A 57,096-nucleotide genomic window follows, 5' to 3' on the forward strand; every position below is an offset into this window, starting at 1 on the left:
CGGACAGCGGCCTCGTCTCGTCGCTCGATCTCGTCGAACTCAATCCGTTTCTCGACGATCGCGGCAAGAGCGCCCGCATCCTGGTGGAGCTGACGGCAAGCCTCTTCGGCCGCCGCATCTTCGATCGTCCGACACGCGCCGCGTAAAACATGCTCTGGAGGGAGAACGGCCATGAACACTTCGGAAAAACTGATTGCCACGGAACAACGGCTCGGCGCCCATAACTACAAGCCGCTCGACGTGGTGCTGACGCGTGGCGAAGGTGTTTATGTCTGGGATACCGACGGCAACCGTTATCTCGATTGCCTCTCGGCCTATTCCGCCGTCAACCAGGGCCATTGCCATCCGAAGATCCTCGCCGCCATGGTCGAGCAGGCGGGCAGGCTGACGCTCACCTCCCGCGCCTTCCGTAACGATCAGCTCGCCTATCTCTACGAAGAGCTTGCGGCTCTGACCGGCTCACACAAGATCCTGCCGATGAATTCCGGCGCCGAGGCGGTGGAGACCGCCATCAAGGCGGTGCGCAAATGGGGATACGAGGTCAAGGGCGTGCCGGAGGGCAAGGCGGAGATCATCGTCTGCGCTGATAATTTCCATGGCCGGACGCTGAGCATCATCAGTTTCTCCACAGATCCCGACGCCCGCGCCGGCTTCGGTCCCTATACGCCAGGCTTCCGCATCGTTCCCTTCGGCGATGCCGAGGCTTTCGCCGCCGCAATCAATGCCAATACGGTGGCTGCCCTGATCGAGCCGATTCAGGGCGAAGCCGGCGTCATCATTCCACCGGCAGGTTATTTCACCCGCATCCGGGAACTCTGCACGGCAAACAACGTCACCCTCATCCTCGACGAGATCCAGACCGGCCTCGGCCGTACCGGCAAGCTGCTGGCGGAGGAGCACGAAGGAATCGAGGCCGACGTGACGCTGATCGGCAAGGCGCTGTCCGGCGGCTTTTATCCCGTGTCGGCCGTGCTTTCGAATTCCGAAGTTCTGGGCGTGCTGCAGCCCGGCCAACACGGCTCGACCTTCGGCGGCAATCCACTCGCCTGCGCAGTGGCGCGCGCCGCGCTCAAGGTGCTGACGGAAGAGGGCATGATCGAGAACGCCGCTGTCATGGGCGACTATTTCCTCGAAGGCCTCAGGTCGATCCGCTCGAACATCGTCAGGGACGTGCGCGGCCGTGGCCTGATGATGGCGATCGAGCTGGAACCCGAAGCCGGCGGCGCACGGCAATATTGCCATGCGCTGAAAGAGCGCGGCCTTCTCGCCAAGGATACCCACGACCACACAATTCGCCTCGCTCCGCCGCTGGTCATCACCAAAGAGCAGGTGGATTGGGCAGTCTCGCAGATTGAAAAGACGATAGGCTGAGTAAATCGGCGCAATTCTTCTTCACGATCTCGAACATGCATGGAAGATCCTGAATGCCAGAGATCGGCTGGAAGAGATCGGCTGGAAGAGATCGACAGCAAAACCGCCTGGTTTTCATCCGAGATTAAAAACCTTCGCAATCTCGTCGCCCAATTTAGATTTGGGCAACACTCTTTCGCTAATGTCGTCGATAACCGTAACGATGCTTCGCCGAGCGCAAAGCCATCGCGTGGTATGAAGGCAAAGCTTGGCCGCGCCAATGGTGGCGCATCCGCTTCTGCCCTGGCTTACGATAGTTGGGAAGAATTCTAATGGCCACGATCAATTCGACTAACTTCAGCGGCGATACGCTCGAAATTATTGCCTTCCGCCTGCATGACCAGGAATTCTGCGTCAAGACCACGACCATCCGCGAAATCCGCGGCTGGGCGCCGTCGACGCCGATCCCGCATGCGCCGGCCGATGTCATCGGTGTCATGAATCTGCGCGGCTCGGTGATCCCGATCATCGATCTTGCTTTCAAACTCGGCATGAAGAGCACGGTCGCCAATGAGCGCAGCGCCATCGTCGTCGCCGAAGTTCACAGCATGGTCATCGGCATGCTTGTCGACCGCGTCTCGGATATCCTCACCATCTCCTCCAGCCAGGTCCAGCCGGTGCCCGAGGTGACTGCCTCCTTCGACCGCGCTTATTGCGAAGGCATCATTGCCTCGGAAAACGGAATGATCTGCTTCCTGAACCTCGCCAAGATGTTCAAGGAAAACGAGACGGATGAACTGGCGGCCTGATCGGCCAATATAATTCTCAATAAAAACCGCCCACCCGGGCGGTTTTTTGTTGCGCATCGCAAGCAGGCCTCGGCCACCAGTATCCGCCTTGGCGCTTCTTGATTAGAAACAGCTTCTATTCCGGAAATTAACCACGTTCCGTCATCATGGGATACTCAGGGATGACACGTTTTCCGCCAATCTGGGAATGACAGCCAGTACTGTTTGTCTTCTCATCACCGGCATTCCTCGTCCGATCGGCTTCGCTTTACCAGACGAAGCAGCAGAAAACTGTGCATTTCAGAGGGACGGGAATGTTTGGTCTATCTTCCGATTCGAAATATATTCTCAATGCCATTTCCAAATCGCAGGCGATCATCGAATTCGACCTCAAGGGAAATATCCTCACGGCGAACGAGAATTTCTGCAATGCACTTGGTTATCGCCTGAGCGAGATCGTCGGCAAGCATCACAGCATGTTTTGCGAGCCGGCCTATACGGCAACCCCTGAATATCGCGCCTTCTGGGCGCGGCTCGGGCGCGGCGAATATGACGCCGGGGCTTATAAGCGCCTTGCTAAGGGCAACAGCGAAATATGGATCCAGGCTTTCTACAATCCCGTTCTCAAGAGCGGAAAGCCATTCAAGGTGGTCAAATTCGCCGCCGACATCACGGCCGCCAAGAAGCAGGCGGTCGAGGATTCCGGCAAGCTGCAGGCGATCTCGCGTTCGCAGGCGGCGATCGAATTCACCCCGAAGGGCGAGATCCTGACCGCGAATGAGAATTTCTGCAAAGCCATGGGATATTCCCTGGCCGAGATCACCGGCAAGCATCACAGCATGTTCTGCGATCCGGCCTATGTCAGCACCGAGGATTACGGCAACTTCTGGCGGCGTCTGGCCAGTGGCGAGTTCATTGCCAACGAATTCGTCCGCTTCGGTAAAGACGGCCGCGAAATCTGGATCCAGGCGGCCTATAACCCGATCGTCGATGCCGACGGCAAGGTCTACAAGGTCGTGAAGTTCGCCACCGACGTCACTCAGCGTATGAGCGCGATTTCTCTGCTCGGCGGCGCGCTGCGTCAGCTTTCCGAAGGTGATCTGACAAAGACGGTGGACACGCCCTTCGTCCCGTCGATGGAGCAATTGCGTCACGATTTCAACACCGCGATCAAAGGTCTTGCCGAGACGATGAAGACGATCGGCGAGAATGCGAGTGCGATCGCCAGCGGCTCACGCGAGATTGGCGCATCGGCGGATTCCTTCTCCAAGCGGACGGAACAGCAAGCCGCATCCATCGAAGAAACCGCAGCCGCGTTGGAAGAGATCACCACCACCGTCAACGATTCCAGCCGTCGCGCCGATGAGGCCGACCGCCTCGTCGCCATGACCAAGCAGGGTGCCGAGCAGTCCGGTATCGTGGTCCGCAATGCCGTCGCCGCCATGGGCCAGATCGAACAGTCCTCCCGCGAAATCACCAACATCATCGGCGTCATCGACGATATCGCCTTCCAGACCAACCTCCTGGCATTGAATGCCGGCGTCGAGGCGGCCCGCGCCGGCGAAGCCGGCAAGGGCTTCGCCGTGGTGGCCCAGGAGGTCCGGGAGCTCGCCCAGCGCTCCGCCAACGCCGCCAAAGAGATCAAGGCGCTGATCAACACGTCGGGCGAGCATGTCAGGAACGGCGTCGGCCTCGTCGGCCAAACCGGTAAGGCGCTCGAGGAAATCGTCACTCGGGTCGGCGATATCGACGGCAACGTCGTCGCCATCGTCGAAGCCTCCAGGGGGCAGGCAACCGGCCTTAAGGAAATCAACCAGGCGGTCAATACGCTGGATCAGGCAACCCAGCAGAATGCCGCCATGGTCGAGGAGAGCACCGCCGCCAGCCATAGCCTTGCCAGGGAAGCCGAAACGCTGCGTGTCCTGCTGACGAGGTTCCGTCTGCCAGGCCAGACCCAGACCGCCGGCAGGCACGAGGCAAGGCAGACGGGCTCACCGGCGCTGCATCTCGTTTCACGTGTTGCAAAGGCGCAGGGCGCCGCCGCGGCAACCTCCCAGAGCTGGGAAGAGTTCTGATCCCAGTCTCCGCACATCGTCATCTTACTGTGCCGCCGCCAGGCGACACTTTGATCAGCTTGAGGTGTATACGAAGATAAAGCGCATCGCATGACGCCGATGCGACGCGCTTTAATTGCTCAGCCGAACAGCGCCAAAGTCGCCCGCAGCGTCACCCAGACACCCCAGAGCAACGGCACGCCGACGACGGCCCAGGCAAGCATCGCCTTGGCGTCCAGCCCACCTGTGCCGATGCCGAAGGAACCCGTCGGGCCGGCATTGACGGCAGCCGACTTCGCCTGCAGCGCAGCGACCTCGCCATCGGACATGAACCACTTGTCCGAAAGCGGCCTGATCAGCGAATTGGCGATGAGCCCAAGCGCCAGCATGCCGGCGAGAATATACATGGTGCCGGTATAGAGGGTCGGACCCGGCGCAACGCCGGCGGCCATCTGCGCTTCGCGGATGTAGTTGACGACGACGGGGCCGACGATGCCGGCCGTTGCCCAGGCGGTCAGCAGCCGGCCGTGGATGGCGCCGACGAACTGCGTGCCGAAAATATCGGCAAGATAGGCCGGGATGGTCGCGAAGCCGCCACCATACATCGACAGGATGATGCCGAAGGAGAGAACGAACAGCGCCTTGTTGCCCATGCCCGCGAAGGTAGGCGCCAACGCATAGAGCACGATGCCGAGGACGAAGAAGCAGTAATAGGTATTCTTGCGGCCGATCTTATCGGACAGCGACGCCCAGAAGAACCGTCCGCCGATGTTGAAGAGTGACAGCAAACCGGCAAAACCGGCGGCGATCGTGGCGATCGATGCCTTCTGGCCGGCGTCGAGCTGGGTGAAGCCGACATCCGGCAGGCCGATCAGCGAGCCGGCGAAGATTTCCTGCAGCATCGGCGAGGCCATGCCGAGAACGCCGATACCGGCCGAAACGTTGAGGCAAAGCACGGCCCAGATCAGCCAGAACTGTTTGGTCTTGTGGGCATCGCGCAGGTGCACATGTTTGGTGGTGATCATCGTGCTCTTGGCCACAGGCGGTGTCCAACCCTCAGGACGCCAGCCAGCCGGCGGAATGCGGTAGCCGAAGGCACCGCCCATCATGAAGACGAAATAGATCGCCGCCATGACGATGAAGGTCTGCCAGACGCCGACCGAACTGTCGGTCTTGAAGGCATTCATCAGCAGGTTGGCAAGCGGGGCGCCGATCATCGCACCGCCGCCGAAGCCCATGATCGCCATGCCGGTCGCCATGCCGCGCCGGTCGGGAAACCACTTGATCAGTGTCGAGACCGGCGAGATGTAGCCGAGGCCGAGACCGATGCCGCCGATAACGCCGGCACCGAGCCACATCATCCAGAGCTGATGAGTGATGACGCCGATAGCGGCAAGAATGATGCCGCCGCACCAGCAGCAAGCGGAAACGACGCCCGCCTTGCGCGGACCGGCCCGCTCGAGCCAGCCGCCCCAGATGGCAGCGGACGAACCAAGCAGAACGAAGAATAGCGTATAAATCCAGCCGAGGTCGGCAACACGCCAGTCGCAAGCCGTGGTGAACAGCGCCGAGGCGAGGGTCAGATCGGGGCAGGCCGTCGAGGCCGTGATCCCGAGCGACTTGGAAAGCGGCAACCAGAAGACGCTGAAACCATAGGCCATGCCGATGCAGAGATGGATGGCGAGCGCTGCCGGCGGCACCAGCCACCGATTGAACCCGGGCCTTGCGATGATCCTTTCGCGATCGAGCAGGCCTACCCCCGCCAACGCCCCATCTGTACGTGTTTCCGCTGCAGCCATGAACAACTCCTCCTTGATTCAGACCTGGCTTGATTCAGACTTATCGTCACCGGCGCATACGCAGGCAGCTTGCTGCTGCCTCCCCTCCCGCACGCGCCGATACTGGTTACCGGACCGAAAGCATGTTGCGCAAAACTGTGCTGCGGTTTTGCGATAACGACATGCCTGGAAATAGAAGACCTAAGCGCGAGGAGCCAATCTGAAAGATTGTGACGCGCTTTAGTGTGTCACCGGCTCCGGCTTTCGGATCAGAGGAGCGGCCTGAAGCACAAGCGCGTCCAGGCCGTTTTCCTCATTCTCCAGAATTTCGAACAACTGCCGCCGCATGCGCGGGTCCCAGAATTTGTTGATATGGGTGGCGACCCCCTGCGCGGCCTCGCTTTCCGGCTGGCTCTTGAAGAAGGTGGCGATCTGGTTTGCCATATAGACGAGTTTGGTCTTGGTATCATGCGACATCGGCAATGCTTCCGGGCGAGATGCGGTGCGGGTGGGTGAAGATCTCGAAATCCTCGCCGCGCACCAGCGCGACGAGCGTCATGCCGGCCTCTTCGGCCGTGCGGATGGCGAGAGCCGTCGGCGCCGAAATGGCGATGAGCATTGGGCTGCCGAGGATCGCCGCCTTCTGCACCATCTCAACCGAAAGCCGGCTGGTGACGACGACGGCGCCGTCCCCGCCTCTTTCACTGGCGCGGATGACGGCGCCGCAGAGCTTGTCCAGCGCATTGTGCCGGCCGACATCTTCGCGCACGGCAATCAGCCCCCTGCCGGGAAGATAGAACCCGGCGCCATGCACCGCCCGTGTCTCACGATGCAGCGGCTGTGCCTCGTTCAGAAGCGAAACGGCGCGGACGATATCCGCATGCGACAGCGCCAACGGCGATGTCGAAACGTCAGGCACCGGCCGTACCGCCTGTTCGATCGATTCGATGCCGCAGAGCCCGCAGCCGACCGGCCCCGCCATGCTGCGGCGCCGCGCCCGCAGCCGATCGGCGACGTCGTCGACCAGGCTCACCTGCACATCGATCCCCTGCTCACCCTCGATGACCTCGACGCCCGATATCTCCGCCGGCCCGGCAATGATTCCTTCGGTCAGACTGAATCCGACGGCGAAATCCTCGAGATCCGCAGGTGTTGCCATCATCACCGCATGCGAACTGCCGCCATAGGAAAAGGCGATCGGCACCTCTTCCGGCACGATGCGAGAGCTGGTGTGCATAATGCCGTTGCGGCGGGCGGTTTCGAGAGCACGGGCGGTGACGGTGAAGGTCATGATGCGCGTTCCTGCTTACAGAGCCGCCCCCGCATCGTCACTCCGCTGCCTCGAGCTTGCCGGCGATGCGGCGCGATTGCCGCGCCTGCTCGTCATATTCCAGCTGCCATTCACTCGGCCCGTTGGAGGGCGAGACCTGCACCGCCGTCACCTTGTATTCCGGGCAGTTCGTCGCCCAGTCGGAGAAATCGGTGGTGATGACGTTCGCCTGCGTATTGGGATGATGGAAGGTCGTATAGACGACACCCGGCGCGACGCGATCGGTGATCAGCGCCCTCAGCGTAGTGTCGCCGGAGCGGCTGCCGAGCTTCACCCAGTCGCCGTCGCGAACGCCGCGCTGCTCGGCATCGTGTGGATGGATTTCCAGCCGGTCTTCCGCATGCCAGACGACATTCTCGGTCCGCCGCGTCTGCGCCCCGACATTGTACTGGCTGAGGATGCGGCCGGTTGTCAGCAGTAGCGGGAAGCGCGGACCGGTACGCTCGTCGGTCGCCACATATTCGGTGCGGATGAATTTGCCCTTGCCGCGCACAAAGCCATTGACATGCATGATCGGCGAGCCGAGCGGATTCTTCTCGTTGCAGGGCCACTGCACCGAGCCCATTTTATCGAGATAGTCGTAGGAGACCATCGCGAAGCTCGGCGTCGTCGCGGCGATCTCGTCCATGATCTCAGACGGATGGGTGTAATTCCAGTCGAGCCCCATCGCCTGGGCAAGCTTCTGCGTCACTTCCCAGTCGCCATAGCCGTTGCGCGGCGACATCACCTTGCGCACGCGGTTGATGCGGCGCTCCGCATTGGTGAAGGTGCCGTCCTTCTCGAGGAAGGTCGAGCCCGGCAGGAAGACATGGGCGTAATTGGCGGTCTCGTTGAGGAACAGATCCTGCACGACGACGCATTCCATCGCCGCAAGCCCGGCCGCGACATGTTTGGTATCGGGATCGGACTGGAGGATGTCTTCGCCCTGGATGTAGATGCCTTTGAAGGAGCCGTCGACTGCCGCATCCAGCATGTTCGGAATACGCAGGCCTGGCTCGTTGTTGAGCTTCACGCCCCAGAGCTTTTCGAAGATGTCACGCGTCGCATCGTCGGAAATGTGCCGGTAGCCGGGCAGTTCGTGCGGGAAGGAACCCATGTCGCAGGAGCCCTGCACATTGTTCTGGCCGCGCAGCGGGTTCACGCCGACGCCGGGACGGCCGATATTGCCGGTCGCCATCGCCAGGTTGGCGATCGCGATGACCGTGGTCGAGCCCTGGCTGTGTTCGGTGACGCCGAGGCCGTAATAGATCGCACCGTTGCCACCCTTGGCATAGAGCCTTGCCGCGCCGCGCAGATCCGCCGCCGGCACGCCGGTGAAGATCTCGGTCTGCTCGGGACTGTGCTGCGGTTCGGCGACGAAGGCCGCCCAATCCTCGAACTCCGACCAGTCGCAGCGCTCGCGGATGAACGCCTCGTCAAACAGGCCTTCGATGACGATCACATGCGCCAGCGCCGTCATGATCGCGACATTGGTGCCGGGCTTCAGCGGCAGGTGATACGAGGCCTCGATATGCGGCGAGCGGACGATATCGGTGCGGCGCGGATCGATGACGATGAGCTTGGCGCCCTGGCGCAGCCGCTTCTTCAGCCGCGAGCCGAACACCGGATGCCCGTCGGTCGGATTGGCGCCGATGACGACGACGACATCCGAATGCTCGACGCTGTCGAAATCCTGCGTACCCGCCGACGTGCCGAACGTCTGGCCGAGGCCGTAGCCGGTCGGCGAATGGCAGACGCGGGCGCAGGTATCGACATTGTTGTTGCCGAAGCCGGCGCGGATCAGCTTCTGCACCAGATAAGTTTCCTCATTGGTGCAGCGCGACGAGGTGATGCCGCCAATCGCCTCGCGGCCATATTGATACTGGATGCGGCGGAACTCCAGCGCCACATGCGCGAAGGCTTCGTCCCAGCTCACTTCCCGCCAGGGATCGCTGACCTTTTCGCGGATCATCGGATTGAGGATGCGGTCCTTGTGGGTGGAATAGCCATAGGCGAAGCGGCCCTTGACGCAGGAATGGCCGCGATTGGCCTGACCGTCCTTCCACGGCACCATGCGCACCAGTTCCTCGCCGCGCATCTCCGCCTTGAAAGAACAGCCGACGCCGCAATAGGCGCAGGTGGTCACGGCCGAATGCTCCGGCTGGCCGATCTGGATCACGGATTTCTCCGTCAGCGTCGCCGTCGGGCAGGCCTGGACGCAGGCGCCGCAGGAAACGCATTCGGAATCGATGAAATGTTCGTGCATGCCGGGCGAAACGCGCGAGCCGAAGCCGCGGCCTTCGATCGTCAGCGCGAAGGTGCCCTGCACTTCCTCGCAGGCGCGCACGCAGCGCGAACAGACGATGCACTTGGAGGGATCATAGGTGAAATAGGGATTGGATTCGTCCTTCGGCATCCATTTCAGATTGATGTCGCCATTGCTGCGCGCCTTGACGTGGTTGTCGCCCTCATAGCCGTAGCGCACATCGCGCAGGCCGACGGCGCCCGCCATGTCCTGCAATTCGCAATCGCCGTTGGCCGCGCAGGTGAGACAGTCGAGCGGATGGTCGGAAATATAGAGTTCCATCACGCCGCGGCGGATATCCTTCAGGCGCCCCGTCTGCGTGTGCACCACCATGTTTGCCGCCACCGGCGTCGTGCAGGAGGAGGGCGTGCCGTTGCGGCCCTCGATCTCAACTAGGCAGAGCCGGCAGGAGCCGAAAGCGTCGACCATGTCGGTGGCACAGAGCTTCGGCACCTTGATGCCGGCCTCCATCGAGGCGCGCATGATGGAGGTGCCCTCCGGCACGCTGATCTGCTGTCCGTCGATGGTGAGGGTCACCATGGCCTCGGATTTCGAAGCCGGAGTCCCGTAGTCGATTTCATGGATGAGAGACATGATGGGTCTCCTTGCTTGAGATGGTGAGGTCAGCGCAGGCGTTCCATGAAAAACTCGTCATTCCGCCGCCTCCACCAGAGGTGCCGGCGAAAAATCCTCCGGGAAATGCGTCATGGCGCTCATAACAGGATAGGGCGTGAAACCACCCAGCGCACAGAGCGAGCCGAACTTCATCGTGTTGCAGAGATCGGCAAGCAGCACCCGGTTCTTCGCCGGTTCGATGCCGTGAGCGATCTTGTCGGCCGTCTCCACGCCGCGCGTCGAGCCGATGCGGCAGGGCGTGCACTTGCCGCAGCTTTCGACGGCGCAGAATTCCATCGCGAAACGCGCCTGCTTCAGCATATCGGCCGTGTCGTCGAAGACGACGATGCCGGCATGGCCGATAAGCCCGTCCTTGGCGGCGAAGGATTCGTAATCGAACGGTGTGTCGAACAGCGCCCGCGGGAAATAGGCGCCGAGCGGTCCGCCGACCTGCACGGCTTTGACCGGCCGTCCCGTCACTGTACCGCCACCGATCCTGTCGACGATATCTCCGAGCGAAAGACCGAAGGCCGTCTCAAAGAGGCCGCCGTATCTGACATTGCCGGCAATCTGCAGCGGGATGGTGCCGCGTGAGCGGCCCATGCCGAAATCGCGGTAGAAGGCCGCACCCTTGTCCATGATGACGGGCACCGAAGCCAGCGAGATCACGTTGTTGATGACGGTCGGACAGTTAAACAGCCCCTTATGCGCAGGCAGCGGCGGCTTGGCACGCACGATGCCGCGCTTGCCCTCGAGACTGTTGAGCAGCGCCGTCTCCTCACCGCAGACATAGGCGCCGGCGCCGGTGCGCACCTCGATATCGAAGGCGCGGCCGGATCCGAGCACCGATGGTCCGAGAATGCCGGCCTGGCGCGCGATACCGACGGCCTCGGTCATCGTCGCGATCGCATGCGGATATTCCGAACGCGTATAGACGAAACCCTTGGTCGCCCCGGTCGCGAGCCCTGATATCGCCATGCCCTCGATCAACACGAAGGGATCGCCCTCCATGATCATCCGGTCGGCAAAAGTGCCGCTGTCGCCCTCATCGGCATTGCAGACGATATATTTACGTTCGCCGGCGGCATCGAGAACGGTCTTCCACTTGATGCCTGTGGGAAAGCCGGCGCCGCCGCGTCCGCGCAGGCCGGAATCGGTGACTTCCTTGACGACTTCGGCTGATGTCATCGAAATGGCGCGGCGAAGGCCGGCAAGGCCGCCATGCGCCTCGTAATCCGCAAGCGAAAGCGGATCGGTGACGCCGCAGCGGGCGAAGGTCAGGCGAGTTTGTTCCTTGAGGAACGGGAGGTCTTCAACCTCCCCGAGACAGAGCCGATGCTCGCCTCCATCAATCATCCCGGCATCGAACAGATCAGCCACATCCTTGGACTTCACCGGTCCATAGCCGATGCGCTTGCCGGCAACCTCGACCTCGACCAGCGGCTCCAGCCAGAACATTCCGCGCGAGCCGTTGCGCACGATCTCGGCATCGAAGCCGCGGGCGGCGATCTCCTGGGCAATCGCCTTTGCCACCTTTTCGGCCCCGAGCGCCAGCGCTGCGGCGTCGCGCGGAACATATATCCTGACCGTCATCGGCGCGCCTCCGCGACGAGTTCCGCCGCCGTCTGATCGTCGACCCGGCCATACACCTCGCCGTCGAGCATCACCGCCGGCGCGCAGGCGCAGAGCCCAAGACAGTAGACCGGCTCCAGCGTCACGCCGCCATCGAGCGTCGTCTGATGAAAATCGATGCCGAGCAGCGTCTTGACGCGTTCGGCCAGCGCATCGCCGCCCATCGACTGACAGGCTTCGGCGCGACAGAGCTTCAGCACGTGCCGGCCGGCGGGATGATCGCGATAATCGTGATAGAAGGTCACCACGCCATGCACCTCGGCACGGGAGAGGTTCAATTCCTCCGCGATGACGGGCATTGCTTCCTGCGGCACATAGCCGAATTCCTGCTGAACTTCGTGCAGAATGGGAAGCAGCGGCCCTTCGAGAAAGCGAAGATCGGCGACGATGGCTCGGGTGCGCGCTGCAATATCGCCTTCGGCGATATGAATGGTCATAAGGCAGCCCTCCCGCGGCTTGCTCGTTGCGGAACAGCGGGCCTCCCCCGGCCGAGTGCTATTCCGCAGCCACCATTTCAGGGAAGCAGCCGGCGATCAATAAAGCTATCTCGTTGCATGATAGGTTTTTTCTATCAAAGTTCTTCATCTTGCACGAGCACCCTCGCCTCGTGCAGCAAGGCCGATACAAGCGGCGTGAAGGGCTCGCGATAAGGCGCGACAAGGCCGACCAGATGATGCGCCTCCGGCTCGACGATCGGGATCATGCGGATTTCCACTGGAAATCCAAAGGATTTGGCCACGTTCCGCGGCATGATGCTCGCCCAGCGTCCAGTCCTGACATGCGAGAACAGCACGATCATCGAGTTGGATTCGAGCGTCGGATGCGCTGTGGCGCCCGCTTCCGTCAAGTGACGGTTGATGATCCGACGGTTCTGCATGTCGGCAGTCAATAGGCAAAGCCGAAGATCGCCGATCTCCCGCCAGGTCACGTTGTCGCGATCGGATAGCGGGCTGCCTGCAGCCGTGATCAGATTATAGCGCTCGGCATAGAGGGGAACGGTCGTGACGCGGCCGAGCGGCTCGTTTTCGAGATAGGTGATGCCGGCATCGATTTCGAGGTTTTCGAGCATGCTCAGCACCTGCAGCGAATTCCGCGAGACGATCGAAAAGGTCACGCCGGGATGCCGCTCCTGAAAAGGCGTGGTGATGCGCGAAAGCATGGCGAGCGCGGTCGGAATGGCGGCGAGGCGGATGTGGCCGGAAAGGCCGCGACGCGCGGCGCGCATCTCCTCGCGCATGGTGCGGGCATCGCCGACGATGCGCCGGGCCCATTCGAGCACGCGCTGCCCCTCAGGCGTCAGCCCCTGGAACCGCGAACCGCGCTGCACCAGCATGACGCCGAGCTGATCCTCGAGCTGCCGGATGGCAGCCGAAAGCGTCGGTTGCGAGATCCCGCACTCCTCCGCAGCGCGGCCAAAATGCTTTTCATTGGCAAGGGCGATGAAGAATTCCAGCTTGTCGATCATCCGGTCTCCCGATCCGGCATGACATCATCCGGGTCAGTTCATCTTTGACGCAGCAGCCGTGCTCCGCAAGGGCGATCGCTAACTGTTTTCTGCAGCCGGAAAAAGATCGAACAGCGATTCGAGGAAGGCAAGCACGCTGACATTACCGATGCTGTAATAGACCAGCCTGCCCTGACGGCGCGTATGGACCAGGCCTTCGAGCCTTAACCGCGCCAGCTGCTGCGAGACCATTGCCTGCTGGATGCCGAGGATGTTTTCGATTTCACCCACCGTCCGCTCCTCGTTCGCCAATATGCAAAGGATCAGAAGTCGGGTCTGGTGCGCTAGCGCTTTCAGCAGATCGCTCGCTTCGTGGGCTTTTCCAGCGAGTTTGTGCAATTCCTGGCCGGTCATCCCCGGCTCGGGTTTGGGCAACGGCATTCGGTATCTCGGAAGGGAGGCGATGAGGTAGATCAGCACAATAGCATATTCGCACAAGCGAATTGGTCAAAAGTGATGAAATGCCAAAAAAGGTCCAAACAAATCAGCAGATAAGCTGACCGCCGTTGATCTCGATCACCTGTCCGGTGATGTAGCCCGAGAGCGAGGAAGCCGCCAGGAACAGATAGGCGGGAGCGCAGTCCTCCGCCGTGCCGAGCCGCTGCAGGGGGATGGATTTTCTTGTCTGCTCCAGCTTTTCGCGGGAGGAATAGCGCTCATGGAATTCCGTCTCGATCGTTCCCGGCGACACGCAATTGACGCGGATTCCGTCCGGTGCAAGCTCACGGGCAAGCGCCTTGGAATAGGTCGCAACGAAAGCTTTCGAAGCCGAATAGATCGAGGAACCGGGGCTGCCGCCGGTCAGCGCCGAAATCGAAACCGTGTTGACGATGGCAGCGCCCGCGGCCGTCTTCAATGCCGGCAGCAGCGCACGTGTTAGTGCCACCACCGATGTCTGGTTGAGCCGCACGACCGCCTCATATTCTGCGTCGGTCAGCGTGGCAGCGGGAAAACGGCCAAGCATGGTGCCGGCATTGTTGACGAGTACATGGACCCTGTCGAAGAAGGCAAGAGCATCTTCAGCAAATTGCGCTGCCCCACCGACTGCGGAGAAATCGGCATGCAGCAGCAGCGCCCGTCTTTCGGATTCAGCCGTCAGCAGGAAATCCGGCAGGTCGCGTCCCGGCTTGCGCCCGGTATGGACGATCACCTTCGCGCCGCAGTCCAGAAACTGCCGGGCGACTTCAAGGCCGATGCCGCGGCCGGCGCCGGTAACGACCACATTGCGATTTTCGAATAGTCTGGGATGGAACACGAAGCCGTCCTCCTCGCGGACAATGCCGCCGGTTGCGTCATTCGCCCTTAACATATGAGTGCGCCGACCGAAAGAAAGGCGTGCACCGATCTTTCCGGGAGAGACTTGGTCTCTCCCCGGAGAGACTTGGCCTCGCCCCGGAGAGACTTGGTCTCTCCGGGGGGGACTAAGGTCTCGCCCTGGAAACTGCTCTTCCCGAGAAGTTCCAGCCTTTTAGTTTTCGGTCTCCAGAAGCCGCGCGCCTGGCCCCTCCTTGCCGAGCCGGTCGCAGGGATTGCGCAGCGGACAGCTTTCGATAGACAGGCAGCCGCAGCCGATGCAGCCGGTCAGACGGTTGCGCAGCAGGCTAAGCCGCCTGATTCGCGCGTCGAGATCATCCTTCCAGCGCGCCGACAGCGTCTGCCAGTCGGCGACGGTCGGCGTGCGCCCCTGCGGCAGGGACTCGAACGCTGCCTGGATTTCCGAAAGCGGAATGCCGACACGCTGCGCCACCTTGATGATGCCGAGCCGGCGAAGCACATCGCGCCCAAAGCGCCGCTGATTACCGCGGGAGCGGATGCTCGAGATCAGCCCCTTGGTCTCGTAAAAATGCAGCGCCGAGACGGCCAGGCCGCTGCGCTCCGCCACTTCACCAACCGTCAGGAGCTTGCCGAGCGGCGCTGCGGGAATTCTATCCATCACCTCTTGACCTCAATATTAGTTGAGGTTTTATAACCTTGGCTCCTGCAATCGTAAAGTCCAATCGCAACAAGGAGCGACGCATGAAAACACCCACCAGGCTGGCTGTCATCTACGGAAGCACGAGAGAGGGCCGCATCTGCGACCGGGTGGTCAAATGGCTGACGCAGGAGCTCGTCCGCTTCCCGCAGTTTGATATCGACATCATCGACCCGCTCGATTTCGCGCTGCCGGCCAACCGTGACATGACGCACCCCGAAGTCGACAGGCTCGCCAGACGGCTTGGCATGGCCGACGCCTTCATCATCGTCACGCCGGAATACAATCACAGCTTCACCGCCTCGTTGAAGTCGATCATCGATTTCTTCTTCGAGCCCTGGCAGGGCAAGCCGGTCGCCTTCGTTTCCTATGGCGGCATATCAGGCGGCCTGCGCGCCGTCGAACAGCTGCGGCTCGTCTTTGCCGAACTCCACGCCGTCACGATCCGCGATTCGGTCAGCTTTGCCGCACCTTGGAACCGCTTCGACACCGAGGGACGGCTCGATAATCCCGCCGACGCAATGCGTTTGCTCGATCGGATGATGACGAGGCTGGAATGGTGGACGCGGGCGCTCGTCGCTGCCCGCAGCGATCGTCCCTATGCCGACATCGCCGCCTGAAGCAGAAGCTCCGGTTCCGTTCCCGGCAGGTACGGAACCATTGGGAACACCCGGACAGGACCTCCGTCCGGGTGTTCCCCGTCACATCAGGCCCATCCCGACCGCGCGGACGGGTTCGCAATTTTGCTGTTGCGGGGAGAAAACCCCGGTGATAGTTTCCGCGCAAATAACAGGGGAGCTCCGTATCGCCGGGGCTGAGATGTGAGGTGCAAGCCTCTGGACCCTTCAAAGCTGATCTGGGTAATGCCAGCGGAGCGAGGTTCAGATGTTTTCAGGCGCACAAGTGTCACTTTATCCGATGTCCGGCAATTTCGTCGGCATCATTCTCGATGCCGTCAAGGCGCTCTATCCCTATCGCGACCGGCTGCGCATCGAGACCGATGACATCTCCACGCTGCTGGTCGGCCCGCCTGAAATTCTCTTCGCCGCCATGCACGATCTTTTCGTCGCCGCCGCCAAGACCGGCGAGCATTGCGTGCTGTCCGCTGCCGTTTCACGCGGCTGCCCCGGCGAGCCGGACGACGCCATCTGCGGCGTCAACCTTTCCCTCGGTCAGGCGGAGCCGCTTGCCGAGCGTATAACAGCCGCGCTTGCCGCCGTTGAAACCACCGCCGAGACCGGCCAGCCGACCGCCGCGCAATTCTCGCTCTACGTCATGGGAACCGATACCCATATGGACGAGATCTATGGCTGCATCGACTTCCTGAAGCGCTCCGGCACCTTCGACCGCGCCAAGAATTTCTGCACCAAGCTTTCTGGCGATGCCGGTACCGTCTTTGCTACCATTCGTGAGGCCTTCTATCGCTTCGGCGACCCCGAGGGACATGTGACCCTCGACATCACGGTGTCCGCCAATACAGCGCCGCGTGTCTTTTCAGACGCGCAAAGGACGCTGTAACACTTTAAATTGCTGCATAATTTTATCCTTAAATCGATTCCGATTTAAGGAATTATGCAGTGCCCGACGAAAGCCTGAAACGAACGCTGATGACACTGCCACAACCATCGGATTCGCGCCTTGCCGCGCTCCGCGCTGCGCTGTACCGAGCGATGCCCGCCTTGCTGGCCGGCTGCGTTTTTTTGGCGGCATGGGAACTCTATGTCGATCTTTCCGGTATCAAACCGTCCATCCTGCCGGCGCCTTCCCGCATCGTCATCCAGGGCTGGCTGAACCGCGAAGCCCTGATATCAAACACCTGGCCGACACTCGGCGCGACACTCGGAGGTTTCGCCCTGTCGCTGGCCTTCGCCTTCGCCGCCTCGATCCTCATGGATTTCATGCCCTTCATGCGCCGGGCATTGCTGCCGATCTTCATCGCCAGCCAGACCCTTCCGCTGGTGGCGATCGCGCCCCTCGTCGTCCTCTGGTTCGGCTTCGGCCTGTTGCCGAAGGTCCTGCTGGTGGCGCTTGTCACCTTCTTCCCGCTGCTCGTCGCCTTGTTGCAGGGCTATGAATCGACCGACCGCGACATCGCCGAATTGCTGAATTCAATGAAGGCGAGCCGCTGGCGCATTTTCCGCCTGGCACGGCTTCCCTCCTCGCTGCCCTATTTCTTCGCCGGCCTCAGAATCTCGATCACCTATGCCGTCGTCGGCGCGATCTTTGCCGAATATGCTGGCGCCGCCCGCGGCCTCGGCATCTATATCCTCAACGCCAAGAACAATTTCCGTCCCGATCTCGTGCTCGCCGCCGTCGTCGTCAGCGCCGTGCTGACACTCTGCCTCTTCGGAGCGACACAGATGATCCAGCGCCTCGTCATGCCCTGGCAACCATCCGGAGAGCAGCGCCGATGAGCGGTGAAATGGTTGAACTGCGCAACATCTCGAAGTCCTTCGACGGCATGAAGGTGCTGGGCGACATTTCGCTCACCGTCGCAGACGGCGAGTTCGTTTCGATCGTCGGCCCCTCCGGCTCCGGAAAATCGACGGTGCTGCGACTGCTGACCCAGGCGCTTCGACCCGATTCCGGCACCATGCTTTTTAACGGCGCGCCGCTGGAACAGGCGCCGCATTCCTTCGCCTTCATGCCGCAGCGCGACGCGCTGATGCCCTGGCGCCGGATCATCGACAATGCGGCACTCGGTCTCGAGGTGAAAGGCATGAGCCGCCGCGCGGCCCGCGCCGCCGTTGCGCCGCTGTTCGAGAGCTTCGGCCTCGCCGGCTTCGAACACCACTATCCCTCCGAACTGTCAGGCGGCATGCGCCAGCGCGCCGCGCTGCTGCGCACCGTCGTCCAGACCCAGGACATGCTGCTGCTCGACGAGCCTTTCGGCGCGCTCGACGCGCTGACGCGTACGCAGATCCAGGAATGGCTGCAGGGCATGTGGACCGAGCACCGCTGGACGGCGCTGCTGATCACCCATGATGTTCGCGAGGCTGTGTTCCTCTCCGACCGGATCTACGTGCTTTCGGCCCGTCCGGCGCGTATCATCCGCGAATTCCGCGTTCCGCTGCCCCGTCCGAGAAGCATTGCCGATCTCGGCTCGCCGGCGGCCCAGGCGATCGAAACCGAAATCCTGCAAACCCTTCTTCATCCGCAAGAGACCTGAGGAGGTCACCATGCTGCTTCTCACCCGTCGCCAGACGATCTTCGCCGCCATCGCGGCAAGCCTCGCCGGCCGCACCGCCTTCGCCCAATCGGCGCCCGCAAAGGTTCGCATCGCGCTCGACTGGACGCCCAACACCAACCATATCGGCATCTATGTCGCCAAGGCGAAGGGCTTCTATGCCGATGCCGGGCTCGATGTCGAAATTCTTCCCTTCACCGACACCAGCGCCGGAACGCTGGTGTCCAACGGCGTTGCCGATTTCGGCATCAGCAGCGAGATCGAGACCCTGACGCAGCGCGCTGGCGGCGGCGACGTGAAGATGGTCTACGGCGTCGTCCAGACGGAAACCGCACGCCTGATCTTCAAGGGTGGACGCGACGACATCAAGAGCCCGAAAGACCTCGACGGCAAGACCTATGGCGGCTTTGGCGGCACCTGGGAGAGCGCGCTGATCTCCGCGATAATCCGCAACGACGGCGGCAAAGGCGACGTCAAGACCGTCACCCTCGGAACCTCCGCTTACGAGGCGCTCGACAATGGCTCGATCGATTTCACGCTGGAGATCTACACCTGGGAAGGCATCGCCGCCGAACTGGAAAACCGGAAGATCAGCCGCTTCCACTATTCCGATTACGGCATTCCCGACGAGCAGACGACGGTCATCGTCTCCAGCGACGCCTATCTCTCCGCAAGTCGGGAACACGCCCGCGCCTTCATCCAGGCGACACGAAAGGGTTATGCCTACTCCGTCGACCATCCCGACGAAGCCTGCGAGCTGCTGATCTCTGGAAGCAACGGCGCACTGATGAATACGGAACTGGTAAAGGCTTCTCAGAAGGCATTGATCGAGGGGCACTTTCTGAAATCCGAGGCCGGTGTGATCGGTACGCTCGACCCGGCAAAGGCCGAGGCTCTCGGCGGCTTCCTGATGGAGAATGGCATTCTGGTCGATGCGAATGGCGCCGCACTCAAGGAGAAGCCGGACTTTTCCACCTATTATACCAACGAACTCCTCGACTGAGCCCACCCCCCGCCTTGCCCGTCGCGGCTTTCCGCTGCAAAATCCCAGATACGGATTCAGATCTTGGGCCGATCCGGCCTGAGATCTGAATCCGTATCTAAATCAAAGAAGTGGAGCATGATGCCGAAAACCGCTCACACTTTTCGGCATCATACTCTGGGCAAGGTGGGGAGGCAGGATGCGACAACAGGAGAGACTGGCCGGAGCGGACTTTCTGCGCGCGACGGCCTGTCTGCTGGTGCTCGCCCACCACCTCACGCTCCGGCTGGATATGCGCAGAATTCCCGATGAACTCGGACCGACCGCACACATCCTCCGCTTCGGTAATTTCGGTGTTGCCATCTTCTTCGTGCTCAGCGGCTTTCTTCTTGCCCATCCCTTCTGGCGCGCGCTCGACGCCGGCAGCGCCATGCCGAACCTCCGGCATTACACGATCCGCAGGGCGGCCCGCATCGCTCCGGGCTTCTGGTTCGCCGCCACCATCGGCTTCGCCCTCAGCCTGACGCTGCTTGCCCTGCCGCTGACGCCGGAGCTTACGCTTCGCTACGTCTCGGGACTGCTGTTCATGAGCCAGTGGCATTGGCGCACCTTGTTTCCTGTCGAAGCCGACGGGCCGCTCTGGTCCATTGCCTTCGAGGTCACCAGCTATGTGCTCCTGCCGATCTGCTTTTTCCTGCTGTTTCGTTTGTCCCTCTTGAGGCGGCGCCCGTTGCTTGCCCGCTTCGCCTGGCTTTGCGTCATCGGAGCCGTACTTCTCGCCCATGTGCTGATCCTGACCTTCTTTCCGCTCGACGACATCGGACGCGGCTGGCAATACGGCCTGCAGGGCGGGGCTAAGGAGTGGATGCCGAGATATAATCCGATCGGCTTCTTCGCCGTCTTCGCGCTCGGCGCACTCGCCGCCGGCGTCGAGGTCATGCTCCCCGCAAAGCGTTCCTCCTGGTTCGATGCCGCAGCAGCCCTGGCCATCGCCGTTGCCGGCTACCGCCTCGTCATATCGCCCGGCGGCTCCGACGCGGGTTACGGCTGGCTCGAAATCCCCTATGGTTTTCCGGTCTTTCCGCTGGCGGTCGCAACGGCGCTCGTTTCGCTCAGCCATTCGCAACGCCTGGGCAGGCTGCTCGACAACGCTCCTGTCCGCTACATCGCAAAGATCTCCTTCGGCATCTATATCTGGCAGGAGATCATCCTGATATTGATCCAGAGGCTCGACCCAGGCTCGTTTGGCTTTTCCTCGGAAAATGTCGTCACCGGCTGGCTGCAATCTTGCGGGCTGGCGGCGGCGCTCATCCTTCTGGTCGCGAGCCTCAGCTACTTCCTGCTGGAAAAACCGGCGATCGATTTCGGCAACCGGCTGACATCTCGCCAACCCAATCGGGCTACTCCTTTCAAAGTATAAATTCCCCATAAGTGCAACTACAGGCATTAAGGTTAACGCGAAATACTCCCATTTTTGGCGTCTTTAGGGTTATCAAATTCCTATTTATGCCGATGACAAACGATACGTGACCCTGTATCTGTCTCACTGTTGTTCAGTACCGCATCTAAACTTGTGGACCTTGCGTAATGAATGCTTTTACTTCGAAGACGAATTCACGCTTCGATCCGTCTCAGCGTCAGGACAAAACCAAGACCCTGGTTATAGCGAACTCCAACATTCGCCAGCCAGATAGCTTTTCCCCTGCCGAAGGAAGAATGGCGTTGCGGCTGACCATGAAGCGGTTGATCGACATCGTCGCCTCAGTCAGCGCCCTCCTCGTGCTGGCGCCGCTTTTTCTGGCAATCGCTCTTTTCATCAAACTCGACGATGGCGGTCCGGTGTTTTTCCGCCAGATCCGCTGGGGGCTGAACGGCCGGAAGATCATGGTCTTCAAGTTCCGGTCGATGCGCGCCGAAGCTTGTGATCCGAGCGGCGTTCAACAGACCGTCAAGGGCGACAGTCGGGTGACCCGCATCGGCGCGGTGCTCCGCAAGACCAATATCGACGAGCTGCCGCAGCTTTTCAACGTCCTCAGGGGCGAGATGTCGCTGGTCGGCCCGCGCTGCCACGCCATCAACATGCGGGCAGCCGGCAAGCTCTACGAAGAACTGGTGCCGGACTACCATCAACGCCACATCATGCGCCCTGGCATTACCGGTCTTGCGCAGACACGCGGTTGGCGGGGCCCGACGGCGCGATCGCTGGAAGCCCGCGCCCGCATCGCCTGCGATATCTATTATGTCAGGAATTTCAGCCTGCTGCTCGACCTGAAGATACTGCTCAGGACGGTCGTCATGGAGCTGCGCGGCGGCACGGGCTTCTGAGATGATCCGGCATCACTGCCGGAGGTAGGCGGTCCTGCAGCGTCACGCGTCTTTTTAAACGCGCAAAGGTCGCACTAGCACTTTGAATTGCTGCATAACCCGCGCGTCTTCATTTCAATTCGGCCGAGCGCGCGGTTTTTCCGCACACCGATTGATGAAGGCAGAAACAAAAAAGCGGCCATCGCGGCCGCTTTTCATGGATCTTACCGATTGTAATCAATCCTGTTGAACGACGCCGCGCAGATGCGTCAGTTCCATGATGAAGTGCTCAAGCTTCGACTTGTGCTCATGCAATTCGGCATGTTCGAGTTCCTGGCGGGCAGCCTCGATGCGGCGCGTCAGCTCATCCTTCTGGAGTTCCTCGACCGGAACCGCGGATTCGGCAAGCAATGTGCAGCCGGTCGGCAGGATATCGGCAAAACCGCCGAACACAACGTAGTCCTGCTTCTTGCCGGAGGCCGAACGCACGCTCACGACACCCGGCTTGATCGTCGTCATCGTCGGCGCATGGTTTGCCATGACCGTCATCTCGCCTTCAGTCGCAGGGATGACGACCTCGGTCACCATCTCCGACAGCAGCAGACGCTCCGGCGAAACGAGCTCAAAGTTGAAATTGTCAGCCATCAGTGACTTACCTTCTCGGCTATGGCTTTCGCATCTTGCAATTTAGTCCCGCAGAAAGGGCAGTGCATTATCGCTTGGTCGAGATAACCGAGGCCTTCCTCGCTTTGAACCAGACCCACCACCATCATCAGCACGCCGTTATCGGCGCGATAGACGGTCGGCGCGGCTGGTTCCGGAAGATCCGCCACGACCCCCTTCAGGGAGTCGCAGCAGAATATCTCGTCTAGCGCGTCACTCATTAAGCAGCTGCGAGCTTCTTGGCCTTTTCGACCGCTTCTTCCATCGAGCCGACCATGTAGAAGGCAGCTTCCGGCAGGTGATCGTATTCGCCGTTGACGAGGCCCTTGAAGCCCTTGATCGTATCTTCCAGAGCAACCAGCTTACCCGGCGAACCTGTGAAGACTTCGGCGACGAAGAACGGCTGCGACAGGAAACGCTCGATCTTGCGGGCGCGGGCAACAGCAATCTTGTCGTCTTCGGACAGTTCGTCCATGCCAAGGATGGCGATGATGTCCTGCAGGGCCTTGTAGCGCTGCAGCGTCGACTGGACCTTGCGGGCGACGTCGTAATGTTCTTCGCCGACGACCATCGGGTCGAGCATGCGCGACGTCGAGTCGAGCGGATCGACGGCGGGGTAGATGCCCTTTTCAGCGATCGAGCGCGACAGAACCGTCGTTGCGTCAAGGTGAGCAAACGAGGTCGCCGGCGCCGGGTCGGTCAAGTCGTCGGCCGGAACGTAAATCGCCTGGACCGAGGTGATCGAGCCGGTCGTCGTTGTGGTAATGCGCTCCTGCATCTGGCCCATGTCGGTTGCGAGCGTCGGCTGATAACCGACGGCCGACGGGATGCGGCCGAGCAGTGCCGACACTTCGGAACCTGCCTGCGTGAAGCGGAAGATGTTGTCGACGAAGAACAGAACGTCCTGGCCCTGATCGCGGAAGTGCTCGGCGACCGTCAGGCCCGTCAGGGCGACGCGGGCGCGGGCGCCCGGCGGTTCGTTCATCTGACCGTAAACCAGCGCAGCCTTCGAGCCTTCGCCGCCGCCATGCTTGTTGACGTTCGATTCGATCATTTCGTGGTACAGGTCGTTGCCTTCGCGGGTGCGTTCACCGACGCCTGCGAAAACCGAGTAACCACCATGCGCCTTGGCGACGTTGTTGATCAGCTCCATGATCAGAACGGTCTTGCCGACGCCGGCGCCGCCGAAGAGGCCGATCTTGCCGCCGCGTGCATAGGGAGCTAGAAGATCGACGACCTTGATACCGGTGACCAGAATCTGCGATTCCGTCGACTGCTCGACATAGGATGGTGCATCCTGGTGGATGGCGCGCTTGTGAGCGGTGACCAGCGGACCGGCTTCGTCGACCGGCTCACCGATGACGTTCATGATGCGGCCGAGCGTCTCGTTACCGACCGGAACCATGATCGGAGCGCCGGTATCGGCGACTTCCTGGCCGCGAACGAGACCTTCGCTCGAGTCCATCGCGATGGTACGGACGACGTTCTCGCCAAGGTGCTGCGCAACTTCGAGAACCAGGCGGTTGCCGTTGTTGCTGGTTTCCAGCGCGTTCAGGATCTTCGGCAGTTCGCCTTCGAAAGCAACGTCGACGACGGCGCCGATAACCTGGGTGACTCTGCCGACAGAGCCGATCTTGGGGGTAGCTGCCTCAGCCATTTTCTGACCCTCTTTTCCTAGCCTCAGAGCGCTTCCGCGCCCGAAATGATTTCAATGAGTTCCTTGGTGATCTGCGCCTGACGCTGGCGGTTGTAGCTCAGCGTCAGCTTGTTGATCATCTCACCGGCATTACGCGTCGCATTGTCCATAGCGCTCATCTTGGCGCCCATTTCGCCTGCGACGTTCTCAAGGAGCGCGCGGAAGATCTGGACGGAGATGTTGCGCGGGATCAGATCTTCGAGGATCGATGCCGGATCCGGCTCGTATTCGTAGACGGCGCCTGCATGTTCGGCATCTTCGGCCTGCACAGCTCCCGCGGAAGCCGGGATGAGCCGCTGCGCCGTCGGAACCTGGCTGATCACCGACTTGAACTCGGAATAAAACAGCGTACAGACGTCGAACTCACCGGCAGCATACATCTCGATGATGCGCTTGCCGACCTGGTCCGCATTCTCAAAACCAACGCGCTTGACGTCGCGCAATTCCTTGCGCTCGATGATCAGCGACGCGAATTCGCGGCGAAGGATGTCGTGACCCTTCTTGCCGACGGTGAAGATCTTCACCGTCTTGCCTTCGGCAAGCAGCTTGCGGACATGTTCGCGTGCAAAGCGTGCGATCTGCGAGTTGAAACCACCGCAAAGACCACGTTCGGCCGTGCAGACCACCAGCAGATGGACCTGGTCCTGGCCGGTGCCGGTCATCAGCGTCGGAGCGCCGTCGGCATCGGTGACGGCCTTGGCGATGTTCGCCAGAACCGCACCCATGCGCTGCGAATATGGCCGGGCGGCCTCGGCCGCCTCCTGCGCGCGCCGAAGCTTCGCCGCGGCGACCATTTTCATCGCCTTGGTGATCTTCTGCGTCGCCTTGACGGAGGCGATCCGGTTTTTCAGATCCTTAAGTGAAGGCATCCGTGATCCGTCCTAACTTAGGGCCTGATTACGAGAAAGACTTTGCGAAGCTATCGAGAGCAGCCGTGAGCTTGCCCCTGGTATCATCGCTGATTGCCTTTTCCGTGCGGATCGCGTCGAGGATGGCGGAGCCTTCCGAACGCAGGTACGAGAGGAAGCCCTGCTCGAACTTGCCGACCGAAGCGACCGGCAGCTTGTCGAGATAGCCGTTGACGCCAGCAAAGATCACGGCGACCTGCTCTTCCGTCTTCAGCGGCGAGAATTGCGGCTGCTTCAGGAGTTCGGTCAGGCGTGCGCCGCGGTTCAGCAAGCGCTGCGTCGCAGCGTCGAGGTCCGAACCGAACTGGGCGAAGGCGGCCATTTCGCGGTACTGGGCGAGCTCGCCCTTGATCGAGCCGGCAACCTGCTTCATCGCCTTGATCTGCGCCGCCGAACCGACGCGGGAAACCGACAGGCCGACGTTCACGGCCGGGCGGATACCCTGATAGAACAGGTCGGTTTCAAGGAAGATCTGGCCGTCGGTGATCGAGATCACGTTGGTCGGAATGAAGGCCGACACGTCGTTGCCCTGCGTTTCGATGACCGGCAGAGCCGTCAGCGAACCGGCGCCCATGTCGTCGTTCATCTTCGCAGCGCGCTCAAGCAGGCGCGAGTGCAGGTAGAAAACGTCACCCGGATAGGCTTCGCGACCCGGCGGGCGGCGCAGCAGCAGCGACATCTGACGGTAGGAAACGGCCTGCTTGGACAGGTCGTCGTAACCGATCAGCGCATGCATGCCATTGTCACGGAAGTATTCGCCCATGGCGCAGCCGGCAAACGGAGCCAGGTACTGCATCGGCGCCGGATCGGAAGCAGTGGCGGCGACGATGATCGAATATTTCAGCGCGCCGCGCTCTTCGAGCACCTTGACGAACTGCGCGACGGTCGAACGCTTCTGGCCGATGGCGACGTAGACGCAGTAAAGCTTTTCGCCTTCCGGACCGTTGTCGTGAATAGCCTTCTGGTTGAGGAAGGCATCGAGAAGAATCGCGGTCTTGCCGGTCTGGCGGTCACCGATGACCAGCTCGCGCTGGCCGCGGCCGACCGGGATCAGCGCGTCGATGGCCTTGAGGCCAGTCGACATCGGCTCATGAACCGATTTGCGCGGAATGATTCCGGGAGCCTTGATGTCGACGCGCGAACGGCGCGTCGCATTGATCGGGCCCTTGCCGTCGATCGGATTGCCGAGTGCGTCGACGACGCGGCCAAGCAGTTCCGGACCAACCGGAACGTCAACGATGGCGCCGGTCCGCTTGACGGTGTCGCCTTCCTTGATGTCACGGTCGGAGCCGAAGATGACGACGCCGACATTATCGGATTCGAGGTTCAGCGCCATGCCGCGGATGCCGCCCGGGAACTCGACCATTTCACCGGCCTGGACATTGTCCAGACCATAGACACGAGCGATACCGTCACCGACGGAGAGAACCTGGCCGACTTCCGAGACTTCTGCCTCTTTGCCGAAATTTTTAATCTGGTCTTTGAGAATTGCGGAAATTTCCGCGGCGCGGATATCCATCAGCCAACCTCTTTCAATGCGAGCTTAAGGGTAGAGAGTTTGGTACGAAGAGACGTATCAATCTGACGGGACCCGACCTTCACGATCAGACCACCAAGAATTGACGGATCAACCGTGACGGCAATCATCACGTCTTTGCCGGTAACGCTCTTGAGTGCCACCTTCAATTCGGTTTCCTGCGCTTGCGAAAGCGCATGTGCCGAGGTGACCTCGGCGGAGATTTCACCGCGATGGTTCGCGGCGATGATGCGGAAGGCCTTGATCATGCCCGGCAGGGCAAACAGGCGGCGGTTGCGCGCCACGACCTTCAGGAAATTGGCGAAGAAACCGCTGATGTCAGCCTTCTCACTGATGGCGACGATCGCCTTAAGCTGGTCCTCGGCTGAGAAAACCGGGCTTGCGACGAAGCGCTTCAGATCGGCGCTCTCATCCAGCATCGCCTGGAAACGGTCAAGATCGGCGGTTACGCCGTCGACGACGCCCTGCTCGAGCGCCAGTTCGAAAAGCGACGAGGCATAGCGCTCGGCAACACCAGAAGTAAGCTGGGACGTGTCTGCCACTGGCACAAATTTCCCTGATTTCAACCCAAAATCCGGCTCTCGGCGGGCGCCGAACCTATGATCTTGAATTCGTTTTGATTTCCCCCAGAAATCACAAGAGAAGCCTCTTGCTTCTTCCGAAATTCGGGGTCCGTCTAACATAGGATGTTCGGACTCGCAACACGCGTAACGCCCGAATACGCCTTTCACATGAATTTCTGTTCGCAAAATTGCGCAATGGCCTGGAAGCAGGCCGGAAAAGCCGTCTGTCGGCAGAGAGTGTCACGTCTGGGTGAAGCCGAAAACGTAGAGCAGCGGTAGCGCGGCCAAAGCGATCTGCACAACTAGAAGTAAATAGTTGACGAGATTACTCCCCTTATCGGACAGGATCGAGATGACACGGGCAAAGGCAGCCATCGCGAAGGAGGCACCGAGCGCCATGTAGATCCAGTCCTGGGCGAGCATGATCGCCGACAGCCCGAAACCGAGATAGAAACCACCCATCGAGCGTCCCTCGCCGAAGCCTTCCGGCCGTCCCTCCTGCGCCTGCAGACCGAGAAGACGGAAAGTTTGGCCAGGCGCAAACATCATGATGAAGCCGGCCAGCGCCGTGAAAGCGGCGGAACAAAAAGCAAGCTGCTCGCCAAGCTCGGTCGGAAAATAAAACTCCATGCGTCAGCCCCAAATCACCGGATGAATCGGTGTTTTATGGCATGGGCCGAAAAGGGAGGGAATGGCGGCGTCATTCATTTAGAGAAAACTCTGCGGATCGATATCCAGCTGCACCTGCACCGATCCGCGCTCTTTGGGCGATTGCGACAGCATCGCCCGCAGAAACCCCTGCATGTCCGAGTTCCGCCGCCCATGCACCAAAAGCCGGAAGCGATGGCGGCCGCGCACCAGCGCAAGCGGCGCTTCGGCCGGGCCGAGCACCGAAATGCCTGACACCTGCGGTGCGGCGTTGCGCATGCCGCGCGCATGGTTTTCGGCGTCTTGACGGGTCTCGGCTGAAACGATGATCGAGGCGAGCCTGCCGAAGGGCGGCAATAAGGCGCGTTCGCGTTCGGTGATCTCGCGCTCGTAGAAGGCTTCGGAATCGCCGGAGACGATCGCCTGCATGACAGGATGCTGCGGCTGGTAGGTCTGCAGCAGCCCATGGCTCTTGAGGCCGGTGCGCCCGGCCCGGCCCGTCACCTGCGACAACAGCTGGAAGGTGCGCTCGGCCGCGCGCGGGTCGCCATTGGCAAGGCCGAGGTCGGCATCGACGATGCCGACCAGCGTCATCAGCGGAAAATTGTGGCCCTTGGCCACAAGCTGGGTGCCGATGACGATATCGGCTTCGCCCTTGGCGATCGCTTCCAGCTCCAGCCGCAGCCGCTTCACCCCGCCCATGATATCCGAGGAGAGTACGATCGTCCGCGCCTCCGGAAAATGCCGTTCCACCTCCTCGGCGATGCGCTCGACGCCTGGCCCGCAGGCGACGAGATGATCGAGCGTGCCGCATTCCGGGCAGGCCTCCGGCGTGCGCTCGGCATGGCCGCATTGATGGCATTGCAGCTGCTTGCGGAAACGATGCTCCACCAGCCAGCTCGAACATTGCGGGCACTGGAACCGATGGCCGCAGACCCGGCAGAGCGTCAGCGGCGCATAACCGCGCCGGTTAAGAAACAGCAGCGCCTGTTCGCGCTTCTCCACCGTCTTGCCGATCGCCCGGATCAGCACCGGCGACAGGAAGCCGCCCCGCTCCGGCGCGTGCCTGCGCATATCGACCAGATGTAGGTCCGGCATCGCCGCATCGCCGAAACGCGTCGGCAGGTGGACAGTGCTGTAGCGTCCGCTCTGCCCGTTGACCTGGCTTTCGACCGACGGCGTCGCCGACACTAGAATGACAGGAAAATCACCGATGCGGCCGCGCACCACAGCCATGTCGCGAGCATTGTAAAAGACGCGATCCTCCTGCTTGTAAGCGGGATCGTGCTCCTCGTCGACGATGATCAGCCCGAGATCCTCGAAGGGCAGGAAGAGCGCCGAGCGGGCGCCCGCCACGACCCGCACTTCGCCGGTCACCGCCTGGCGCCAGACCTTTTCGCGCATGCGCGGCGCAAGATCGGAATGCCATTCGGCCGGCTTTGCCCCAAAGCGATCCTGGAAGCGCTCCATGAAACTGGCCGTCAGCGCGATCTCCGGCAGCAGGATCAACACCTGCTTGCCGCGTTTCAGCGTCTCGGCAATCGCCTCGAAATAAACCTCGGTCTTGCCGGAGCCGGTCACCCCGTCGATCAGCGACACCGAAAATTCGCCCTTGCGGACGTCGGTAACGATCTCTTCGGCTGCCTCCTTCTGCCGCCCTTCGAGACGTGCGGCAGCAAAATCCGGATCCGGCATCGCCACCACCGGCGGCGGCGGCAGGAATATCGCCTCAAAAATGCCGAGCGTGATCAGCCCGTCGACGACACTCGTCGAGACACCCGCCGCATGCGCAAGGCCGCTGCGTGTCCAGGAAAAGCCGTCGGAGGCGGTAGCGAGGACCCGGGCGCGGGCCGGCGTCATCCGCTCCGGTTCGCCGCCGACGAGCTTCAACCCCTCCACCATCGGTTCCGGCTCGAAGGCGTTCGGCGCCCTCAGCGCCATGCGGGCGACGAGGCCGGGCGGCGAGAGCGTATAGGTCGCCACCCAATCGATGAAATCCCGCATTTCCCTAGAAAGCGGCGGGCAGTCGAAGACATGGCTGATCGGCCGAAGCTTTTTCGGATCGACACCGTCTTCGCCGCCGTCCCAGACGACGCCGATCACCTGCCGCGGCCCGAGCGGCACCTGCACGACCGAGCCGGGCTCGACCGCCATGCCATCCGGCACCGAATAAGAATAGGGTTTGGGCGCCGGCATCGGCACCAGCACCGGAACCGTTCGGTTCGCGGGCGGTGCCTCGAAAAGCGCGCCAAAGAGATCGGACGAATCTGTGCTCATCGCGCGAGACCATGCCCGCAAATCGATGGAATTGGAACCGCAAAGACGGGGCGGCGGTTCTGGTTCACCCCGACAATTTAAAGATCGAAGCTCGGAGGTTCAGCTTCATCTGGCCAGGCGATCGCCATCGCCGGAATAGGCTTCATTTGCCTTGCCATTGCGCTGCCGGAGGCGAATGATTGCCGACGCCTCGCGAGGATTGGGCGGCAGGACAGCGTTCTTCAACGCGATCGAATAGGCGTGTTTCGGATGTTCCAGCACGTCCCTGGCATCGCCGCTCTCCACCACCACGCCCCTACGCATGATCACCACGCGGTCGGATATATAATAGGCGGTTGCAAGATCATGGGTGATGTAGACGATCGAAACGTTGAGTGCGTCGCGCAAATCCCGGAAGAGATTGACAATAGACATACGAAGCGATGCGTCGACCATCGAGACCGGCTCGTCCGCCACGATCAGCTTCGGCTCGGGTATCAGCGCACGGGCGACGGCGATGCGCTGCAATTGGCCGCCTGAAAGCTCATGCGAGAAACGACCTTTTATCTCCGCCATCGACAGGCCGACATGTTGAAGGGCAACGTCGGCAATCGCCTCCTTTTCGGCGCGGCTCTTCGCGCCCTTGAAGCGATGGGCGGTGGCGAGCAGATACTCGTCGATCCGGGTCAGCGGATTGAAGGCCTCGAACGGATTTTGAAAGACCGGCTGGACCTTGGCCATGAAAGCCTCGCGATCCCTACGGGAACGCACCGCCTTCACATCCGTACCGTCGAAGCGGATGCTGCCTCGATCGGCCTTTTCGTTGCCGAGGATCATCTTCGCCAACGTCGATTTGCCGGAGCCGGATTCGCCGACGATCGTGAATATCTCGGGCTTGTCGGCGGTAAGGGCGAAGCTGACATCGTCGACCGCCTTCATCTTCTCGCGCGAGAAGAAACCGCCGATCGGAAAGAGCTTGGTCACATGGTCGAGTTCGAGGAGGAAATGGCTGCTCATTGGATCTGGTACTCCCCGGCACGGAAGCATGCGACACGCCCTCCGGTGGCGCTCGGCAGCATGGCCGGCACTTCACGCGCGCATTTGTCGATCGCGATCGGACAGCGCGGATGGAAACGGCATCCCGAGGGCGGATCCGAAAGCGCCGGCGGCTTGCCCTTGAGGCTCTTTCGCGTCGAGACATCACCGATGCGCGGCAGGCTGCCGATCAGGTGGACGGTGTAGGGATGCTGGGGATTGTCGAAGATCGCCTGCGTCGGCCCCTCTTCCGCCAGCCGTCCCGCATACATGATGGCCAGCCGATCGGTGATGGCGGCGTGCACGGACATGTCGTGGGTCACGAAGATGACCGAGGACTGCAGGCGCATCTGCACTTCCTTTATCAGCGCCAACACGTCCTGCTGGACGAGCACGTCAAGCGCCGTCGTCGGCTCGTCGGCGATGATGAATTCCGGCTCGCAGACAGTGGCGAGAGCAATCGTCAGGCGCTGGCGCATGCCGCCCGAAAGCTGGTGCGGAAAGGCCTCGAGCACATGTGGATCGAGATGCAGGCGGGCAAGATGCGCCTCGACGCGCGCGCGGAAGGCATCTGGATCGAGGTTCATGTGGCGGGAGGCGAAATCGGTGAAGGCGTGTTTGACCCTTCTGACCGGGTTCAGCACGTTCATAGAGCCTTGCATGATATAGGAAAGGTGGCGCCAGCGTGCCGCCTTCATCTTGTTCGGTTCGCCATAGACATCGATCGGCCCATCGGCAAAATTGAATTTCACCGTTCCGCCGACGACGCGCATCGGCGGCCGGATGGCGCCGGCAAGCGTCTTGATCAGCGACGTCTTGCCGCTCGAGGATTCGCCGGCAATGCCGTAGATCTCGTTCCTGCGGATGGTCAGGCTGATATCGTCGACTGCGCGGATCTCTCGCCGCACGCCGAAATAATCATTGACGTAATAGCATTTCAGCCCGTCGATCGTCAGTGCGTCCATAGCGTTTTCGGCAAGGGTCAAAGGCTGCGTCCTCATCAGGTTCTGCATCTCCTCAAGCTCCCATGCGGGCCAGGCGCGAGCGCGGGTCGATATATTCGTTCACCGACATGGCGAGCATGAACAGGCCGAGGAACAGGACGACGACGAAGAGCATCGGGAAGGCGACCCACCACCATACGCCCGATACCATCGCGGAATGCGCATTGGCCCAGTAGATCATGCCGCCAATCGTCGGCCGGTTGATGTCGGAAAATCCAAGCACCGAGAGCGTCACCTCGAGGCCTATCGCCCAGATGAGATTGTTCATCGTCGTGAAGAAGACGATCGGCATGACATAGGGCAGATGCTCGCGGATGAGGATCTGTCGTGTGCGCATGCCCGAGAAGACCGCGTGCCGGGTAAATTCCCGGTGGCGGAGAGACAGGGCGACGGAACGGATCAGGCGGCTGTCATGCGTCCATCCGAGCAGCGCCGCGGTGATCGCCAGCATGAACCACGTCATCTGGTCGCGAAGCACGAAGACCAGAAGCAGCAGGATCGGAATGTTCGGCAGCGCGCCGAGCGTGTCGTTGACCGCCATGATGATCTGGTCGGTCCGCCCACCGATATAGCCGGAGATCAGGCCGACGGCGATGGCGATGATGCGGCTGACGAAGGCGACGATGATGCCGAAGAACAGCGTATTGCGCATCGAGGCGGCGATCTGCCAGAAAACCTCCTGGCCACGCGAGGTGGTGCCGAGCCAGAATTCGGCCGAAGGCGGCATGTCGGGCGCGACGACATAGATGGCATTCTCGTCATAGGGCGAGAAGAACGATGCCGCGATCAGCGCCAGGATGATGCAGATCAGGATGGTTCCGAGCAGGAACTCCTTGTTGTAGCGCAGCAGGTCTCTGAGGACTTTGAACATCGCGGATTATCCCAGTTTCACGCGTGGATCGATCAGCGGATAGATGATGTCGATCACGAAGACCGCGGCGGCAACCGCGATGATGGCGATGGTCGTGACACCGAGAACGAGGCTGTAGTCGCCGGAATAAATGCCGGAGATCAGAAGCTTGCCGATCCCGGGATAGTTGAAGACGAATTCGACGATGACGGCGCCGCCGAAGACATTGCCGAGACTGAGTGCCAGGCCGGTGACCTGCGGCAGCATGGCGTTGCGCGCCACATATTGCGAAAAGATGCTGCGCGAACGCACGCCGCCAAGTTCGGCATAGACGACGTGGTCGTCGGTAACGATGTTGGAAACCAGCGAGCGCATCGAGATGAACCAGCCACCAATGCCGACAAGCACGAGGGTCAGGGCCGGCAGGATGCCGTGCTCGATCACCGAGCTGATGAAGGCCCAGTTGAAGGCAGGCGCGAGATTGACCTGCGCCCCGTCGCTGATCGGCAGGATCGGCCAGATGAAACCGAAGAGGATCACCAGGCTGAGGCCGATGATGTAGGTCGGGATCGGCTGCAGCGCCATGATGACGACACCGGCAACCTTCAGCAGCTTGCTGCTGCGGAAATAGCCGGCAAGGGCGCCGAGAAAATTGCCGATGATCCAGGAAATGATCGTCGCGAGCGTCAGAAGCCCGACCGTCCAGGGTAATGCCCGGCCGATAACGGTCATGACGGGGGTCGGGAAAGAGGAAAGCGACGGGCCGAAATCGCCGGTCAGGACGCGGCCCCAGAAGGTGAAATACTGCTCCAGCAGCGGGCCGCCGGTGCCGTAGAGTTCACGCAGCGATTCGCGAAGGATTTCGACGGCCTGCGGATCGGTGGAGCCGAAGCTCGTCAACAGCGACACGGTCTGCTCAATCGGATCGACCGGCGAAAAATGCGCGATCAGGAAGGCCAGCGTGATGCCGGTGAAGACCACGAAGAGAAATTGCAGAAAGCGTTTTGCCGCATAGATCAGAAAGCCGTTCATGACATCGACCTTTCAATAGCAGAACGGGAACAGCCGGCGGCCGGCTGCTCCCTCGATATTGCCTCGATCAAGGCTTCGGCGCGTGCGGATTGGCCTTCAGCCCGACCACCATGTAGCGGATGTTCGACCAGTTCGGACCCGAGGCCGAATAGGGATTGTCCGCGCTCGGATAGTTGGTCCAGTAGGTCGTATCGAGCGGCGCGAACTTGTTGTAGGCCATCAGCGGGATCATCGGCATTTCCTCGACGGCGAGCTTCAGGAAGTCCTGGCCGAGTTTGGCGACATCGGGCGAATCGAAGGCGATCGACCGATTGCGCTCGATGATTTGGTCGAGACGCGGATCCTGCCAGCGCTGCAGGTTGCGCGGCGGCTGGATCTGCCCGACCGGCTTGATGAACTCCGAATGATAGCTGTCGAGGAAGAAAGAGAGATCGGGATGACCGCCCCAGGTCTCGATGCTCCAGTAGATCGCCGTCTCGAAATCGCCGGTGCTGAGGCGCTGGCCATTGGTCGGGCCGGCAACATCGACCTTGGTGGCAATGCCGGCTTGCGACCATTGCTGGGCGATCACCGTGCCGGCGCGGGCAAGCGTCGGGATGGCATCGCCTTCCACCTGCAGGCGGATCGTAAAGGGCGTCCCATCAGGCTTCACCCACTGGCGGCCGCTTTTCTTGAAGCCTGCCTTCTGCAGCAACTCGGTCGCAGCCTCAACGTCCTTCTTCCACCAACCGAAGCCGAAGGTACGCTGCAGCTTGGCCGGATCGGTCGGGATCTGATCGGCCCATTGGCTGCGCACCATATTGGCGATCTGCGACGAGATGTTGGGATCGTAGGGCTTGATCTTGCGGGAACCGGTGTCGAGTTCGAAATTCGTCAGCCAGTCCTGCATCGGTGCGTAATAATCATCCGGGGCAGAACCCGTCGGCGGCGTGGCAAGGGCGGCGATATTGGCCGCGCCGCGATAGGAGCCGAGCGCCACTTCGCGGATGTCGATCAGCAGCGCAAGAGCCCAGCGCACGTCCTTATTGTCGAAGGGCGCCTTCTTCGTATTGAAGAGAACCGAAGGCAGCGTCGGGTCCGGATGCGCAAACGGGAAGCCCTTCAGCCAGGAGGCTGTGGTCTTGCTGTCGCGCATGATCGAGAACATGCCCTCGGGCGCCATGTCGTTGATGACGTCGAGATTGTGGTTGCGTTGCTCGATGACGCGGGCCTCCGGATTGCCGGCGGCGCGATAGACGACGTATTTCACCTCGGGCGGTTGTGCCGCAGCCAGCCCGATCGACGTGCGCTGCCAGTCGTCGCGCAGCTTCCAGATCGTCCAGTTGCCACCCTTGTCATAATTCTGCAGCTGGTAGGGCCCGAGTGAAACCGGCGGGTTGTTGTTGAAAGACAGCGGATCTGCGGCCTTCTCGAAGACGTGCTTCGGCATGATCCAGGCGGCGTTCCAGCGCACGGTGAACAGTGTATGAAAGCGCGAGTTCGGCTTTTTCAGATGGAAGACGACGGTCTGTGGATCCGGATTTTCGATACTCGCGACATTGACGGTGAAGGGCGCGCTCCAGGCCATGCCGGGATGGTCGATCTGCGTCCGCACGGTATAGACCACATCGTCGCTGGTGAATTCGACACCGTCGCTCCAGAAGATCCCCTTGCGCAGCTTTACCGTCATCTCGGTGAAATCGGCGTTGTAGCGCGGCGGTTCGCTGGCAAGCGCATTCTGCCAGGCATCCTTGCCGCCTTCGGGATTGATGAACCACAGCGTATCGGTGGTCAGCTGCTGCAGGCCGTTAAGGTTTGCCGCCGCCCCGCCGCCCGGAGCCCAGAGATTGAACCAGTCGGCATTCTGCTGCGGCGTACCCTGGATGATCAGCGTTTCATTGCGCGGTATGCCGGCAATGAAATCCTGCGCAAATGCCGGAAGGGCCATGAGCGACAATAAGGCAATGGCTGCATATTTACGGAACTTCATCGGATGTTCCTCCTCCTCAACTCGCCGCAGCGAGCGCTTCCCGTAATCAATTGACGATGGCGTCCAGCGAACCCCTGCCTGCGCGTGCCGCAGGGCACATGCACTCCTCGGCGGCGGGCGAACTCACGCGGTAGTTATCGACAATTTTTTGAGAAACGGCAACTGATAATTTTGCAGACCATAAAAAATAGCGCATTTTCAGGCATTTTTGACGCAGGGCGCCGATGCGCTTTTTTATATTATTGACAAAATGAGCGTTTGGCTTAGCTTTTGCGGCGAGCGCGGCGCCCTCCCAAGAGGCCGCACTTCATCACCAGACAGGTCGGCTGCTTTCGGGAGGAGGCTTTGGCATGACCGTTCAAGAGGACACCAGGATGAGCAGCCCCTATGACGTGACAATCTCCGTTCACGCCAACCGGCCAACCGGCAAATACGAACCCTTGTGGAACTGGTTCGGATACGACGAGCCGAACTACACTTACTCCCCGCACGGCAGGAAGCTGCTCAAGGAACTCACCGAGCTGAGCCCCGAGCCGCCCCGCATCCGTGCGCACAATCTTCTAACCAGCGGCGACGGCCTGCCTGCCCTCAAATGGGGTTCGACCAATGCCTATACCGAGGATGCGAACGGCAATCCGGTCTATGATTGGACGATCATCGATAAGATCTTCGACACCTATGTCGAAGCCGGCAACATTCCGCTGATTCAGATCGGCTTCACGCCGGAGGCGCTCTCCGATTTCGACGGTCCTTATCGTCACCAATGGGAACCGGCCGACAAATACGCAACGATCACCACCGGCTGGACGGCTCCGCCGACGGACCTGAAGAAATGGGGCAACCTGATCGAAGCATGGGCACGGCATCTCGCCGAGAGATATGGCAAGGACGTCGTTTCAAGCTGGCCGTGGGAAGTGTGGAACGAACCGGACGGTCACTACTGGACCGGCACCATCCCGCAATTCTGCGAAATGTATGATGTCAGCGCCAAGGCCCTGAAGCGTGCCTTGCCGAATGCCCGCGTCGGCGGTCCGCACACCTGCGGCGCCTTTGCCAATGAAAAGGCCCAGACCTTCCTGCGCGCCTTCCTCAAGCACGTGGTCGACAACAAGTCGCCGATCGATTTCCTCGCCTTCCATGCCAAAGGCAATCCCGTGATCTACGAGGGTCACGTCCGGATGGGCCTGCACAAGCAGCTCCGCGACATCGAGACGAACCTTGCCATCATCAACGAGTTTCCGGAACTCCGGCACCTGCCCGTGGTGATCGGTGAATCCGATCCGGAAGGCTGTGCGGCCTGCTCTGCACGCGTCCATCCGCAGAACGGTTATCGCAACGGCCCGCTTTACGGCGTCTATGTCGTCGAAAGCATGATCCGCACTTACGAACTGGCAAGACGCGCCAACATCCATATCGAAGGTGCAGTGACCTGGGCCTTCCTCTTCGACGACCAGCCCTATTTCGACGGCTTTCGCGATCTTGCCACCAACGGCGTCGACAAGGCTGTTCTCAACGGCTTCCGCATGCTCGGCAAACTCGGCGGCGAATGGCTGGAATCGGAAAGCGATTATCGCCGCGACATCGAGGATATCATGAGCCATGGCGTTCGCGGCAAGCCCGATGTCAACGTCGTGGCGACCCGCGACGACAAGGGCGTTTCCATTCTCCTCTGGCACTACCACGACGATGATGAAGCCGGGCCGTCCGCCGATATCACGGTCAATCTCGACGGCTGGGACGGCAAGTCCGCCTCGCTCAAACATTTCAGGATGGACGAGGAGCATTCCAACGCTTTCGGCGTCTGGAAGGCGATGGGCAAGCCGCAGAATCCGGCCGGCGAAGATTATGCCAGGCTGGAAGCCTCGGGAAAACTCGCCGAGATCGAAGGTGAGGCATCGGCTAAGGTCGATGACGGCAAGATCACCCTCAAAGTCTCCCTACCGCGTCAGGGCGTGTCTCTCCTGCGCCTCGATTGGTGAGCCGGTAGGCGAAGGGAGCGCAATCGAAAGTTTGCGCTCCCTTTCAAGCGGCCGGTCGCGTCAGTTGTCACTGACATAGGCGAGATAGCGTTTCTTGCTCGGCTGCAGATGGTCGACGCAGAGCTGGGCGAGAACCCAGTTATCCCCACCGCGCAGCATCTCGATCATCAGCCGGTGATGTTCGTGCGAGATGCGCAGCGATTCCTTGCTCGACATCGAATTGGCGCGCACCGGCAGGCTGAGCCGCATATAGAGCTCGATCGATTGCACCAGATGCGCATTGCCGCAGGCGCCGAAGAGCGTCAGGTGGAATTTGTCATTGGCCTCGTGCACACCCCTGAGATAGCCGGATTCGATGTGGCGGCCATGCTCTTCGTGCAGCGCCAGCAGTTCCTCGATCAACGCCTCGGGCGCCGGCAGCTTTATCCACAGCGCCGCCTGCCGTTGCAGCAGTTCCCGAACGTCGTAGATTTCCTGAACCTGGCGAGCAGTCAACGAACGGACCGTCGCGCCCTTGTTGCGCTCCCGAACCACGATGCCCATCGTTTCGAGCTGCACGATCGCCTGCCGGGCGAAATGGCGCGTGACGTGAAAGCGGGCAAGGAGCGTGTCTTCGGTCAGACGGGTTCCAGGCGCCAGCCGCCCGAAGATGATGTCCTCCTCCAGCGCGCGGGCAATACTTAGATCATCATGCTCGATGCCGTCTTCGCGGCTTTCGTTGAGCGTCTGCAATGTCATCTCCTCTGACGGCGGCGAGCCATGTTACAGTGGATTGCGTTCCGGGTCGAACCGGCTCAAGCGATAGATATCCTCGACAAGAGCAAGCGTTTTGATGTTGTCGCCCGGCGATGTCTCCATCGCCACCTTTCCATCGAGACTGTCGAGGAAATGCGCGATGGTCGCATCATAGGCGCCTTGGTAGGTCTCGTCAGGATCGAAGCTCTCCCGGCATTGCCGCCCACCCTCAGCCGAGAGCAGATTGCCGTTAAGTTCGAGCGTGCCGCGCGTCCCGAAGATGCGCAAGTGATCGCGCGGCGTCGGCAGCGCGCCATGCGCGGCGAGATTGGCATTGATGGTGACGAGAACGCCGTCGCTCGTCCGGCGGAGGACGACGCTCGCGACATCCTCCGCGACGATATCGCGATTGCTCCTCTCAAGCCGCGCAATCACCACCTCCATCTCGCCCAGAAGATATCTCAGCGTATCGAGATGATGGATCATGACTTCCATGACCAGCAGCCGCTCTTGCGTCCGGAAAAAGGGCTGGCGCACCAGCGCCGGCCTTTTTCCTTCCGCATCCGCTATCATGCCGCTGGACAGGAATTCGAACTGCACCTGGCGGATCTCGCCGGCAAGCCCCTCGTCGAGCCACGCCTTCAGCCGCCGATAATAGGCGCGGAACCGCCAGTTCTCGTGGATCATCAGTCTGCCCCTGCCGGAAAGACCTGCCAGCAGCTCGACCGCATCGCCGTAGGAAGGTGCCAGCGGCTTCTGGCAGATGATATCGAGGTCCTTTGCCGCCGCCAGCCGGACCAGTTCGACATGGAACTCCCGCGGCGCGCAGATATCCACGGCATCGAGCCGCTCGGCATCCAGCATCGCCTGCGCGCTCGTATAGTTGCGCGCGACGTCGAAGGCAGCAAGCCGGGCTGCGATCGCACTCGGCGACGGGTCGGCAATCGCCACGACCTCGGCCCTTTCCGATTGCCGCATCCATGCAGGCAGATGGTAGGCGCTGACCCAGCCGGCACCGATAATGCCGATACGCCGTCGGCTCGTTCCCGTCATGGCGCTTCCTCTGCATTTGATCCCATTTTATCAATAATCTATCCGGCTTCGTCATAAAAGCCAATCGTTTGATTGTCGAAGAAAGGTGCTAATTTCGCAGATTCCCATTGTATTTTATGGCGATCTCAGAAGAAATCCAAAAATACGATACAGTGACGCCATCTTATTTATTGACAATCCTCCGTATCCCTCTACGCTGACACCACGGCCATGGATCAATTTGGCGAGGGAGGAACAGGTTTGTCGAACGGTCTTCGTCGCAAGCTGACGAGTTACGGCGATCAGGGATTCTCTCTTTTCCTGCGCAAGGCATTCATCAAGGCCATGGGTTATTCGGACGATGCGCTCGACCGTCCGATCGTCGGCATCGCCAATACCTACAGTGATTTCAATCCCTGTCACGGCAATGTGCCGCAACTCATCGAGGCAACCAAGCGCGGCGTGATGCTGACGGGTGCGATGCCCATGGTGTTTCCGACAATCTCGATCCACGAGAGCTTTGCCTCGCCGACCTCGATGTATCTGCGCAATCTGATGGCGATGGAAACGGAAGAGATGATCCGCGCCCAGCCGATGGATGCCGTCGTCCTGATCGGCGGCTGCGACAAGACCCTGCCGGCCCAGATCATGGCGGCCGCCAGCAGCGAGATACCAGCGATCTTCCTTCCGACCGGCCCGATGGCCGTCGGCCACCACAAGGGCGAACGGCTTGGCGCCTGTACGGATTGTCGCCGTTTCTGGGGGCGCTTTCGCGCCGGAGAGATCGACGAGGCCGAGATCGCCGAGGTCAACAACAAGCTGGCCAGCTCGATCGGCACCTGCACGGTGATGGGCACGGCGAGCACTATGGCGAACCTGACCGAAGTCATGGGTCTCTGCCTTCCCCGCGCGGCTTCGGCACCGGCCGTCGAATCCGAACGGGTTCGGCTTGCCGAGGAGACGGGCCGTGTCGCCGCACGTCTCGCCATGGATGAGGCAGCGCCGACGGTGCGCGATATCCTGACGCCGCAGGCAATACGCAACGGGCTCGTCGCGCTGCAGGCGATGGGCGGCTCGACCAATGCCGTCGTCCATCTTGCCGCAATTACCGGCCGCCTCGGCCTGCGCCTTGACATGGCCGAGCTCGACCGGCTGGGCCGGAGCATTCCCCTGCTCGTCGACCTGCAGCCCTCAGGCCAGCATTATATGGAGCAGTTCCACGAGGCGGGCGGCGTCCCGGCGCTGTTGAAGGCGGTGCGCCATGAAATCGACGGCAGCGCGCCGACGGTCTATGGCAGGGCGATCGGCGAAATCATCGACGCTGTCGTCGATGAGCCGGGCCAGACCATCATCCGCACCATCGAGAAACCGTTGAAGCCGATCGGAACGATCGCCGTCCTGCACGGCAATCTTGCGCCGCGCGGCGCCGTCATCAAACAATCCGCAGCCTCCAAGGATCTGCTCCAGCATATCGGCCGCGCCGTGGTCTTCGATTCCGTCGAGGATATGACGCTGCGCATCGACAATGACGATCTCGACGTCCATGCCAATGACGTTCTGGTTCTGCGCAATGCCGGGCCGAAAGGTGCGCCCGGCATGCCGGAAGCCGGCTATCTACCCATCCCGCGCAAGCTCGCCCGCCTGGGCGTGAAGGACATGGTGCGGATTTCCGATGCCCGGATGAGCGGCACGGCCTTCGGCACGATCATCCTCCATATCGCGCCTGAAGCCGCCGATGGCGGCCCGTTGGCGATCGTCCGCACCGGCGATCGCATTCGCCTCGACGTCGAGGGCCGGCGCATCGATCTCGACATCGACCAGGCGGAATTCGATCACCGCATGCTTGATGTCGTCAACCGGCCCTCGCCGGCCCCGGCGCGCGGCTATGCCAAGCTCTATCAGGAGCGCGTGCTCCAGGCTGACGAAGGCGCCGACTTCGATTTCCTGCAAAGCGAGGAGCTCGACGCGCGATGAGTGCCGCTGATATGGAGGCGCCGCTTTGTCTGCCCCGCCGGCAGCTGACGCGGCTGCCGCGGGCGGCACTGCCGCAAGGCACGGTCGATACGCATTTCCACGTCTTTCGCGCCGGCGCTCCGCTCAACACCCCACGCAGCTACACGCCTGACATCGCGACGATTGCCGACTGGATCAAATTCTCCGGCAATCTTGGTATCGCCAGGGGCGTATTGGTGCAGCCAAGCGTCTATGGTCTCGACAATAGGCTGCTGCTGGAGGCGCTTGCCGCCTATCCAGATCGTCTGCGCGGCATCGTCGTCATCGATCCCGAAACCGCCAAGGCCGAGATAGATCGGCTCGACCGGCTCGGCGTGCGCGGCGTGCGGATCAATACGCGCAACAAGGGCGGCCTCCCGCTCGCCGCCGCCAGGACACTGGCGGAAAGCATTGCTGCTTTCGGCTGGTCGCTGCAATTGCAGATCAATCCCGAACAACTTCCCGATATTGCGACAACACTGGCCGGCACCCGCCTGCCCATCGTCATCGATCATCTTGGCTTCATTCCGCTTGCCATAGAGACGAGATCACGGCATGTCGATGCGCTGAGAAGGCTGATGGACGCGGCAGATACCTATGTCAAAGTGACCGCACCCTACCGTTTGACGAAGGACATGAATGACCAAGGTTTCGCCGAGGTCGCCCGCGCGCTTGCCGCCAGCCACGCGGAAAGGCTGCTCTGGGGCAGCGATTGGCCGCATACCGAATTGTGGGATGGCATGCCTGACGACGCTGAGCTGATCGAGACCATGCAGGCCGCCGTCGACGATCCCACGGTTGCCGACAAGATTTTTGTTCGAAATGCCGAAGCGCTGTTCTTCGGCCGCTGAATTGGAGAGCACCAATGGCCAGACTGACCGAAGATGCCAAGGGCGTCTATGTGATCGCCGTAACCCCCTTCACCGATGACGGCGCGCTCGATCTCGCCAGTATCGACAGCATGGTCGATTTCTACGAGGGCGCCGGCGTCACCGGCCTGACGGTGCTTGGCCAGCTCGGCGAGGCCCCGAAGCTGACCGCCGAGGAATCGCGGACAGTCGTCGAACGGGTGCTGAAGCGCCTCGACGGGCGTCTTCCCGTCGTCGTCGGCGTTTCGGCGCCGGGGCTTGCGCCGATGAACGAACTCGCCGAAGCCGTCATGGGTGAGGGTGCGGCCGGCGTCATGGTTGCGCCGCCCTGGACCGTCAAGACCGACGATCAGGCCTTCGCCTTCTACCAGTCGGTTGGCGAGGCCCTGGGCGATACGCCCTTCGTGCTGCAGGATTATCCGCTCACCACCAATGTGACGATCGCGCCCAAGGTCATTGAGCGCATCGTCAACGACGTGCCCAATTGCGTCATGCTCAAGCACGAGGATTGGCCGGGTCTTTCGAAAATCTCAGCACTTCGCGCCGCCAGCGACAAGGGCGCCATGCGGCGTATCTCCATCCTCTGCGGCAATGGCGGGCTTTTCCTGCCCGAAGAGATGGGCCGTGGCGCCGATGGCGCAATGACCGGCTTTTGTTATCCGGAGATGATGGTTGGCGTCGTCGAGGCCTATGCAGCCGGAAATCCCGATCGCGCCCATGCGATCTTCGATGCCTATCTGCCGCTCGCCCGCTACGAACAGCAGCAGGGCATCGGCCTTGCCTCGCGCAAATATGTGCTTGCCAAGCGCGGCGTGATCAAGTCCGCCACCCTGCGCAAGCCGGGCGCCAAACTCTCGACACTGGATATTGCCGATGTCGAGCGGTTGCTGGCGCGCCAGGCCATCCGCCTCAAGGAGATCGGGGCGTAACACACCGGCGCAAATCCGAAGCCGCTGGATCATCGCTACGACGCTGCAGCGCGAGCAGATGGCTATGTCCATCTCGTCCGTGAGGCTGAAATCCGATCGACTCCCAGAACCTCGCCGCACCATCGTTTCCCGCATGAACGGTGACGACGGTGCAGAAGGAACGCGCATGGTCGAGCAGAGCCATGGCAAGCATCCGGCCGATGCCGCGCCCGCGCATTGCGGGACGAATATAGAAACGCCGCATCCGCAGCGCCCCTGACATGGCCGTTTCGACAGTCATGCCGCCGATGCCGGCGAGCACCTCATCGGCATAGGCGCCAAGCAGCCTTTCGCCGTCACGCTGGAATCTGTTGTCGCCGGTCGACCATTCGTCGACAAGACGGGTGATATGGAGATAGCCTTCCCGCCGGGCTTCGCTTTCGAGATCTGCGATCTCCTGCGGCAATCCATCGCGGAACGTGCGGATATCGATTGTCATGGCAATCCCGGCGGTTCTAGATGGCGGGAACCGGAACCTCGCGGGGCATCGCCGCGGCCGGCAAGCCGACCGGCACGAAGGTCGCGTCGCCATCGGCGGCCATATCATGCACCGTATGTTTCTCCAGCGCCTTCGTCACCTCGTTGAGGTCGCCGTCTAGCTGTTCGGCCGGAATAAGATTGCCGATCACGAAATCGAAGCGGTCGCCGCGTTTGTTCAACAGTTCGTGGAACACGGTCATGTCGCGAAGCTCCGTCGACCATTTCGCCAGCCAGTAGAACAGCCCCGAATTGCGCGCCGTCATATGGACGGGAAGGATCGGCAGATTGTATTTGCGCGCCAGCCCGACGGCCGAGGTCTTCCATGTCCGTTCGTTCAGCCGGCCGTTCGCCCAGTAGGCGATGCGGCCTGAGGGAAAGAGCACTGTCGCCTTGCCTTCCTTCACCGCATGGTTGGTCAGTTGCAGCGTTTCGCGCGCCTTCAGCTTGCTCTTATGCTCCTCCCGCCATTCGACGGGAATGATCATCTCGGCAAAGCGCGGATTGACGCGGATGGCATCGCGATTGGCGAAGAACATCATGTCCGGCCGACGCGCCTTCAAGAGATCGAACACGGCAACGCCGTCGGCGATGCCGGTCGGATGGTTGCTGACGAGGATGAAGCCGCCGGTATCAGGGATGCGTTCGCCATTGGTGATGCCGATGTCGAGTTTCAGCACATCGCTCAGATATTCGAACGACTGGAAGCCCGGCATTTTGGCGACCGCATTGGCGAATTCGAGCGCCTTGTTATAGCGCAGCAGCGTGTAGAGGAACGGCCGCATGACCGGCCAGAGCGGATTTTTCACGATCCTCTGGCCGCGTTCAGCAATCAGCGTATCGACGATATGACCGGGCTTTCCCTGTGAAACGAGAGCGATCGCTTCCGCGAGCTGTCCGAAAGCCGTCATGGAATCGCGCCGTGCCATGAAAGATCCTGTCTATGGGGTATAAGCTATCGCAGTACAATATGATCGAAGGATGACAAAGGCTTGGCCGGCATTAGCAATTCCATAACTGTTCCTGCTCCAAATTGGCGGACTTGAAGGCAAAATCAAGGCCAGCAACGTGAACGAACTGCTTGTTATCGCCGATCCGCGCCTGATGGCGGAGCGTGCCGCATGGCTTGAAAACCTCGCCCACGAGCGCCGTCTTTCCGAGCACACGCTCGACGCTTACGAGCGCGACACCCGCCAGTTTCTGACCTTTATGACCGGCCATCTCGCCGGCCCGGTGACGCTCCGCGACATCAGGGAGTTGCGCCCCGCCGATTTCCGCGCCTTCCTGGCGGCCCGCCGCAAGCAGGGCTCCGGCGCCCGCTCGCTCGGCCGCAATCTCGCCGGTCTCCGTTCGCTGCTGCGCCATCTCGAAAAGAAAGGCTTGGTCAACGCCGCCGGCGCCGGCGCAGTGCGCTCACCGAAACAACCGAAATCGCTGCCCAAGCCGCTGTCGGATACGCAGGCGATCACCGTCGTCAGCGACGACGCCCAACTCCATGACGAACCCTGGATTGCGGCGCGCGATGCGGCTGTCATGACGCTGCTCTACGGCTGTGGCCTGCGAATCTCCGAAGCGCTTGATCTTACTCCCGCCGACCTGCAGAAGGGCGCGACGGCGCTGCGCATCACCGGCAAGGGCAACAAGACGCGGCTGGTACCGTTGCTCTCTGTGGTTTTCGACGCGGTCGAGAAATACCGCGCGCTCTGCCCATACCATCTCGAAAGCGGCGAACCGCTGTTTCGCGGCGCCCGCGGCGGCAAGCTGCAGGCGGCGATCATCCAGCGCACCATGCAGAAGATGCGCAGCGCCTTCGGTCTGCCGGAGACGGCAACACCGCATGCACTGCGCCATTCCTTCGCCACCCACCTGCTTGCCGGCGGCGGCGATCTGCGCACCATTCAGGAACTGCTCGGCCATGCCAGCCTTTCCACAACGCAGATCTATACCGGCGTCGATGCGTCGCGGCTGCTCGAGGTGTATGATCGGGCCCATCCGCGTGCCTAGCGCATCGGCCCGAAAATCGGACCGATTTTCGGAAAAGCACGATGCGTAGATTGAAAGTGTTACAGCGTCCTTTGCGCGTCTGAAAGACGCGCGGCGCTGTAATGGATGTCGCCCAAAAGTGTGCAGCGGTTTTGGGGCAACGACATGTATAGACGATAGGCTTAAAGCGCATCGCATGGATGCGATTGAATGTGAGGCGCTTTAAGCTCTCGTTAAGGCATTCTCTTAAAGGAATATGCGCAAGCCGGGCGTAGAGCATGAAGCTTATGGAGCATGTGATCGGAACACCCATCATGACGACATCAATCGGCCGCCGGACGTCCTACCTCGCAGTGCCGGCCAATCTGTTGCTCTGGCTGATCGCAGTCTTTCACATGCTGCTTCTCGCCGCGCTGTTTGCCGCCTTCCTGACGGCAAGGCCGGCAGCGGCCGAAGACGTGGCCTGCACCGGCCGCAACCTGATGATCGAACTGCAGCAGAACGACCCCGCCCGCTACGCCGAGGCGCTGAAGGAGGCCGACGCCACACCAAACGGCAAGGGCATCTTCTGGAAGATCGAAAAGCCCGGACTTACACCTTCCTGGCTGCTCGGCAGCATGCATGTCACCGATCCACGCGTGCTGGCCCTGCCACCGCGCGCCCAGGCCGCCCACGACGCCGCCGACACGATCATCATCGAATCCGACGAGATCCTCAATGAGCGGAAGGCGACCGCCGCCCTGCTCGCAAAGCCGGAGCTGACGATGTTCACCGACGGTACGACGATCGACAAGCTGCTTTCTCCCGAGGACTACAAGCGCCTCGAAACCGGCCTCAAGCAGCGCGGTATCCCGCTCAGCGCCGTTTCCCGCATGCGGCCCTGGATGATCTCGAGCGCCGTCGCCCTGCCGGCCTGCGAAATCGCCCGCAAGGCCAAAGGCGTGCAATTCCTCGACCAGAAGATCGCCACCGATGCGGTTGCTCAGGGCAAACAGGTCAAGGGGCTGGAAACCCTTGCCGAACAGATCCAGGCCATGGCCGATCTGCCGGTCGAATTCCATCTGAAGTCGCTGATCGAGACGCTGGAACTCGGAGACAAGATGAGCGATGTCGTCGAGACGATGACCGACCTCTACCTCTCCGGTGATATCGGCATGACCATGCCGATGTTGAAAACTGTGACACCGGAGGAGGAAGGCGAAAAGAACGATTATGCCGCCTTCGAGCAGCGCGTCATCCTCGACCGCAACAAGGTGATGGCCGAGCGCGCCGCCCCCATCCTCGACGGCGGCAACGTCTTCATGGCCGTCGGCGCCCTGCATCTGCCCGGCAAGGACGGCGTCATCGAACTGCTGCGCCAGCAGGGCTTCACCGTCACCGCGGTGAACTGAACCAGCCGGTCAGCCGAGCGTCATGCGGCGCAGAACATTGCTTTTCCAATAGAACTGATGGACGAGGGCGCCGGCGACATGCGCCGCGATCAGCGCCCAGAGAATGATCTTCAGGACATCCGCGTGGAACGAACCGGCGGGATCGATACCGAAATAGTAGGCGGCGATGCCCGAAAGCGGCATCGCGAAGATCAGGATGTAGAGGCCGGCATGGGCAAGCCTCGCTGCAAGACGGAAGATCGCCGGCTCCTGTACGACCTCGTCCGGAACGCCCTTGGTAAAACGCAGCCCGAGCCTGAGGACGGCAAGCAGCAGGATGGCGATGCCGATATAGGCATGGATATTCGCCGACGAAATCTGTTCCGGCGTCGGTACCTGGCCTCTGCGCATCAGCCGATGCCAGATATTCATGCCGTCGGGAAACAGCAGATTGAAGAAGATCAGCAGCGCCACGGCCCAGTGAAGAAAACGCTGGCTCAGGCTGTAACTCACGATGGACGGCTGCTGCATTTCTGGACCTTCGCGGATGCTGAACTCAACGATACGCAACAACTAAAACAACCGCCTGCCTTCCGGCAAGCGGCTGTATGCTTTGTTACGAACATGTAAGATTACATATGGATCGGCTTGAAGAAGGTTGCGAGCGCAGCCTCTTTCACCGCTTCCGACATTGTGGGATGCGCGTGGCAGGTCCGGCCGAGATCTTCCGACGAACCGCCGAACTCCATCAGTACGGCGATCTCGTGGATCATCTCGCCGGCGCCGAAGCCGACGATATGGCCGCCGAGCACCCGGTCGGTTTCCTTGTCGGCAAGGATCTTGACGAAGCCGTCCGTTGCCAGCATCGCGCGAGCGCGGCCGTTCGCCGTGAATGGGAACTTGCCGACTTTGTAGGCGACGCCTGCCGCCTTCAGCTCTTCCTCGGTCTTGCCGACGGAAGCAATTTCCGGCTGGGTATAGACGACGCTCGGAATGACCTCGTAGTTCACATGGCCATGCTGTCCGGCAAGGATTTCGGCAAGCGCCACGCCCTCGTCTTCCGCCTTGTGCGCCAGCATCGGACCCTTGACCACATCGCCGATCGCATAGATGCCGGCGACATTGGTCTTGAAGTGACCGTCAATCTCGACACGACCGCGATTGTCGAGCGAAACACCGGCTTCTTCGAGGCCGAGGCCTGCCGTATAGGGCTTGCGGCCGGTGGCGATCAGCACAACTTCGGCGTCCAGCGTCACCTTGTCGCCGCCCTTGACGGGCTCGAAAGTGACCTTGGCGCCCTTGTCGCCCTTTTCGACGCCGGTGACTTTGGCGCTGAGATTGAAATCGATGCCCTGCTTGGCAAGCATACGCTGGAATTGCTTGGAGACTTCGCCGTCCATGCCGCCAAGGATGGTGTCGAGATATTCGACGACGGTGACTTTGGCGCCGAGGCGCGACCAGACGGAACCGAGCTCGAGGCCGATGACGCCGCCGCCGACGACGATCAGCGTTTCCGGCACCTTCTCCAGCGCGATGCCGCCAGTGGACGAGATGATGGTCTTTTCATCGATCTCGACCTGCACGCCGGGAATGCCGGCGACGTCGGAGCCGGTGGCGATGACGATGTTCTTGCCTTCGATCTCCTGCACCTTGCCGTCGTCGGCGGTGACGGAAACCTTGCCGGCCGAGACGATCTTGCCGATGCCCTGGAAGGCATCGATCTTGTTCTTCTTGAAGAGGAAGGCGACGCCGTCGACATTCGACTTCACCGTCGCATCCTTGTGGGCCATCATATTGCCGAGATTGAGCGTCGGCGCCGGGACGTCGATACCGAGCGCGCTCATCCCGTGGCCGGCCTGATGGAACATTTCGGAGGCATGCAGCAGCGCCTTCGACGGGATGCAGCCGACGTTCAGGCAGGTGCCGCCATAGGTCGCCCGCTTTTCGACGACGGCGACCTTGAGGCCAAGTTGGGCCGCCTTGACGGCGCAGACATAGCCGCCCGGGCCGGTTCCGATAATGATCACATCGTAGGACATTGCTTCTTTCCCTTTGGATTTTTTCGTTTAATCGGCCGCGCGCGACAAAGCGAGGCGGAAGCCGAAGCCGACAAGTGCCGCTCCGGTGATGCGGTTGAACCATTTGCCGCTGGCGATGAAGCGGTCACGAATCGCCTTGACCGTGAAGAAATAGGAAACGCCGGCAAACCAGGCGACCAGCGCCGTCGCCATGCCGATGCCATAGGAGAACTGGATCAGCGCCGGCGTGTCGTGATGGACGAGCGTCGAAAACAGCGACAGGAAGAACAGCACTGGCTTCGGGTTCAGCGCATTGGTGATGAAGCCCATGCCCAGGCATTTCAGCATCGAGACCGGCTTGCGGTCTTCGGCCGTCACCTCGATGTCCTGCACCTTGAATCCCGGTTCGCGGAACGACTTGATGCCGAGATAGACCAGATAGGCGACGCCTGCCCATTTGATGACAGCAAACAGCATCAGTGATTTCGACACGATCAGACCGAGGCCGAGGATGGTGTAGCTGATGTGGAAGAGCAGGGAGAAGCCCATGCCGAGCCCGGTCATGATGGCGGCGCGTCGCCCATGCACGATGCTCTGGCGCAGGATGACGGCAAAATCGGCGCCCGGCACGACGATGAAGATCGAAAAGACGGCCATCAGGCCGAGGAATTCGAGAATATATTGCATGCTGTTTTTCGCCCTGTCGTTCTAGCGGCCGCCGCTCACATTGAGGATCGCGCCGGTTATATAGGAAGCCGAAGGCGACAGAAGATAGAGGATCGCATCCGCCACCTCCTCGGGCGTGCCGGCGCGCTGCATCGGAACCGCCGGCGCCAGCTCGCGTGCTCGGTCAGGCAGCCCGCCCGAAGCATGGAGGTCGGTTTCGATGATGCCGGGCCTTATCGCATTCACGCGGATGCCCTCGGCAGCGACCTCGCGCGCCAGCCCGACCGTGAACGTATCGATCGCGGCCTTCGAAGCGGCATAATCGACATACTGCGTCGCCGAACCGAGGATCGCCGCCATCGACGAGACGTTGACGATTGCCCCGCCCCGCCCGCCATGCCGGCTCGACATGCGGCGTATGGCCTCTGCGGCGCAGAGGATGGAGCCGGTCACATTAACGCGCAGCATGCGCTCGATTCGCTCCGCCGACATCTCGTCGATGCGCTGCGGATAGTCGACAATGCCGGCATTGTTGACGAGCCCGTCGAGCCGACCGAAATGCCGGTCGACCGCCGTAAACATCGAGACGATATCCGCAGCCTTGCCGACATCGCCCTGGATTGCCACGGCCTCGCCGCCGCCCTCAGCGATCGAAGCCACGACGGCATCCGCGGCTTGACGGTTGGCGGCGTAGTTCACCGCGACACGCCAGCCCTGGCGCGCGGCGAGCCGTGAAGCCGCAGCGCCGATGCCTCGGCTTCCGCCGGTAATGAGAACAACAGGTGTATCGCTCATGTCGCACACTCCTTAAACGTCAGCACGTCCCACGGTGCCACCACGGCTTTGCCCTCGCCCCAGGCGCTGGATTCGCGGATGGCGGGACCAAGGCCGGGGAGCACGAGCTTTTCCGCCGCCGCAGCACCTTCGGGCTGCAGATTGTCCATCTCACCCTCGGCATCCATGCCATAGACGGCGCCCTGCCAGACCGTGCAGGCATCGAGATCGGCACCGGTCGCATCGCCTTCGGGGCAGTTGAACATCAGGATGCCGATGGCGCGCACCGGATCTTCCGATGGCATGACATAACCTTCCATCACGACAGGTGTCTTGAGCGCGCTGACCTTGAACTGGTTGCTGGCGGCGGCCGATGGAGAATTCAGCGGTGCAAAGCGCAATTCATATGCTCCATCGCGATCGACGTAGACGGCCTGCTCCTGCTTGCATGCCGCACCGAACGTGGATGCCGGAACGGCGAAAAACGCGGCGGCTGCGATTGCGGCCACGCCCATCCGTCTCGCCGTGATCCTGATCCTTCCGCTCATTGCAGCTTCGGCTCCTTCCGCCCGTCGGCGTTCTCGACAACGCTGAAATCCGTCAGCAGCACCAGCGCACGACCGTCCTTGTCGAGCCCCCAGAAGACCGGATAGAAACCGTCGCCCCAGCCGCTCCAGAACACCGCGACATTGCCTCGTCTGCTGGCGACCGGCCGGTGCAGCGCATAAGTGCCCTTGTTCGCCTCGAGGTCCGACGCCAGCACGTCGTCGTAATAGTTGGCGTCGGAACCCGCTTTCTGCGCCTGCACCTGCTCTTCACGTTCTCCGATCAAATCAAGCGTATCGGCATCCATGTAGCTTCCGAGGCCGGCATCGACGGCGTAGCCGAAGATCTCTCCGTCCTTCAGCGTCGCTGTGTCCTGCCCGGGCAGGACCGCAAGCTCCCAATGATCCGGCTTGCCCTCGGCAAACCGCATGCTGGCGGCCGCGATGCGTCCGAAGGCCTGGTAGAGCGTCACCGGATAGTCGCCCGGCGCAACCGTTCTTGCAAGCGCCGGACGATCAGGCTGGGCGAGCGGATCGGCGGCAACGATGCGTCCTGATGTCAGCTCGACATTGCCCATATGGATCGCGCCGATCGACCGGCCGGAGAGTTCGGCGTCACTGAGCGCCACCAGCTCGAAATTGCTGCTTGCCTTGCTGATGTCCCAGCCGGCAGCCGATGCGGAGACCGGGACATGCGCGGCGGCAGCGCAAAGAAGAAGGCGCGCCGCTCGCATGATCCGGTTCCGCATCGAAAGCGCTCCCTTAGAGATCGAGAACCAGACGTTCCGGATCTTCCAGGCTTTCCTTGACGCGCACGAGGAAGGTGACCGCTTCCTTGCCGTCGACGATGCGGTGATCGTAGGACAGTGCCAGATACATCATCGGACGGATGACCACCTGGCCGCCGATCGCGACCGGCCGCTCCTGGATCTTGTGCATGCCGAGAATGCCGGACTGCGGCGCGTTAAGGATCGGCGAAGACATCAGTGAACCGTAGACGCCGCCATTGGTGATGGTGAAGGTGCCGCCCTGCATGTCGGCCATGGAGAGCGAGCCATCACGGGCTGCCTTGGCAAGACGGCCGAGCTCCTTCTCGATTTCGGCGATCGACATCTGGTCGGCGTCGCGGATGACAGGAACGACGAGGCCTTTGTCCGTGCCGACGGCCATGCCGACATGGCAGTAGTTCTTGTAGATGACGTCGGTGCCGTCGATTTCGGCGTTGACGGCCGGCAATTCCTTCAGCGCATGCGTCACCGCCTTGGTGAAGAAGCCCATGAAGCCGAGCTTGACGCCGTGCTTCTTCTCGAAAATGTCCTTGTACTTGTTGCGCAGATCCATGACCGCCTTCATGTCCACCTCATTGTAGGTGGTCAGCATGGCTGCGGTGTTCTGCGCATCCTTGAGGCGCTTGGCGATCGTCTGGCGCAGGCGCGTCATCTTCACGCGCTCTTCGCGCGAGGCATCCTCGACCGTCGACGGGCCACGCGCGGCGGCAGGCGTTGCTGCGGGTGCGACCGCCGGAGCGGAAATGCCCTTGGCGACGGCGGCGATGACGTCGCCCTTCAGCACCTGGCCGCGCTTGCCGCTACCGTCGACCTGATCGGCGGAAAGGTTGTTTTCGGCAAGCATCTTCGAAGCCGCCGGTGCCGGCGGCATGGTGGAGACGGAAACGCTCGATGACGACGATGCAGCAGCGGCAACTGGCGCTGGCTGGGCAGCCGCCGCCGGGGCTGGCTGGGCAGGCGCGGCGGCCGGTGCAGCAGCAGCGGGCGCGGCAGCAGCGGCAGCACCTTCGGCGATCTGGCCGAGCAGCGCGCCGAGGCCGACGGTCTCGCCGGCGGCAACGACGATTTCCGAAAGCGTGCCGGAGGCGGGTGCTGGAACTTCGATGGTCACCTTGTCGGTTTCAAGCTCGAGAATCGGCTCGTCGGCCTTGATGGCGTCGCCGACCTTCTTGAACCAGGTGCCGACGGTTGCCTCGCTGACGGACTCACCGAGAGTTGGAACGCGGATTTCTGTGGCCATTGTTCAGATCCTGATTTCGTGTGTTTTCGTTTATGCGTTTCAGACGGCGGGCGGCCGCGAGATGATCGAAGGCATCGGCAGGATATCGAAGCGGAAACCGAAACCGGAAGTAATGATCGGATCGCCGTCGGCAAGAACCTGTGCCGCCGCCTGATCCTCGACTTCGACGACTGCCATGCCCCAGGCGCCTTCACCCTCGAAGACAGGACCGACTATTATCGCCGATCCCGCAAGGGCGTGCCGATGCCAGTATTCAGCATGGCGTTTCATCGCCGCCATTTCCTCCCCGGTCCCGTCATGCGGGAAAGTGGGGCGCGGCGGCTGCAATCTCAGAAAGAAATAAGCCATTGCGCCCCCCGTGTTTTAACCGCCCAATGCATCCTCAAGGAATGCGGCGAGCTGCGACAGATGCTTGGACATCAGGCCCGTCGCCGGCGAGGCGGCGGCCGGACGGCCGGTATAGCGGACGCGCTGGTACTTCGCGTCGATATGGGCGAGCACCCATTCGAGGAAGGGGTCGATGAACGACCAGGCGCCCATGTTCTTCGGCTCTTCCTGGCACCAGACCATTTCGGCATTGCGGAAGCGCGACAGCTCGTTGATGAGCGCCTTTGCCGGGAACGGATAAAGCTGCTCGACGCGTAAGAGATAGATGTCGTCGATGCCGCGCTTTTCACGCTCTTCGAGAAGATCGTAATAGACCTTGCCGGAGCACATGACGACGCGGCGGATCTTGTTGTCCTTCTGCAGCTTGATCGGGCCGTCCTTGATCACCTCGGCATCGTCCCAGAGCAGGCGATGGAAGGCGGATTCGCCGGCCATTTCGGCAAGCGTGGAGACCGCCCGCTTGTGGCGCAGCAGCGACTTCGGCGTCATCAGGATCAGCGGCTTGCGGAAGTCGCGCTTCACCTGCCGGCGCAGGATGTGGAAGTAGTTCGCCGGCGTCGTGACGTTGGCGACCTGCATATTGTCTTCCGCGCAAAGCTGAAGGAAACGCTCGAGGCGGGCCGAGGAATGTTCCGGACCCTGACCTTCATAGCCGTGCGGCAGCAGGCAGACGAGGCCCGACATGCGCAGCCACTTGCGTTCGCCCGACGAGATGAACTGGTCGAAAACCACCTGCGCGCCGTTGGCGAAATCGCCGAACTGCGCTTCCCAGAGCGTCAGCGCATTCGGGCGAGCGAGCGAATAGCCGTATTCGAAACCGAGCACGGCCTCTTCCGAAAGCATCGAATTGATGACTTCGTAGCGCCCCTGCGTCGGCGAAAGATTGGCGAGCGGGATGTAGCGCTCTTCGGTTTCCTGATCGTAGAGAACCGAGTGGCGCTGCGAGAAGGTGCCGCGTTCGCAATCCTGGCCGGACAGGCGGATCTTGCTGCCTTCGACGCAGAGCGCACCGAAGGAGAGCGCTTCGGCCATCGCCCAGTCAATCCCCTCGCCGGTGGCGATCATGTTGGCGCGGTTTTCCATGAAGCGTTGGATCGTCCGGTGCGCATTGAAGCCCGCCGGGATCTCCGAGAGCTTGCGGCCGATATCCTTCAGCGTCTTCATCGGCACGGCGGTCTTGCCGCGGCGCTGCTCGTCGGCATTGTCGGCCGTGCGCAGGCCCGACCATTCGCCGTCCAGCCAGTCGGCCTTGTTCGGCTTGTAGTGCTGGCCGGCCTCGAACTCCTGTTCTAGATGGGCGCGCCAATCGGCCTTCATCTTCTCGACTTCGCCGTCGGTGAGCAGTCCCTCGGCGACGAGCCGGGCCGCATAGAGCTGCAGCACGGTCTTGTGGGCGCGGATCACCTTGTACATCTTCGGCTGCGTGAAGGACGGTTCGTCGCCTTCATTGTGGCCGTAGCGGCGGTAGCAGAACAGGTCGAGCACAACAGGCTTGTGGAACTTCATGCGGAATTCGGTGGCAATCTTGGCCCCATAAACGACCGCTTCCGGATCGTCGCCGTTGACGTGCAGGATCGGCGCCTCGATCATCTTGGCGACGTCGGACGGATAGGGCGACGAGCGCGAGAAGGCCGGGTTTGTGGTGAAGCCGATCTGGTTATTGATGATCACATGCATGGTGCCGGCAACGCGGTGGCCGCGCAGACCGGAAAGGCCGAGGATTTCGGCAATGACACCCTGGCCGGCAAAAGCCGCGTCGCCATGGATCAGCAGCGGCAGAACCTTGGCGCGTTCGGAAAGCGGGATGATGTCGCCGTCCCAGACGGTGGCGTTCATATCCTGCTTGGCGCGGGCCTTGCCCATGACGACGGGATCGACGATTTCGAGATGCGAGGGGTTCGCCGTCAGCGAAACGTGGATCTTGTTGCCGTCGAATTCGCGGTCGGAGGAGGCACCGAGATGGTACTTGACGTCGCCCGAGCCCTCGACCTCGTCGGGAGCGGCCGAGCCGCCCTTGAACTCGTGGAAGATCGCCCGGTGCGGCTTGCCCATGACCTGGGAGAGCACGTTCAGGCGGCCGCGATGGGCCATGCCGAACACGGCTTCCTTGAGGCCGAGATGGCCGCCACGCTTGAGGATCTGTTCCAGCGCCGGGATCAGCGATTCGCCGCCGTCGAGGCCGAAACGCTTCGTGCCCTTGAACTTGACGTCGAGGAACTGCTCGTAGCCTTCGGCTTCGACGAGCTTGGCAAGGATCGCCTTCTTGCCTTCCGGCGTGAAGGCCACACCCTTGTCCGGTCCTTCGATGCGCTCCTGGATCCAGGCTTTCTCTTCAGGATTGGAGATATGCATGAATTCGACGCCGAGCGTCGAGCAATAGGTGCGCTCGAGGATTTCGATCATCTCGCGGATGGTCGCGTATTCCAAGCCGAGCACGTTGTCGATGAAGATCTTGCGGTCGTAATCGGCGGCCGTGAAGCCGTAATTCTCCGCCGACAGCTCACGATAGTCGTCGACGGGAGCGGCGATGCCGAGCGGGTCGAGCTTGGCGTGCAGGTGGCCGCGCATGCGGTAGGCGCGGATCATCATGATGGCGCGCACGGAATCGCGCGTCGCCTGCAGGACCTCGGTGCTGTCGGCGGGCTTGCCCTGAGCTTCAGCCTTGGCTTTGACCTTGGTCTCGATGACCTTCTCGACGATGCCCCAGTCGCCATCGAGAGCCGACACCAGATCGCCGCCGGCCGGAAGCGGCCAGTTCTTCTTGCGCCAGGAAGCCCCCTTGGCCGCCCGCTTCACATCGCTGGGATCCTCCTCCAGCGCCTTGAAGAAGGTACGCCACTGGTCGTCGACCGATGCCGGATCTTCTTCGTACCGCGCGTAGAGCTGCTCGATATAGGCAGCGTTGGCGCCATCCAGAAACGAGGTGATCTGAAACTGCTCGTTGGCTTCTTGCCGTGCCATGGTGATATGCGGACGCTTCCGTCCGCCTCCTGACTTTGATGAATTTGCCGGCTTGATGGCCGGCTGCCGCATTCCGATTGCCGCCTGTCCGCGGCGCATCTGCTGTTCTCGTGCCGTCGAGGCCGGGCGGAAGGCGCAGATGCCGTTCCTCCGCCCGGTCTATATCTAGGTGGCTTAGCCCTTGAGGACTTCAACCAGCGTCTTGCCGAGGCGGGCCGGAGAGGGCGACACCTTGATGCCTGCCGATTCCATCGCCGCGATCTTCGATTCCGCATCGCCCTTGCCGCCGGAAACCACAGCGCCGGCATGGCCCATGGTGCGACCCTTCGGGGCCGTACGACCGGCAATGAAGCCGGCCATCGGCTTCTTGC

At 61.5% G+C, this 57,096-nt stretch carries 55 protein-coding genes and 1 riboswitch (2 of these 56 cut by a window edge); of the genes, 18 read left to right on the plus strand and 37 right to left on the minus strand.

Annotation, left to right across the window (positions count from 1 at the left end; translation table 11 throughout):
- The 5 genes from rocF to ELH03_RS19870 all read left to right on the plus strand — a co-directional run.
- On the plus strand, window positions 1-146 hold the final stretch of the coding sequence (rocF, locus tag ELH03_RS19850) for an arginase (protein WP_128410440.1). Its footprint begins 790 nt before the window's first position; the window shows 146 of its 936 coding nt (coding positions 791-936); its start codon lies off the left edge, out of view; the stop codon is at window positions 144-146.
- Between the two features lie 25 nt (window positions 147-171).
- On the plus strand, window positions 172-1,371 hold the full coding sequence (gene rocD, locus ELH03_RS19855) for an ornithine--oxo-acid transaminase (protein WP_128400279.1): 1,200 nt from the start codon (window positions 172-174) through the stop codon (window positions 1,369-1,371).
- A 39-nt stretch (window positions 1,372-1,410) separates the two neighbouring features.
- Entirely contained in the window at window positions 1,411-1,683 is a 273-nt protein-coding gene (locus ELH03_RS19860) for a hypothetical protein (protein ID WP_197727768.1), read from the plus strand.
- Window positions 1,683-2,159 (plus strand): chemotaxis protein CheW, encoded by a 477-nt coding sequence (locus ELH03_RS19865; RefSeq protein ID WP_003543427.1) that lies wholly within the window; start codon window positions 1,683-1,685, stop codon window positions 2,157-2,159. The genes ELH03_RS19860 and ELH03_RS19865 overlap by 1 nt, the downstream gene beginning before the upstream one ends.
- A gap of 293 nt (window positions 2,160-2,452) precedes the next feature.
- Window positions 2,453-4,213, plus strand: coding sequence for a methyl-accepting chemotaxis protein (locus tag ELH03_RS19870; protein WP_128410441.1), 1,761 nt, complete (start codon window positions 2,453-2,455; stop codon window positions 4,211-4,213).
- A gap of 119 nt (window positions 4,214-4,332) precedes the next feature.
- Here ELH03_RS19870 and ELH03_RS19875 read toward each other — a convergent pair whose 3' ends face one another.
- The 10 genes from ELH03_RS19875 to soxR all read right to left on the minus strand — a co-directional run bounded on the left by ELH03_RS19875 (window position 4,333) and on the right by soxR (window position 15,268).
- A complete protein-coding gene (locus ELH03_RS19875) occupies window positions 4,333-5,991 on the minus strand; it encodes an OFA family MFS transporter (protein ID WP_128410442.1) in 1,659 nt (552 codons plus the stop codon).
- Window positions 5,992-6,210: 219 nt separating this feature from the next.
- The gene (locus ELH03_RS19880) at window positions 6,211-6,447 is read right to left on the minus strand and encodes a formate dehydrogenase subunit delta (protein WP_018243839.1); all 237 of its coding nucleotides are present in this window, start codon (window positions 6,445-6,447) and stop codon (window positions 6,211-6,213) included.
- On the minus strand, window positions 6,437-7,261 hold the full coding sequence (gene fdhD, locus ELH03_RS19885; protein ID WP_128410443.1) for a formate dehydrogenase accessory sulfurtransferase FdhD: 825 nt from the start codon (window positions 7,259-7,261) through the stop codon (window positions 6,437-6,439). The genes ELH03_RS19880 and fdhD overlap by 11 nt, the downstream gene beginning before the upstream one ends.
- A 37-nt stretch (window positions 7,262-7,298) precedes the next feature.
- Window positions 7,299-10,178 carry a formate dehydrogenase subunit alpha gene (fdhF, locus tag ELH03_RS19890; protein ID WP_128400283.1) on the minus strand — a complete coding sequence of 960 codons (2,880 nt, stop codon included), beginning with the start codon at window positions 10,176-10,178 and terminating at the stop codon, window positions 7,299-7,301.
- A 57-nt stretch (window positions 10,179-10,235) separates the two neighbouring features.
- Window positions 10,236-11,792 (minus strand): formate dehydrogenase beta subunit, encoded by a 1,557-nt coding sequence (locus ELH03_RS19895; protein ID WP_128400284.1) that lies wholly within the window; start codon window positions 11,790-11,792, stop codon window positions 10,236-10,238.
- Window positions 11,789-12,268: a formate dehydrogenase subunit gamma gene (locus ELH03_RS19900; RefSeq protein WP_128400285.1), complete on the minus strand. Its 480-nt coding sequence runs from the start codon at window positions 12,266-12,268 to the stop codon at window positions 11,789-11,791. Before ELH03_RS19900 ends, ELH03_RS19895 begins: the two co-directional genes overlap by 4 nt.
- A gap of 134 nt (window positions 12,269-12,402) precedes the next feature.
- Window positions 12,403-13,296 carry a LysR family transcriptional regulator gene (locus tag ELH03_RS19905; RefSeq protein WP_003543441.1) on the minus strand — a complete coding sequence of 298 codons (894 nt, stop codon included), beginning with the start codon at window positions 13,294-13,296 and terminating at the stop codon, window positions 12,403-12,405.
- 78 nt (window positions 13,297-13,374) lie between these two features.
- Window positions 13,375-13,716: an ArsR/SmtB family transcription factor gene (locus ELH03_RS19910; protein ID WP_128400400.1), complete on the minus strand. Its 342-nt coding sequence runs from the start codon at window positions 13,714-13,716 to the stop codon at window positions 13,375-13,377.
- 103 nt (window positions 13,717-13,819) lie between these two features.
- The gene (locus ELH03_RS19915; RefSeq protein ID WP_128400401.1) at window positions 13,820-14,590 is read right to left on the minus strand and encodes an SDR family NAD(P)-dependent oxidoreductase; all 771 of its coding nucleotides are present in this window, start codon (window positions 14,588-14,590) and stop codon (window positions 13,820-13,822) included.
- A 213-nt stretch (window positions 14,591-14,803) separates the two neighbouring features.
- Window positions 14,804-15,268 (minus strand): redox-sensitive transcriptional activator SoxR, encoded by a 465-nt coding sequence (gene soxR / locus ELH03_RS19920; RefSeq protein WP_128400402.1) that lies wholly within the window; start codon window positions 15,266-15,268, stop codon window positions 14,804-14,806.
- 83 nt (window positions 15,269-15,351) lie between these two features.
- On the opposite strand from soxR, the gene ELH03_RS19925 reads away from it, so the two are divergent.
- From ELH03_RS19925 to ELH03_RS19955, 7 genes are all read left to right on the plus strand, one after another.
- Window positions 15,352-15,927, plus strand: a complete 576-nt coding sequence (locus ELH03_RS19925) for an NADPH-dependent FMN reductase (RefSeq protein ID WP_128400286.1) — start codon at window positions 15,352-15,354, stop codon at window positions 15,925-15,927.
- A 161-nt stretch (window positions 15,928-16,088) separates the two neighbouring features.
- Window positions 16,089-16,202: riboswitch (TPP riboswitch) on the plus strand.
- Window positions 16,193-16,825, plus strand: coding sequence for a YkoF family thiamine/hydroxymethylpyrimidine-binding protein (locus ELH03_RS19930; protein ID WP_128412626.1), 633 nt, complete (start codon window positions 16,193-16,195; stop codon window positions 16,823-16,825). Its footprint overlaps the riboswitch before it by 10 nt.
- An 89-nt stretch (window positions 16,826-16,914) precedes the next feature.
- Window positions 16,915-17,721 (plus strand): ABC transporter permease, encoded by an 807-nt coding sequence (locus ELH03_RS19935; RefSeq protein ID WP_128400288.1) that lies wholly within the window; start codon window positions 16,915-16,917, stop codon window positions 17,719-17,721.
- Window positions 17,718-18,476 (plus strand): ABC transporter ATP-binding protein, encoded by a 759-nt coding sequence (locus ELH03_RS19940; protein WP_128400289.1) that lies wholly within the window; start codon window positions 17,718-17,720, stop codon window positions 18,474-18,476. Before ELH03_RS19935 ends, ELH03_RS19940 begins: the two co-directional genes overlap by 4 nt.
- Before the next feature lie 10 nt (window positions 18,477-18,486).
- A complete protein-coding gene (locus ELH03_RS19945; protein WP_128412627.1) occupies window positions 18,487-19,497 on the plus strand; it encodes an ABC transporter substrate-binding protein in 1,011 nt (336 codons plus the stop codon).
- Window positions 19,498-19,675: 178 nt separating this feature from the next.
- The gene (locus ELH03_RS19950; RefSeq protein ID WP_128412628.1) at window positions 19,676-20,896 is read left to right on the plus strand and encodes an acyltransferase family protein; all 1,221 of its coding nucleotides are present in this window, start codon (window positions 19,676-19,678) and stop codon (window positions 20,894-20,896) included.
- Between the two features lie 167 nt (window positions 20,897-21,063).
- Window positions 21,064-21,801 (plus strand): sugar transferase, encoded by a 738-nt coding sequence (locus ELH03_RS19955; protein WP_128412629.1) that lies wholly within the window; start codon window positions 21,064-21,066, stop codon window positions 21,799-21,801.
- 216 nt (window positions 21,802-22,017) lie between these two features.
- On the opposite strand, the gene ELH03_RS19960 is transcribed toward ELH03_RS19955, so the two are convergent.
- The 13 genes from ELH03_RS19960 to ELH03_RS20020 form a co-directional block, all read right to left on the minus strand.
- Entirely contained in the window at window positions 22,018-22,425 is a 408-nt protein-coding gene (locus tag ELH03_RS19960) for a F0F1 ATP synthase subunit epsilon (RefSeq protein WP_128400293.1), read from the minus strand.
- Window positions 22,425-22,664 (minus strand): hypothetical protein, encoded by a 240-nt coding sequence (locus tag ELH03_RS19965; protein WP_003543462.1) that lies wholly within the window; start codon window positions 22,662-22,664, stop codon window positions 22,425-22,427. The genes ELH03_RS19960 and ELH03_RS19965 overlap by 1 nt, the downstream gene beginning before the upstream one ends.
- Window positions 22,664-24,100: a F0F1 ATP synthase subunit beta gene (gene atpD, locus ELH03_RS19970; RefSeq protein ID WP_003543464.1), complete on the minus strand. Its 1,437-nt coding sequence runs from the start codon at window positions 24,098-24,100 to the stop codon at window positions 22,664-22,666. Before atpD ends, ELH03_RS19965 begins: the two co-directional genes overlap by 1 nt.
- 23 nt (window positions 24,101-24,123) lie before the next feature.
- Window positions 24,124-25,008, minus strand: a complete 885-nt coding sequence (locus ELH03_RS19975; protein WP_128412630.1) for a F0F1 ATP synthase subunit gamma — start codon at window positions 25,006-25,008, stop codon at window positions 24,124-24,126.
- Between the two features lie 28 nt (window positions 25,009-25,036).
- The gene (gene atpA, locus ELH03_RS19980) at window positions 25,037-26,566 is read right to left on the minus strand and encodes a F0F1 ATP synthase subunit alpha (protein ID WP_003543468.1); all 1,530 of its coding nucleotides are present in this window, start codon (window positions 26,564-26,566) and stop codon (window positions 25,037-25,039) included.
- Complete coding sequence (locus tag ELH03_RS19985) at window positions 26,566-27,132, minus strand: F0F1 ATP synthase subunit delta (RefSeq protein WP_197727439.1); 567 nt, start codon at window positions 27,130-27,132, stop codon at window positions 26,566-26,568. The genes atpA and ELH03_RS19985 overlap by 1 nt, the downstream gene beginning before the upstream one ends.
- Window positions 27,133-27,387: 255 nt before the next feature.
- On the minus strand, window positions 27,388-27,777 hold the full coding sequence (locus ELH03_RS19990; RefSeq protein WP_027666861.1) for an AGROH133_08824 family phage infection protein: 390 nt from the start codon (window positions 27,775-27,777) through the stop codon (window positions 27,388-27,390).
- 78 nt (window positions 27,778-27,855) lie between these two features.
- The gene (locus ELH03_RS19995) at window positions 27,856-30,072 is read right to left on the minus strand and encodes a primosomal protein N' (RefSeq protein WP_128412631.1); all 2,217 of its coding nucleotides are present in this window, start codon (window positions 30,070-30,072) and stop codon (window positions 27,856-27,858) included.
- 105 nt (window positions 30,073-30,177) lie between these two features.
- Complete coding sequence (locus ELH03_RS20000) at window positions 30,178-31,068, minus strand: ABC transporter ATP-binding protein (protein ID WP_128412632.1); 891 nt, start codon at window positions 31,066-31,068, stop codon at window positions 30,178-30,180.
- Window positions 31,065-32,099, minus strand: coding sequence for an ABC transporter ATP-binding protein (locus ELH03_RS20005; RefSeq protein WP_128400297.1), 1,035 nt, complete (start codon window positions 32,097-32,099; stop codon window positions 31,065-31,067). Before ELH03_RS20005 ends, ELH03_RS20000 begins: the two co-directional genes overlap by 4 nt.
- 4 nt (window positions 32,100-32,103) lie before the next feature.
- The gene (locus ELH03_RS20010; RefSeq protein ID WP_128400298.1) at window positions 32,104-32,961 is read right to left on the minus strand and encodes an ABC transporter permease; all 858 of its coding nucleotides are present in this window, start codon (window positions 32,959-32,961) and stop codon (window positions 32,104-32,106) included.
- A gap of 6 nt (window positions 32,962-32,967) precedes the next feature.
- Window positions 32,968-33,972: an ABC transporter permease gene (locus tag ELH03_RS20015; RefSeq protein ID WP_018482659.1), complete on the minus strand. Its 1,005-nt coding sequence runs from the start codon at window positions 33,970-33,972 to the stop codon at window positions 32,968-32,970.
- Between the two features lie 67 nt (window positions 33,973-34,039).
- Entirely contained in the window at window positions 34,040-35,941 is a 1,902-nt protein-coding gene (locus ELH03_RS20020) for an ABC transporter substrate-binding protein (RefSeq protein WP_128400299.1), read from the minus strand.
- A gap of 350 nt (window positions 35,942-36,291) precedes the next feature.
- Here ELH03_RS20020 and ELH03_RS20025 point away from each other — a divergent pair, with 350 nt between their 5' ends.
- On the plus strand, window positions 36,292-37,920 hold the full coding sequence (locus tag ELH03_RS20025) for a GH39 family glycosyl hydrolase (RefSeq protein ID WP_128412633.1): 1,629 nt from the start codon (window positions 36,292-36,294) through the stop codon (window positions 37,918-37,920).
- Between the two features lie 60 nt (window positions 37,921-37,980).
- On the opposite strand, the gene ELH03_RS20030 is transcribed toward ELH03_RS20025, so the two are convergent.
- Both ELH03_RS20030 and ELH03_RS20035 read right to left on the minus strand, forming a co-directional pair.
- Window positions 37,981-38,652, minus strand: a complete 672-nt coding sequence (locus ELH03_RS20030; protein ID WP_105007570.1) for a GntR family transcriptional regulator — start codon at window positions 38,650-38,652, stop codon at window positions 37,981-37,983.
- Between the two features lie 30 nt (window positions 38,653-38,682).
- Window positions 38,683-39,708 (minus strand): Gfo/Idh/MocA family protein, encoded by a 1,026-nt coding sequence (locus ELH03_RS20035; protein ID WP_130766594.1) that lies wholly within the window; start codon window positions 39,706-39,708, stop codon window positions 38,683-38,685.
- Window positions 39,709-39,948: 240 nt separating this feature from the next.
- Between ELH03_RS20035 and ELH03_RS20040 the strand changes: the two genes are divergently transcribed.
- Genes ELH03_RS20040 through ELH03_RS20050 form a run of 3 tightly spaced genes read left to right on the plus strand, consistent with a single transcriptional unit; the run spans window position 39,949 to window position 43,477 of the window.
- Window positions 39,949-41,661: an IlvD/Edd family dehydratase gene (locus tag ELH03_RS20040; protein ID WP_128412635.1), complete on the plus strand. Its 1,713-nt coding sequence runs from the start codon at window positions 39,949-39,951 to the stop codon at window positions 41,659-41,661.
- Window positions 41,658-42,530, plus strand: coding sequence for an amidohydrolase family protein (locus tag ELH03_RS20045; protein WP_130766595.1), 873 nt, complete (start codon window positions 41,658-41,660; stop codon window positions 42,528-42,530). Before ELH03_RS20040 ends, ELH03_RS20045 begins: the two co-directional genes overlap by 4 nt.
- Before the next feature lie 14 nt (window positions 42,531-42,544).
- Window positions 42,545-43,477, plus strand: a complete 933-nt coding sequence (locus tag ELH03_RS20050) for a dihydrodipicolinate synthase family protein (protein ID WP_128412636.1) — start codon at window positions 42,545-42,547, stop codon at window positions 43,475-43,477.
- On the opposite strand, the gene ELH03_RS20055 is transcribed toward ELH03_RS20050, so the two are convergent.
- The gene (locus tag ELH03_RS20055; protein ID WP_128412637.1) at window positions 43,458-43,955 is read right to left on the minus strand and encodes a GNAT family N-acetyltransferase; all 498 of its coding nucleotides are present in this window, start codon (window positions 43,953-43,955) and stop codon (window positions 43,458-43,460) included. The two genes, ELH03_RS20050 and ELH03_RS20055, sit on opposite strands and share 20 nt — an antisense overlap.
- 16 nt (window positions 43,956-43,971) lie before the next feature.
- Entirely contained in the window at window positions 43,972-44,922 is a 951-nt protein-coding gene (locus ELH03_RS20060; RefSeq protein WP_128400305.1) for a GNAT family N-acetyltransferase, read from the minus strand.
- A gap of 139 nt (window positions 44,923-45,061) precedes the next feature.
- Here ELH03_RS20060 and ELH03_RS38770 point away from each other — a divergent pair, with 139 nt between their 5' ends.
- Window positions 45,062-45,997, plus strand: coding sequence for a tyrosine recombinase XerC (locus tag ELH03_RS38770; RefSeq protein WP_128400306.1), 936 nt, complete (start codon window positions 45,062-45,064; stop codon window positions 45,995-45,997).
- Between the two features lie 293 nt (window positions 45,998-46,290).
- The gene (locus tag ELH03_RS20070; protein WP_130659338.1) at window positions 46,291-47,367 is read left to right on the plus strand and encodes a TraB/GumN family protein; all 1,077 of its coding nucleotides are present in this window, start codon (window positions 46,291-46,293) and stop codon (window positions 47,365-47,367) included.
- Between the two features lie 9 nt (window positions 47,368-47,376).
- On the opposite strand, the gene ELH03_RS20075 is transcribed toward ELH03_RS20070, so the two are convergent.
- The 10 genes from ELH03_RS20075 to sucD form a co-directional block, all read right to left on the minus strand.
- Window positions 47,377-47,877: a cytochrome b gene (locus ELH03_RS20075; protein WP_128400308.1), complete on the minus strand. Its 501-nt coding sequence runs from the start codon at window positions 47,875-47,877 to the stop codon at window positions 47,377-47,379.
- 101 nt (window positions 47,878-47,978) lie between these two features.
- The gene (lpdA, locus tag ELH03_RS20080; protein ID WP_128400309.1) at window positions 47,979-49,385 is read right to left on the minus strand and encodes a dihydrolipoyl dehydrogenase; all 1,407 of its coding nucleotides are present in this window, start codon (window positions 49,383-49,385) and stop codon (window positions 47,979-47,981) included.
- Between the two features lie 27 nt (window positions 49,386-49,412).
- Entirely contained in the window at window positions 49,413-50,051 is a 639-nt protein-coding gene (locus ELH03_RS20085; RefSeq protein WP_064245395.1) for a LysE family translocator, read from the minus strand.
- Between the two features lie 21 nt (window positions 50,052-50,072).
- A complete protein-coding gene (locus ELH03_RS20090) occupies window positions 50,073-50,825 on the minus strand; it encodes an SDR family oxidoreductase (RefSeq protein WP_128400310.1) in 753 nt (250 codons plus the stop codon).
- Window positions 50,822-51,352: a hypothetical protein gene (locus ELH03_RS20095; protein ID WP_128411825.1), complete on the minus strand. Its 531-nt coding sequence runs from the start codon at window positions 51,350-51,352 to the stop codon at window positions 50,822-50,824. Before ELH03_RS20095 ends, ELH03_RS20090 begins: the two co-directional genes overlap by 4 nt.
- Window positions 51,349-52,098: a DUF4241 domain-containing protein gene (locus tag ELH03_RS20100; protein WP_128411826.1), complete on the minus strand. Its 750-nt coding sequence runs from the start codon at window positions 52,096-52,098 to the stop codon at window positions 51,349-51,351. The genes ELH03_RS20095 and ELH03_RS20100 overlap by 4 nt, the downstream gene beginning before the upstream one ends.
- A gap of 13 nt (window positions 52,099-52,111) precedes the next feature.
- Window positions 52,112-53,377 carry a 2-oxoglutarate dehydrogenase complex dihydrolipoyllysine-residue succinyltransferase gene (odhB, locus tag ELH03_RS20105; protein WP_128400313.1) on the minus strand — a complete coding sequence of 422 codons (1,266 nt, stop codon included), beginning with the start codon at window positions 53,375-53,377 and terminating at the stop codon, window positions 52,112-52,114.
- A gap of 39 nt (window positions 53,378-53,416) precedes the next feature.
- On the minus strand, window positions 53,417-53,725 hold the full coding sequence (locus ELH03_RS20110; protein WP_128400314.1) for a YciI family protein: 309 nt from the start codon (window positions 53,723-53,725) through the stop codon (window positions 53,417-53,419).
- Window positions 53,726-53,740: 15 nt separating this feature from the next.
- Window positions 53,741-56,725, minus strand: a complete 2,985-nt coding sequence (locus ELH03_RS20115; RefSeq protein ID WP_128400315.1) for a 2-oxoglutarate dehydrogenase E1 component — start codon at window positions 56,723-56,725, stop codon at window positions 53,741-53,743.
- Window positions 56,726-56,899: 174 nt separating this feature from the next.
- Window positions 56,900-57,096, minus strand: partial view of a succinate--CoA ligase subunit alpha gene (gene sucD, locus ELH03_RS20120; RefSeq protein WP_012759277.1) — the end only. The gene runs 706 nt beyond the window's last position; 197 of the gene's 903 nt are visible here — the last part of the coding sequence; its start codon lies beyond the right edge, outside the window; its stop codon occupies window positions 56,900-56,902.

Origin of the sequence: Rhizobium beringeri (assembly GCF_004306515.1) — a bacterium.
In the GTDB taxonomy this organism is placed as follows: Bacteria; Pseudomonadota; Alphaproteobacteria; order Rhizobiales; family Rhizobiaceae; genus Rhizobium; species Rhizobium beringeri.

Coding starts and splice junctions, on each gene's coding strand:
- rocD (WP_128400279.1), top strand. CDS start 172: ATGAACACTTCGGAAAAACTGATTGCCACGGAACAACGGCTCGGCGCC.
- ELH03_RS19860 (WP_197727768.1), top strand. CDS start 1,411: ATGGAAGATCCTGAATGCCAGAGATCGGCTGGAAGAGATCGGCTGGAA.
- ELH03_RS19865 (WP_003543427.1), top strand. CDS start 1,683: ATGGCCACGATCAATTCGACTAACTTCAGCGGCGATACGCTCGAAATT.
- ELH03_RS19870 (WP_128410441.1), top strand. CDS start 2,453: ATGTTTGGTCTATCTTCCGATTCGAAATATATTCTCAATGCCATTTCC.
- ELH03_RS19875 (WP_128410442.1), bottom strand. CDS start 5,991: ATGGCTGCAGCGGAAACACGTACAGATGGGGCGTTGGCGGGGGTAGGC.
- ELH03_RS19880 (WP_018243839.1), bottom strand. CDS start 6,447: ATGTCGCATGATACCAAGACCAAACTCGTCTATATGGCAAACCAGATC.
- fdhD (WP_128410443.1), bottom strand. CDS start 7,261: ATGACCTTCACCGTCACCGCCCGTGCTCTCGAAACCGCCCGCCGCAAC.
- fdhF (WP_128400283.1), bottom strand. CDS start 10,178: ATGTCTCTCATCCATGAAATCGACTACGGGACTCCGGCTTCGAAATCC.
- ELH03_RS19895 (WP_128400284.1), bottom strand. CDS start 11,792: ATGACGGTCAGGATATATGTTCCGCGCGACGCCGCAGCGCTGGCGCTC.
- ELH03_RS19900 (WP_128400285.1), bottom strand. CDS start 12,268: ATGACCATTCATATCGCCGAAGGCGATATTGCAGCGCGCACCCGAGCC.
- ELH03_RS19905 (WP_003543441.1), bottom strand. CDS start 13,296: ATGATCGACAAGCTGGAATTCTTCATCGCCCTTGCCAATGAAAAGCAT.
- ELH03_RS19910 (WP_128400400.1), bottom strand. CDS start 13,716: ATGCCGTTGCCCAAACCCGAGCCGGGGATGACCGGCCAGGAATTGCAC.
- soxR (WP_128400402.1), bottom strand. CDS start 15,268: ATGGATAGAATTCCCGCAGCGCCGCTCGGCAAGCTCCTGACGGTTGGT.
- ELH03_RS19925 (WP_128400286.1), top strand. CDS start 15,352: ATGAAAACACCCACCAGGCTGGCTGTCATCTACGGAAGCACGAGAGAG.
- ELH03_RS19930 (WP_128412626.1), top strand. CDS start 16,193: ATGTTTTCAGGCGCACAAGTGTCACTTTATCCGATGTCCGGCAATTTC.
- ELH03_RS19935 (WP_128400288.1), top strand. CDS start 16,915: ATGACACTGCCACAACCATCGGATTCGCGCCTTGCCGCGCTCCGCGCT.
- ELH03_RS19940 (WP_128400289.1), top strand. CDS start 17,718: ATGAGCGGTGAAATGGTTGAACTGCGCAACATCTCGAAGTCCTTCGAC.
- ELH03_RS19945 (WP_128412627.1), top strand. CDS start 18,487: ATGCTGCTTCTCACCCGTCGCCAGACGATCTTCGCCGCCATCGCGGCA.
- ELH03_RS19950 (WP_128412628.1), top strand. CDS start 19,676: ATGCGACAACAGGAGAGACTGGCCGGAGCGGACTTTCTGCGCGCGACG.
- ELH03_RS19955 (WP_128412629.1), top strand. CDS start 21,064: ATGAATGCTTTTACTTCGAAGACGAATTCACGCTTCGATCCGTCTCAG.
- ELH03_RS19960 (WP_128400293.1), bottom strand. CDS start 22,425: ATGGCTGACAATTTCAACTTTGAGCTCGTTTCGCCGGAGCGTCTGCTG.
- ELH03_RS19965 (WP_003543462.1), bottom strand. CDS start 22,664: ATGAGTGACGCGCTAGACGAGATATTCTGCTGCGACTCCCTGAAGGGG.
- atpD (WP_003543464.1), bottom strand. CDS start 24,100: ATGGCTGAGGCAGCTACCCCCAAGATCGGCTCTGTCGGCAGAGTCACC.
- ELH03_RS19975 (WP_128412630.1), bottom strand. CDS start 25,008: ATGCCTTCACTTAAGGATCTGAAAAACCGGATCGCCTCCGTCAAGGCG.
- atpA (WP_003543468.1), bottom strand. CDS start 26,566: ATGGATATCCGCGCCGCGGAAATTTCCGCAATTCTCAAAGACCAGATT.
- ELH03_RS19990 (WP_027666861.1), bottom strand. CDS start 27,777: ATGGAGTTTTATTTTCCGACCGAGCTTGGCGAGCAGCTTGCTTTTTGT.
- ELH03_RS19995 (WP_128412631.1), bottom strand. CDS start 30,072: ATGAGCACAGATTCGTCCGATCTCTTTGGCGCGCTTTTCGAGGCACCG.
- ELH03_RS20000 (WP_128412632.1), bottom strand. CDS start 31,068: ATGAGCAGCCATTTCCTCCTCGAACTCGACCATGTGACCAAGCTCTTT.
- ELH03_RS20005 (WP_128400297.1), bottom strand. CDS start 32,099: ATGCAGAACCTGATGAGGACGCAGCCTTTGACCCTTGCCGAAAACGCT.
- ELH03_RS20010 (WP_128400298.1), bottom strand. CDS start 32,961: ATGTTCAAAGTCCTCAGAGACCTGCTGCGCTACAACAAGGAGTTCCTG.
- ELH03_RS20015 (WP_018482659.1), bottom strand. CDS start 33,972: ATGAACGGCTTTCTGATCTATGCGGCAAAACGCTTTCTGCAATTTCTC.
- ELH03_RS20020 (WP_128400299.1), bottom strand. CDS start 35,941: ATGAAGTTCCGTAAATATGCAGCCATTGCCTTATTGTCGCTCATGGCC.
- ELH03_RS20025 (WP_128412633.1), top strand. CDS start 36,292: ATGACCGTTCAAGAGGACACCAGGATGAGCAGCCCCTATGACGTGACA.
- ELH03_RS20035 (WP_130766594.1), bottom strand. CDS start 39,708: ATGACGGGAACGAGCCGACGGCGTATCGGCATTATCGGTGCCGGCTGG.
- ELH03_RS20045 (WP_130766595.1), top strand. CDS start 41,658: ATGAGTGCCGCTGATATGGAGGCGCCGCTTTGTCTGCCCCGCCGGCAG.
- ELH03_RS20050 (WP_128412636.1), top strand. CDS start 42,545: ATGGCCAGACTGACCGAAGATGCCAAGGGCGTCTATGTGATCGCCGTA.
- ELH03_RS20055 (WP_128412637.1), bottom strand. CDS start 43,955: ATGACAATCGATATCCGCACGTTCCGCGATGGATTGCCGCAGGAGATC.
- ELH03_RS20060 (WP_128400305.1), bottom strand. CDS start 44,922: ATGGCACGGCGCGATTCCATGACGGCTTTCGGACAGCTCGCGGAAGCG.
- ELH03_RS20070 (WP_130659338.1), top strand. CDS start 46,291: ATGACGACATCAATCGGCCGCCGGACGTCCTACCTCGCAGTGCCGGCC.
- ELH03_RS20075 (WP_128400308.1), bottom strand. CDS start 47,877: ATGCAGCAGCCGTCCATCGTGAGTTACAGCCTGAGCCAGCGTTTTCTT.
- lpdA (WP_128400309.1), bottom strand. CDS start 49,385: ATGTCCTACGATGTGATCATTATCGGAACCGGCCCGGGCGGCTATGTC.
- ELH03_RS20085 (WP_064245395.1), bottom strand. CDS start 50,051: ATGCAATATATTCTCGAATTCCTCGGCCTGATGGCCGTCTTTTCGATC.
- ELH03_RS20090 (WP_128400310.1), bottom strand. CDS start 50,825: ATGAGCGATACACCTGTTGTTCTCATTACCGGCGGAAGCCGAGGCATC.
- ELH03_RS20095 (WP_128411825.1), bottom strand. CDS start 51,352: ATGAGCGGAAGGATCAGGATCACGGCGAGACGGATGGGCGTGGCCGCA.
- ELH03_RS20100 (WP_128411826.1), bottom strand. CDS start 52,098: ATGCGGAACCGGATCATGCGAGCGGCGCGCCTTCTTCTTTGCGCTGCC.
- odhB (WP_128400313.1), bottom strand. CDS start 53,377: ATGGCCACAGAAATCCGCGTTCCAACTCTCGGTGAGTCCGTCAGCGAG.
- ELH03_RS20110 (WP_128400314.1), bottom strand. CDS start 53,725: ATGGCTTATTTCTTTCTGAGATTGCAGCCGCCGCGCCCCACTTTCCCG.
- ELH03_RS20115 (WP_128400315.1), bottom strand. CDS start 56,725: ATGGCACGGCAAGAAGCCAACGAGCAGTTTCAGATCACCTCGTTTCTG.